At 38.0% G+C, this 57,671-nt stretch carries 51 protein-coding genes (1 of these 51 running past the window's edge); 13 read left to right on the top strand and 38 right to left on the bottom strand.

Annotated elements, in window-relative coordinates:
• From H5160_RS12820 to tagH, 23 genes are all read right to left on the bottom strand, one after another.
• Positions 1–1,152, bottom strand: the 5' end (the start) of a protein-coding gene (locus tag H5160_RS12820; RefSeq protein WP_259417118.1) for an RHS repeat-associated core domain-containing protein. The gene continues 3,630 nt to the left of window position 1, outside the view; 1,152 of the gene's 4,782 nt are visible here — the first part of the coding sequence; the start codon lies at positions 1,150–1,152; its stop codon lies off the left edge, out of view.
• On the bottom strand, positions 1,152–2,003 hold the full coding sequence (locus tag H5160_RS12815) for a hypothetical protein (RefSeq protein WP_182737682.1): 852 nt from the start codon (positions 2,001–2,003) through the stop codon (positions 1,152–1,154). Before H5160_RS12815 ends, H5160_RS12820 begins: the two co-directional genes overlap by 1 nt.
• Positions 2,000–3,028, bottom strand: a complete 1,029-nt coding sequence (locus H5160_RS12810; protein WP_024595243.1) for a hypothetical protein — start codon at positions 3,026–3,028, stop codon at positions 2,000–2,002. Before H5160_RS12810 ends, H5160_RS12815 begins: the two co-directional genes overlap by 4 nt.
• A 2-nt stretch (positions 3,029–3,030) precedes the next feature.
• Positions 3,031–3,321 (bottom strand): PAAR domain-containing protein, encoded by a 291-nt coding sequence (locus H5160_RS12805; RefSeq protein ID WP_024595244.1) that lies wholly within the window; start codon positions 3,319–3,321, stop codon positions 3,031–3,033.
• A gap of 35 nt (positions 3,322–3,356) precedes the next feature.
• Positions 3,357–3,713: a hypothetical protein gene (locus H5160_RS12800; protein ID WP_182737680.1), complete on the bottom strand. Its 357-nt coding sequence runs from the start codon at positions 3,711–3,713 to the stop codon at positions 3,357–3,359.
• Positions 3,714–3,720: 7 nt separating this feature from the next.
• Positions 3,721–5,598, bottom strand: a complete 1,878-nt coding sequence (locus H5160_RS12795) for a type VI secretion system Vgr family protein (protein ID WP_182737679.1) — start codon at positions 5,596–5,598, stop codon at positions 3,721–3,723.
• Positions 5,599–5,672: 74 nt separating this feature from the next.
• A complete protein-coding gene (locus tag H5160_RS12790) occupies positions 5,673–6,152 on the bottom strand; it encodes a type VI secretion system tube protein Hcp (RefSeq protein ID WP_024594574.1) in 480 nt (159 codons plus the stop codon).
• Between the two features lie 250 nt (positions 6,153–6,402).
• Positions 6,403–9,006, bottom strand: a complete 2,604-nt coding sequence (gene tssH / locus H5160_RS12785) for a type VI secretion system ATPase TssH (RefSeq protein ID WP_182711774.1) — start codon at positions 9,004–9,006, stop codon at positions 6,403–6,405.
• Between the two features lie 22 nt (positions 9,007–9,028).
• Positions 9,029–10,018: a type VI secretion system baseplate subunit TssG gene (tssG, locus tag H5160_RS12780; RefSeq protein WP_024594572.1), complete on the bottom strand. Its 990-nt coding sequence runs from the start codon at positions 10,016–10,018 to the stop codon at positions 9,029–9,031.
• On the bottom strand, positions 10,015–11,841 hold the full coding sequence (gene tssF / locus H5160_RS12775; protein ID WP_182737678.1) for a type VI secretion system baseplate subunit TssF: 1,827 nt from the start codon (positions 11,839–11,841) through the stop codon (positions 10,015–10,017). The genes tssG and tssF overlap by 4 nt, the downstream gene beginning before the upstream one ends.
• Entirely contained in the window at positions 11,838–12,323 is a 486-nt protein-coding gene (tssE, locus tag H5160_RS12770) for a type VI secretion system baseplate subunit TssE (RefSeq protein ID WP_024594570.1), read from the bottom strand. Before tssE ends, tssF begins: the two co-directional genes overlap by 4 nt.
• 17 nt (positions 12,324–12,340) lie before the next feature.
• The gene (locus H5160_RS12765) at positions 12,341–13,108 is read right to left on the bottom strand and encodes a type VI secretion system accessory protein TagJ (RefSeq protein ID WP_182737676.1); all 768 of its coding nucleotides are present in this window, start codon (positions 13,106–13,108) and stop codon (positions 12,341–12,343) included.
• Between the two features lie 2 nt (positions 13,109–13,110).
• Positions 13,111–14,637: a type VI secretion system contractile sheath large subunit gene (tssC, locus tag H5160_RS12760; protein WP_182711777.1), complete on the bottom strand. Its 1,527-nt coding sequence runs from the start codon at positions 14,635–14,637 to the stop codon at positions 13,111–13,113.
• Between the two features lie 36 nt (positions 14,638–14,673).
• A complete protein-coding gene (gene tssC, locus H5160_RS12755) occupies positions 14,674–16,164 on the bottom strand; it encodes a type VI secretion system contractile sheath large subunit (RefSeq protein ID WP_024594567.1) in 1,491 nt (496 codons plus the stop codon).
• Positions 16,161–16,664: a type VI secretion system contractile sheath small subunit gene (tssB, locus tag H5160_RS12750; protein ID WP_024594566.1), complete on the bottom strand. Its 504-nt coding sequence runs from the start codon at positions 16,662–16,664 to the stop codon at positions 16,161–16,163. Before tssB ends, tssC (H5160_RS12755) begins: the two co-directional genes overlap by 4 nt.
• A gap of 16 nt (positions 16,665–16,680) precedes the next feature.
• Positions 16,681–17,796, bottom strand: a complete 1,116-nt coding sequence (tssA, locus tag H5160_RS12745) for a type VI secretion system protein TssA (protein ID WP_154902980.1) — start codon at positions 17,794–17,796, stop codon at positions 16,681–16,683.
• A 220-nt stretch (positions 17,797–18,016) separates the two neighbouring features.
• Positions 18,017–18,814 carry a PP2C family serine/threonine-protein phosphatase gene (locus tag H5160_RS12740; protein ID WP_024595081.1) on the bottom strand — a complete coding sequence of 266 codons (798 nt, stop codon included), beginning with the start codon at positions 18,812–18,814 and terminating at the stop codon, positions 18,017–18,019.
• On the bottom strand, positions 18,807–19,535 hold the full coding sequence (tagF, locus tag H5160_RS12735; protein ID WP_182671928.1) for a type VI secretion system-associated protein TagF: 729 nt from the start codon (positions 19,533–19,535) through the stop codon (positions 18,807–18,809). The genes H5160_RS12740 and tagF overlap by 8 nt, the downstream gene beginning before the upstream one ends.
• A complete protein-coding gene (gene tssM / locus H5160_RS12730; protein ID WP_182737675.1) occupies positions 19,517–23,029 on the bottom strand; it encodes a type VI secretion system membrane subunit TssM in 3,513 nt (1,170 codons plus the stop codon). Before tssM ends, tagF begins: the two co-directional genes overlap by 19 nt.
• Positions 23,030–23,038: 9 nt before the next feature.
• Positions 23,039–24,319, bottom strand: coding sequence for a type VI secretion system protein TssL, long form (gene tssL, locus H5160_RS12725; RefSeq protein WP_024603626.1), 1,281 nt, complete (start codon positions 24,317–24,319; stop codon positions 23,039–23,041).
• A 21-nt stretch (positions 24,320–24,340) separates the two neighbouring features.
• Complete coding sequence (tssK, locus tag H5160_RS12720; RefSeq protein ID WP_182737674.1) at positions 24,341–25,669, bottom strand: type VI secretion system baseplate subunit TssK; 1,329 nt, start codon at positions 25,667–25,669, stop codon at positions 24,341–24,343.
• Positions 25,670–25,684: 15 nt separating this feature from the next.
• Positions 25,685–26,149 carry a type VI secretion system lipoprotein TssJ gene (gene tssJ, locus H5160_RS12715; RefSeq protein WP_182671924.1) on the bottom strand — a complete coding sequence of 155 codons (465 nt, stop codon included), beginning with the start codon at positions 26,147–26,149 and terminating at the stop codon, positions 25,685–25,687.
• Positions 26,150–26,164: 15 nt separating this feature from the next.
• Positions 26,165–27,475 (bottom strand): type VI secretion system-associated FHA domain protein TagH, encoded by a 1,311-nt coding sequence (gene tagH / locus H5160_RS12710; RefSeq protein ID WP_182671923.1) that lies wholly within the window; start codon positions 27,473–27,475, stop codon positions 26,165–26,167.
• 493 nt (positions 27,476–27,968) lie between these two features.
• Between tagH and H5160_RS12705 the strand changes: the two genes are divergently transcribed.
• Entirely contained in the window at positions 27,969–29,942 is a 1,974-nt protein-coding gene (locus H5160_RS12705) for a serine/threonine-protein kinase (protein WP_024595402.1), read from the top strand.
• A 170-nt stretch (positions 29,943–30,112) separates the two neighbouring features.
• Positions 30,113–30,469, top strand: a complete 357-nt coding sequence (locus H5160_RS12700; protein ID WP_024595403.1) for a PEGA domain-containing protein — start codon at positions 30,113–30,115, stop codon at positions 30,467–30,469.
• 64 nt (positions 30,470–30,533) lie between these two features.
• Here the strand turns inward: H5160_RS12700 and H5160_RS12695 are convergent, their stop codons facing one another.
• On the bottom strand, positions 30,534–30,905 hold the full coding sequence (locus H5160_RS12695; RefSeq protein ID WP_182711783.1) for a DUF1294 domain-containing protein: 372 nt from the start codon (positions 30,903–30,905) through the stop codon (positions 30,534–30,536).
• 51 nt (positions 30,906–30,956) lie between these two features.
• Here H5160_RS12695 and H5160_RS12690 point away from each other — a divergent pair, with 51 nt between their 5' ends.
• Positions 30,957–31,487 carry a hypothetical protein gene (locus H5160_RS12690; RefSeq protein ID WP_182674919.1) on the top strand — a complete coding sequence of 177 codons (531 nt, stop codon included), beginning with the start codon at positions 30,957–30,959 and terminating at the stop codon, positions 31,485–31,487.
• A gap of 62 nt (positions 31,488–31,549) precedes the next feature.
• Here H5160_RS12690 and H5160_RS12685 read toward each other — a convergent pair whose 3' ends face one another.
• A complete protein-coding gene (locus H5160_RS12685; RefSeq protein ID WP_024595406.1) occupies positions 31,550–32,092 on the bottom strand; it encodes a carboxymuconolactone decarboxylase family protein in 543 nt (180 codons plus the stop codon).
• A 112-nt stretch (positions 32,093–32,204) separates the two neighbouring features.
• Between H5160_RS12685 and H5160_RS12680 the strand changes: the two genes are divergently transcribed.
• A complete protein-coding gene (locus H5160_RS12680; RefSeq protein WP_182737667.1) occupies positions 32,205–32,792 on the top strand; it encodes a TetR/AcrR family transcriptional regulator in 588 nt (195 codons plus the stop codon).
• Between the two features lie 104 nt (positions 32,793–32,896).
• Here H5160_RS12680 and H5160_RS12675 read toward each other — a convergent pair whose 3' ends face one another.
• From H5160_RS12675 to H5160_RS12655, 5 genes are all read right to left on the bottom strand, one after another.
• Positions 32,897–35,017, bottom strand: a complete 2,121-nt coding sequence (locus H5160_RS12675) for a methyl-accepting chemotaxis protein (RefSeq protein WP_182197178.1) — start codon at positions 35,015–35,017, stop codon at positions 32,897–32,899.
• 107 nt (positions 35,018–35,124) lie between these two features.
• Positions 35,125–36,342, bottom strand: a complete 1,218-nt coding sequence (gene arsJ / locus H5160_RS12670) for an organoarsenical effux MFS transporter ArsJ (protein ID WP_182737666.1) — start codon at positions 36,340–36,342, stop codon at positions 35,125–35,127.
• A gap of 24 nt (positions 36,343–36,366) precedes the next feature.
• On the bottom strand, positions 36,367–37,377 hold the full coding sequence (locus H5160_RS12665; RefSeq protein ID WP_182737664.1) for an ArsJ-associated glyceraldehyde-3-phosphate dehydrogenase: 1,011 nt from the start codon (positions 37,375–37,377) through the stop codon (positions 36,367–36,369).
• Between the two features lie 20 nt (positions 37,378–37,397).
• A complete protein-coding gene (locus H5160_RS12660; protein WP_004334508.1) occupies positions 37,398–37,754 on the bottom strand; it encodes a metalloregulator ArsR/SmtB family transcription factor in 357 nt (118 codons plus the stop codon).
• A gap of 176 nt (positions 37,755–37,930) precedes the next feature.
• A complete protein-coding gene (locus tag H5160_RS12655; protein ID WP_182737663.1) occupies positions 37,931–38,359 on the bottom strand; it encodes an organic hydroperoxide resistance protein in 429 nt (142 codons plus the stop codon).
• Positions 38,360–38,488: 129 nt separating this feature from the next.
• On the opposite strand from H5160_RS12655, the gene H5160_RS12650 reads away from it, so the two are divergent.
• The 3 genes from H5160_RS12650 (at position 38,489) to astB (ending at position 42,058) form a co-directional block, all read left to right on the top strand.
• Positions 38,489–38,923, top strand: a complete 435-nt coding sequence (locus tag H5160_RS12650; protein ID WP_182724132.1) for a MarR family winged helix-turn-helix transcriptional regulator — start codon at positions 38,489–38,491, stop codon at positions 38,921–38,923.
• Positions 38,924–38,968: 45 nt separating this feature from the next.
• A complete protein-coding gene (locus H5160_RS12645) occupies positions 38,969–40,075 on the top strand; it encodes an L-dopachrome tautomerase-related protein (RefSeq protein ID WP_182737662.1) in 1,107 nt (368 codons plus the stop codon).
• A 636-nt stretch (positions 40,076–40,711) separates the two neighbouring features.
• A complete protein-coding gene (astB, locus tag H5160_RS12640; RefSeq protein ID WP_182719995.1) occupies positions 40,712–42,058 on the top strand; it encodes an N-succinylarginine dihydrolase in 1,347 nt (448 codons plus the stop codon).
• A 92-nt stretch (positions 42,059–42,150) separates the two neighbouring features.
• Here the strand turns inward: astB and H5160_RS12635 are convergent, their stop codons facing one another.
• Entirely contained in the window at positions 42,151–43,005 is an 855-nt protein-coding gene (locus H5160_RS12635; RefSeq protein ID WP_101216298.1) for a mechanosensitive ion channel family protein, read from the bottom strand.
• Positions 43,006–43,280: 275 nt separating this feature from the next.
• Here H5160_RS12635 and H5160_RS12630 point away from each other — a divergent pair, with 275 nt between their 5' ends.
• A complete protein-coding gene (locus tag H5160_RS12630) occupies positions 43,281–43,961 on the top strand; it encodes an SDR family oxidoreductase (protein ID WP_182737661.1) in 681 nt (226 codons plus the stop codon).
• A gap of 48 nt (positions 43,962–44,009) precedes the next feature.
• Positions 44,010–44,690: an SDR family oxidoreductase gene (locus tag H5160_RS12625; protein ID WP_024597443.1), complete on the top strand. Its 681-nt coding sequence runs from the start codon at positions 44,010–44,012 to the stop codon at positions 44,688–44,690.
• A 122-nt stretch (positions 44,691–44,812) separates the two neighbouring features.
• Here the strand turns inward: H5160_RS12625 and H5160_RS12620 are convergent, their stop codons facing one another.
• Complete coding sequence (locus tag H5160_RS12620) at positions 44,813–45,271, bottom strand: GNAT family N-acetyltransferase (RefSeq protein WP_182737660.1); 459 nt, start codon at positions 45,269–45,271, stop codon at positions 44,813–44,815.
• A 405-nt stretch (positions 45,272–45,676) separates the two neighbouring features.
• Here H5160_RS12620 and H5160_RS12615 point away from each other — a divergent pair, with 405 nt between their 5' ends.
• A complete protein-coding gene (locus H5160_RS12615; protein ID WP_182737659.1) occupies positions 45,677–46,990 on the top strand; it encodes a M20/M25/M40 family metallo-hydrolase in 1,314 nt (437 codons plus the stop codon).
• Between the two features lie 64 nt (positions 46,991–47,054).
• Here the strand turns inward: H5160_RS12615 and H5160_RS12610 are convergent, their stop codons facing one another.
• From H5160_RS12610 to H5160_RS12590, 5 genes are all read right to left on the bottom strand, one after another.
• A complete protein-coding gene (locus tag H5160_RS12610; protein ID WP_182696520.1) occupies positions 47,055–47,852 on the bottom strand; it encodes a response regulator in 798 nt (265 codons plus the stop codon).
• Between the two features lie 121 nt (positions 47,853–47,973).
• Positions 47,974–48,690 carry a Sir2 family NAD-dependent protein deacetylase gene (locus tag H5160_RS12605; protein ID WP_182696521.1) on the bottom strand — a complete coding sequence of 239 codons (717 nt, stop codon included), beginning with the start codon at positions 48,688–48,690 and terminating at the stop codon, positions 47,974–47,976.
• Positions 48,687–49,703, bottom strand: a complete 1,017-nt coding sequence (locus H5160_RS12600; protein ID WP_182737658.1) for a kelch repeat-containing protein — start codon at positions 49,701–49,703, stop codon at positions 48,687–48,689. Before H5160_RS12600 ends, H5160_RS12605 begins: the two co-directional genes overlap by 4 nt.
• Positions 49,704–49,811: 108 nt before the next feature.
• Complete coding sequence (locus H5160_RS12595; RefSeq protein ID WP_024594980.1) at positions 49,812–49,997, bottom strand: epimerase; 186 nt, start codon at positions 49,995–49,997, stop codon at positions 49,812–49,814.
• Between the two features lie 149 nt (positions 49,998–50,146).
• Positions 50,147–51,022 (bottom strand): sensor domain-containing diguanylate cyclase, encoded by an 876-nt coding sequence (locus tag H5160_RS12590; RefSeq protein WP_182197604.1) that lies wholly within the window; start codon positions 51,020–51,022, stop codon positions 50,147–50,149.
• 480 nt (positions 51,023–51,502) lie between these two features.
• Here H5160_RS12590 and H5160_RS12585 point away from each other — a divergent pair, with 480 nt between their 5' ends.
• Genes H5160_RS12585 through H5160_RS12575 form a run of 3 tightly spaced genes read left to right on the top strand, consistent with a single transcriptional unit; the run spans position 51,503 to position 56,126 of the window.
• Complete coding sequence (locus H5160_RS12585) at positions 51,503–53,563, top strand: TonB-dependent receptor domain-containing protein (RefSeq protein WP_182737657.1); 2,061 nt, start codon at positions 51,503–51,505, stop codon at positions 53,561–53,563.
• A 9-nt stretch (positions 53,564–53,572) separates the two neighbouring features.
• Entirely contained in the window at positions 53,573–54,100 is a 528-nt protein-coding gene (locus H5160_RS12580) for a YfiR family protein (RefSeq protein ID WP_024596128.1), read from the top strand.
• 4 nt (positions 54,101–54,104) lie between these two features.
• The gene (locus H5160_RS12575) at positions 54,105–56,126 is read left to right on the top strand and encodes a bifunctional diguanylate cyclase/phosphodiesterase (protein ID WP_182737656.1); all 2,022 of its coding nucleotides are present in this window, start codon (positions 54,105–54,107) and stop codon (positions 56,124–56,126) included.
• A gap of 252 nt (positions 56,127–56,378) precedes the next feature.
• Here H5160_RS12575 and H5160_RS12570 read toward each other — a convergent pair whose 3' ends face one another.
• Positions 56,379–57,014 (bottom strand): isoprenylcysteine carboxylmethyltransferase family protein, encoded by a 636-nt coding sequence (locus H5160_RS12570; protein WP_182737655.1) that lies wholly within the window; start codon positions 57,012–57,014, stop codon positions 56,379–56,381.
• Between the last annotated feature and the right edge of the window lie 657 nt (positions 57,015–57,671).

Raw genomic sequence — 57,671 nt, 5'->3', positions numbered from 1 at the left:
GGCGTTGTAGGCGTAGCGCTCAGTTTCGTTTTGCTGATTAGTTGACTGAACAAGGTTTTTGTTCTCGTCGTACTCATAGCTTGCAAGCGATGGCGAAAGTAATTGCTGTTTGTTATTTTTATCGGTGCAGTACGCTGCTATTTTGCTTAATAAACCTTGCGCGTTGTAGCTAATAATACAGCCGCGCAGTTTGTTTACTTCTATACGGTGTAGGCGCTCTTTAGCATCGTAATAAAACGCGATGCTTTGGCCTTTTTCGTTAATTATTTTTTCAAGCAACCACGCGCTTTCGCCTGGTTTAAAGGTAAGGTGTTGGTCATCTGGCGTTACAAGTACTTGCTTACCATTTGTTTGGTAATGTAGCGCAAGGTTACTACTTAACTGATAGCTCGATTGACCAGGTTTTACCTTTTCAAATTTATGTTTAGCACCGTGCTCGTCTTGGTACTCTAACCAGTATGTCCCTTTTTGTTTAGGGCCCACTTTTGGCGGTGGCAAGTAATGCTCAGTAAGGCTCGCCATAAAGTCGTGGCGCCAACCATTACCCATTGTTGTACACACATCAGCATGAGATGAGCGATACAAACGTCGCCATATTAATTGGCGACTCCCTGCTAGGGTAAAGTCGATAAGCGGGAGGATTTCTTCGCCAGAGAGCATTGAAACCGGATCTGAGCGGCATTCTTGGTTTGTAATGGGCTCTTCGCTTGCGGTGTTATTACTTGCACCGCCAGTGTTTTTAGCGGGTGCTTGCGATGCGCTTTTCCCTGATGCTGTTGAGCTTGATTTTTTGCTCGACTTTTTGCCAGCTGCTCCACTATTGGTGTTATCACTAACTTGAATAGATGACTTTGCTTTTTGGTGATAACACGTTACAGCGCCAGCTATTAAAGCTTGGGTAAGTGCACTTGCGGTTTCGCGGGCAGAGGCGCTGCGTGGGCAGCTAACGCCTGCGCTATTTAATAAGTTAATTACGTCGAGGCGTTTGGCAGCATCGCCAGTTAGCGCACCACCAATTTCAGCTATTTGCTGTTTAGCACTTTGTGCCGTGTTTGCTACTGCAGGTGCATAGCCAGAGGGCGTTTGGCCTTTACCAGCAACGAGGCAAATGGGGTAACTTGTTCCTTGTAAAACAACTGTATTACTTTGCATTAGTTGTGTACTTCCTCACTTATCCATAAGTATGATGCTGCGGCCTGGTATTTTGATTGTTCTTGAGAAATCACTAACGCGTGTTTAAAGTGATTTACAATAGCCGGGCTTGAGGTCAATTGATATAAATTGACGAGTCCTTCAAGCGCACCAATTTTACCTAATTTGTAATTAGGTAATTCATAATGTGTATGCTCACTAATTAAATTACTGAGCAATTGTAAATTTGTTAACCACACATCGCTTTCGTGGTTTACGCCATTACCTGGCGCACATATAAAATCTATTTGTTTTTTACTATTAAGCGCAATGTTAGAAAAAATCCCACTTAATTGGTTATGCTTTATAAAATCTACAGATGGAGCCAGTTCGTGGCTTTGTTGCATCCAACCAGTTTTAACCGCTGTAACAGTTGCAAATGCACCACCAACACCTCGATAGGCATATTCACCATTTATATTTGCTTTGTATGTTGCGTCTACTGCAAGTACGTTAACCTTTTTCCACTGATTTTTTTGCACAAGTTCGATCATTGTATTAGCGCCTGTAGCACCATAAAACAAAATATGACTTACATGCTGTGGAAATAACTGTTTTAAACTATTTGCCAAAAGTTGCTTAAGCTCGCCTTGGTATTCAAGCGCAGGAAGCAACCAAACTAAAGGTGCTTGTAAGTCTTCAACTTTTGCAAATAATTCTTTTGCTTTTAATATGCAATCGTAAATGCATGCATTCCACGATTGCCATTCTTTAAACTCATTTGATGCAGACTCTTCGCCGTATAAAAGCTCATCTATGTCTTGAGAAAATGGCGCTAAAAAACACACCATATTAATATTAAAAGCACTCACAACACGGCCTCCGCAGCTAACTTTTTAGCAGTAGCGTGTTGGTAGTAGTTATATAAGTTAAATACAGCTTGGCTATAGCTATCCATAGCAGACATTTCTATAGCATTTAACTTAGTATTTAGCGCTTTACCTGCTATTAAGCGCGAAGATGAAAGCTCGCCCTCAAACTTTGGCCAGTTAGTGTGTAACTGACGCTTAAATTCACTACACGATAACTCATCACCTTGCCATGCTTGCAGTTGTGTTTCAAAGCTCACTAATAAATCAAGCTTATCGCCAAGCAAGCGCCTTATTAAAGCAATAATGGTATGTGGTTCTTCAACTTTATTTAAAAAAGTATTAGCTAATGGAATTAATTTTGCAAAGCTACTTTGCAGTAATACCTGCATAGTTTGGTCAACCGTTAAAGTGTTGCTTGCATGGTTGCCAACTACATTCACCTGTTCCCAACTGAGTGATAATAAAAAAAGCGACATTAACGGAGAATTAATAAGCCCAGCATTGCATAAATGTTTAAACGTATTTATTACTTCGGTATTTTTGGCTTGGCTACTTATTAATAAATTTTGCTCCAACGCTGGCTGTAAATGCTCAAGTGACTCTTTGTCAGTGGTTAATGCAAAGCACAAAGTTTTTAAGTCAATATAAGCGATTAAATTCAAGCTGTGTTGCTGTAACAGAACTTTATAAATAATTAATTTAGTTAGGCTATGTAAGGTAGGCTCGTTCATTAAAGCGTTAATAAACGCTAAGTTAATGTTTTGAGGCAAATTAGCCATTACCTCAACGCATGCTTGTGCAGTGGAATCAATATTGGGGTCACTTTGTAAAAAAGTGATTAATTGCACTAAATCTGGCTGGCTAAATTTTTGTGGGACGTTATTTTTCTTAGCCGTTAACCAACATGCTTCTAATAGCTTTGTTTTAAGCGTTTTAATAAAACCTACGCATGTAAAAGGGCAATATTGTGCTTCACTAATTGCTAGCAGTTGCGCTTTATGATTACTTAGGTATGTAGATAGCAAGGTTAGCCACCTATTAATACTGTAGGGTTGCCAACAACAATTTTACCGCCGTGGGAGCTGTCATCGCCCATTCTAGCTGCAGGCTTACCGTTAATTTTAACCGAGCCAGAACCCGATTTAATACTATCTGGTGGGCCAATACACACCATCATGTCGCCTTTGCGCGCAGCAGGCATTCCACCGATTAAGACATTAGTTGAACCAATAACTACAGGGCCGCCTACATGCGGCACTGTGCCGGTTGTTTTAGGACACACATGCATGTGACCAATTGTAGCTGCGGGCTTGCCCATAAAGACTCCTTGTCTGTTTATATTTTTTAATAAAACTAATCAAATAAAGGGATAATTAATAACTTGCTGTGCGCCACTAATAGAGATAAACACTCTATTAATTCACTTTGAGAATAATCTGAAAGTGCAACAGGGCTTTGCATAGCATATTGGTATAATCCCGACACAACATCTTCATTATTTAATACTGGGTGTAAATTATTTAAAAACTGACTAGCGTAATAACCATTCATTGCTTTTAGGTGACTTAATGCTGGATTTAGCAATGGATCGTCTGGCCTATTAATTGGCAAACATATTAAATGCGCAAGCCCATAACGGCAATATACAACATATCCGTTATTATTAATGCCGTTTCTAAGTCCTGAATGAAAGCTATTTATTATTTCCATATTTGCACTAATTTAATTTAATCATTCCAGCTGATAAAGTAATAGCACTGCCGTCAACTTTAACATTACTACCTTTAATATTTATATTAGTGCCTTCAATAGTTATATTACCATTACTGCTCATTTTAATTTGTGCAGAGCCTGTTTTAATAACTATTTCATCACCCGCTTCTATATTTAATGTTTTACCTACTTTTAAAGTATCGTTTTTACCCATTTCGGCAATACGACTTTTAGCAACATTAAGGGTGTCGTTGTTAGCAATATCTGTTTTTCTGTCGTTGCCAATTTCAATGTTGTGGTCGTGATCTGTCTTATCGTTTTGATCGTTTTTAACATAGAGCTGCTTGTCTTTTTCTGCTTGAAGATAAACCAGCTCACTGCCTTTTTTATCTTCAAACCTAAGCTCGTTAAAATTATCTGCTCCGCCTTCTTTTGTAGAACGCGTTTTTATGCCGCTTTGCGTTTTTTCTGCCGGTAATGCATACGGAGGCATTAAGTCTGCGTTATACACGGCCCCACTTATTATAGGTTGATCTGGGTCGCCATTTATAAAATCCACAAGTACTTCTTGGCCAACGCGAGGGAAGAAAAAAGCCCCCCACTTTTTACCAGCCCAGTTTTGGGCAACGCGGATCCAACACGAACTTTTAGAATCTTTTTTGCCTTCTCTGTCCCAATCAAATTGCACTTTTACACGACCATATTGGTCAATCATAATTTCATCAGCGCTGTCGCCAGTTACGATTGCCGTTTGGACCCCGTTTATTACAGGCTTTTTCTTATTTATTTGTGCTCTGTAAGGGATTTCTTTTGGTACACATTCAAAGTGATTTGAATAAACTTCTTCTACCGATGACTGCTGCGAACCTGATTGGTTGGGTACTGTAATTGAAGTCATCATAGAGGTAATAACAAATGTTTTACCTTCAAGACGTGGGTCTTCGTGCTTTTTAAAACTAAATAACTTACCTACAGTAAATGAGCGGCAATCACTGCGCCCACTGGAAAGCTTCATGTCTCTTTGCAGTGACTCTAGCTGCACAGACGCTAGATTAGCAGCGCGCGGGTGGCACTCTTGCTCGCCCGTGTATTCAAAAATTTCAGAGACCGATTGAGTAGGAAGTTCAGCGTTTGCTTGCTCGCCATCTGGGTATCGTGATGGCTGTTTAAAGTCGTAACCAACACGTTTAAAACTACCAGGGGCAATGCTTAAGCCACCTTGCCAGCGCGATACGTGTGATTCGCTTAAATGGCCAGTTGAAAATACAACTTTGCCTTCATTACATACTTCGTAAGCCGTAATATCATCAGCTAATACAAGCGTATGGTTACTGTTTGAGTGTTCAAAAAAGTAAAATATACCTTCTTGTTGGAATAAGCGCTGAATAAAATCAAAATCAGACTCTTGATACTGAACACAATATTCATATTTAGGGTAGGTTTTACTGGTTTTATCGCTAAAGGAAACATTGTGTTGGCCAAATAAATCAGCAAATATTTCTTTAATTGTTTTCTTTTGAAAAATGCGGCTATTTTTACGATTGCGCATTGAAGCTGCGAATGGAACTATCGTCGCTTGATAATCTATATAATTTTTTTGCTCGTCAACATCAGCCGTACGGCTGCCATTTGAAACCAAATGACTAACAATGCCGTGGTAGTAACGCTCACCACCGCCATCTGCATTTTTTACTTTAATAGATACAGGTTTACCCACTAAGTCTTCGTGCGCGATTTGTTTTCCAATAGTGTACATATTGGCCGACATAACAAACAAATCAGACATTGCCTCTTGGGCAACAAAACGAGTTAAATAGAGGGCATCTTTACCAACAGGGGTGCTAATTTGAATTACGTTTTTATCTTGTGTTGCTTTTTGCATTCCTTGCTTTTCCCGTCCTTAAAGATCAAAAAAAGCTCTGAGCAATGCCCAGAGCCATTATAAGGTAACAAATATTACATTTGTTGACCTTTAACACCGCTGTAACCGTATACAAGAGGAGCAGTAATGTTATTTTTGTCGTCTGTTGGAGTAACAGTCATCATCATTTCTGTGTAGCTGATAGTGATTGTTTCGATTGGACGATCGTTTTGTACTGAAACTGAGTAGCTAGAAATCATTGCATCTGTAAGTTCGATTTTCATGATTTCTTCAACCTTATCACCTTGCTTAGTGATATGGAAAACAGCTGGTAAACCTTTACCGATTGTCGCTTCTTTGAAAAGATCCGGAGATGCTTTATCTTGAAGTTTAGTGATTGTTACGTCACCAAGGCGAGTAGAGCTTGACTCACGGTCCATCGCTGTACCAGTAGCTGAGCTAATTTCGCGACTTACATTCCAATCAAGAGATAAAACTGTAATTAAATCTTTGAAAGACTCAGCAGTAGTTTCGCCTTTGATTGAACCGTATTTTAAATATGTATTTGCTTGCATTTGATAATGCTCCTTTTTATTAAACAATGTTATCCATTAATACTGGATTCTTTACTTTGGTATATACCAAAATTCCTTTGAAACCATTATCTTTAATACAGCAATGAAAAGGCCTTCTGATTCCTTTCCTTAGATGAAGACAATGTCTCAAAAATTCCATGTAGTGATATCAGGCACCAAAATTATAATGCCCTCAAACTAAAGAAACAACCTTAATAACAAGTTATTTCAAATTAACTTTAATTAACCTTTAATTCAGCTCTAGTTCAAATTCATTATCTTTTACTAATAGCGATATACTATTAATTTCTTTGTCGTCAATCATGCTAGAAAGTAAAATCTCAGACAACAATGGCAGCACTCTATTTTGAAGTATAGTGTGAATATTACGTGCACCTGAGCCTGCATTTTGGCAATTAGCAATAATATATTCAATTACATCGTCATTATAAATTAACTCGGCATTGTAGTGTTTTTTAACACGTTTAATTATTTTATTTATTTGAATAGCGGCAATCTCAGTAAGAATATCGTCACTTAACGGAATGTAAGGTATTACATTAATACGACCTAAAAATGCCGGTTTAAATGAAGCAAGTAAATCATCTTGTAATGCCTTTAATAAACCTTTGATGCTTGGTTTACTTTCTTCGTCTTCAAATAAGCTCATTGTGGTATCTGTGCCCACATTTGAGGTCATAATAATAATTGTGTTTTTAAAGTCGATATCGCGGCCTTCACCGTCTTTAATTGTACCTTTATCAAATACTTGATAAAAAATATCTTGTACGCCTGGGTGTGCTTTTTCCATCTCATCCAAAAGTACAACACTGTATGGCTTTCTTCTTACTGCCTCGGTTAATATTCCTCCCTCACCGTAACCTACATACCCTGGAGGAGAGCCAAGTAATAAAGAAACTTTATGTTCTTCTTTAAACTCTGACATGTTAATTACCGTGACGTTTTCTTCACTACCATACACTTCTTGGGCTAGCGAAAGTGCAGTTTCTGTTTTACCCACACCGCTTGGCCCTGCTAACATAAATATACCGTTAGGACGGCTTTCATCTGCTAGCTGAGCACGAGATGTTTGAACAACTTTAGCTATTAAATCAAGAGAGTGGTCTTGCCCTACAACTCGTTGCTTCATTTGCTGTGCTAAATTTAAAATGCCATGTATTTCATCTTCATGCATTTTGCCAACAGGTATCCCTGTCCAATCTGAAATAACTTGCGCTATAAGCTCTTCATTAACCTGCCAATGAACCATATTATGTTCAAAAGAGGCTAGCTTCTCTTTACTAAGTCTTAGCTTATCGAGTATTTCTTGTGATGACTCTTCATCTTGAGAGTTAATAAGCTCTAAAGCTTGATTAAGCTCAGCTACAATTTCTTTTTCAGCACTAAATTGCTCATTTAACGGCGCTAATCGCTCTTCAATTGTAATTAGCTCTGCTTTTAATGTGTCTAGTTGCTGTGAATGATCTAAACCCGTTTTTTGCTCTCTGTTAAGCATTTTTACTTGTGTTTCTATTTCGCTTAAGCGATTTACAAGCTGCTCTATAGTATTTGGAGTCGATGCTTGGCTCATTGCAACACGTGCACAAGCTGTATCTAGTAATGCAACGGCTTTGTCTGGGAGCTGCCTTGCAGTAATATATCGGTGTGATAAGTGCACTGCGCCTTCAAGTGCTTGCTCAGATATAAACACTTTGTGGTGTTTTTCCATTACAGGCACTAAGCCTCGTAACATTGCCACCGCTTTTTCAGGGGTTGGCTCTTCAACTTTTACAACTTGGAATCGGCGTGTTAATGCGGCGTCTTTCTCAAAAAACTTTTTGTATTCAGCCCAAGTAGTTGCAGCTATTGTGCGTAATTCACCACGCGCTAAAGCAGGCTTTAATAGATTTGCCGCATCATTTTGACCCGCTGCACCACCGCTACCAATCATGGTATGTGCTTCATCAATAAACAAAATAACCGGATTTACCGCATTTTTTACCTCATTGATAAGCGATTTAAGGCGATTTTCAAATTCCCCTTTCATACCTGCACCAGCTTGTAATAGTGCTAAATCTAAGCTGTGAATTTTTACATTTTGTAATACGGCTGGTACGTCTTTTTGAGCAATTCTTAATGCTAGCCCTTCAACAACAGCTGTTTTACCTACGCCCGCTTCACCAGTTAAAATTGGGTTGTTTTGGCGGCGCCTGGTTAAAATATCAACCATTTGACGAATTTCGAAATCACGACCAAGAATAGGATCTATTTTTCCAGCGAGTGCTTGGGCAGTTAAATCAACAGTAAATTGATCTAAACTTGGAGTTTTAGAACCAACATTTGCTTGAGTTGACGCATTTTGTACTGAATGGTTGCGCTCTTGAGATTGCGCAACTATTTCAGGCCATGCATGAAGCAATTGACCAGGCTCTATTTTATTAAATAACTTACTACAACGTGTTACTAAGCTAGATAATGTATCGTCTTTAGTAAGGGTATAAATAACGTATGCACTACGAATTTGATTATCTGTAAACTCAATACTGGTACTTAACCAAGATTGCTTAAGAAGACTCGTAACATGCACTGACAAACTAGGAGATGACTCACTACCCGTTTTAAACGACTCTAATGATTGATTTAAATCCTGTTGAACTTTATCAATATCTATATCGAACGAGCCAAAAATTAGTCTAACATCATCTAATTGCTGCTCAATCATTGCAAGTAACCAATGCTCAAGTTCAACCGTGAAATGACTGCGACTATTACATATAGCAACAGCACCTTCTAGGCTTTTTCTGCAATCAGGACTCAGTTTTTCAACTAGTTTATTCAGTGTCATCGAAGACATACTTTTTTCCTTTTAATTTTAATTATCCCTTAAACGATAACTTAGTAGGGTTAGATTTTAATTTGTTATCTTGTACAGATAAGAAGCTATTAGCGCCTAACTGACACTCATTTTTTGAAAGTTTAGCGGCACCTAAATTTTGAAAATTTGACTCAATGACTAAGCGAAAGTTAATAGCATTTCCTACATAGTCTTTTGTTATTTGATTCGCTATTTCGAAAAGCGGACCTTTGGGCAAAAGTTGTTTTGCTTTATCTGGATCATCTGATTTTATGTGGATTTCGATATTAGAAGATACGTCCCATACTTTATTTCCAATCATGGTATCAACACCTAAACGGGCGTGCTGGCCTTCATATAATGCCTGGCTGGCTAAACGGGTTTGTTCTTGCTCTTTTAACTCGTGCCATTGGCCAACCATTTGTTTGATTGATACATCACAACCTAGGTATGACGAAAGTACATTTTTTAAATCAAATGCATTTCTAATTTTACGGCTATATAAACCTGAAAAATGCAGTTGGTGCTCGTTATAGCCACCACTTAATAAACCGAGTATTTGTGTGTATGGGTCTTTGTTTTTTTCTTTATTAACGTGATTAAGCGAAGGCTTATATTTTTTCCAAGCGCGGTAATACAGTGAGACTAAACGATGATTAAACATGTCGTAAAAGTCACGCATGGTTGTATCTTTATAGCGCAAACGCTGCATCACAAGTTCGCTATAAAACTGGGGTAAAGCGCCTGAACAACCCGTCAGTCCCATAAAAGAAACCTGCATAGTTACTTTATGCATACCGTCTTCAAAACCAGTTTCTTCTAATTTGGTAATTGCATTACCTGGATAACCAAACTTTTGGGTAGCTGTAAACTTAATCAACTCTTGCTTTGGATTACTGTCGTAACCGACATGTCGATAATCTAAGCCACGCTTTTTTAGCTGATTTTCAATTATGAAAACAGCTTTATAAAAGTCAATTTGAGAAGCTTGTGAGATTATTTGCTTTATCATAATAACGGACAGTCACCCACTCTTGCAGGCCATTGATAATAAATTTGTTCTTGCTCTTTAAGCCTTAAACTTAAACGCGTGTAGCTATTTATTGCTGCAAATTGAGCAAAAAAGTGATCAAGTATTGATGCAAAGAAGAACATGCCGCTGCCAGAAAAATCATCGTTAGCAAATGTAATTTCAATTTCGCTGCCTGTTGCAAAGCTTACTTTACCTTTTTGAATCACACGGGCAGTTGAGGGCTCTACTACAACTCTATAAATATTATCTATCATGCCTTTAGTTTGTGGTGATGCTCTAAAATCGTATAAACGCAAAACTTCTTTAAGCTTATTACATGCGTCTTCACCACTAAAAGTATCAAGCGTTAAATGATTAACTAACTGCCACCGTGTTGCATCAGCTAATATAGGTCTCACTGCATGAGTAAATGGCGTTAAACATCTAATTTTTTTAATTACATCGCCGCGCTCAGGCATTAATAAACCAAGTTCGTCATCACCAAATGGCATGCTTGCTGGTAGGTTGCGATTACTACAATTTGCGCGCACAGTAAGTACAGAGTTTCCGTCACCATATTCCATCGCACTATTTTCAAAAGTAGCATCAACTAACGATAAAAATGTTTCGGTTCCTGACTCTACATAACCGCCAGCCCAAGAAGCAGTTTCTCGACGAATATGCCAAAACAAATCATCATGTCCATGATACTTAGGGTGTGTTTGACCATAAAAAGGCGAAACAATTTGTTTATTGCCTTTATGATCAAATGCAATAACTTCCGATATACCAATTACTTCTGATATTTCCGAGTCCATATAACGCGGTGTTAACTGATATTCATATTCACTGATCTCAGGTCGTATTGGCTCAAGCTCTTGTTCAAATAAGTTTATTATTGGTGTACAGCCTAATAAGAACATATCTTTATCTACTTGCTTTTCAAGCTCAGCAGATTCAGTATCTAGGTAAATATAAATACTACATTTATTAGATTGCTTAGGCAGTGATGAAAGAATGCCTTCAAGCTCAAAAAACCTAAACTTCTCAGGAAAAGTAAAATTTTCGACAAGCAAACGATATCCGGCAGATGAGCGCTGCGAATAAGGAACAACAGCCTCGTTAGAATCAAAGCCCACTGCTTTTAATTGGTTTTTTGACAGATATCTAATACCTTCATCGCCATTGTCTATAGCAATACCAATACTATGTTTGAACAGTAGTTCGTAAACTTTAAGTGTATGATGCCATTGGCCATTGATAAAAATCCGTAATTTTTCAAGGCCAGTTTCTGCAAGCGAAACCCCTTTATACTCACCTGTTAATTCTATTTTGAAAATAGATTTTGCTTTTTCTTGCCAGCGAGGCTTAGGCGCTACAAATGGGCTATTATCAAATTGCACATTTGTTATTTCAACAGGCCAAAGGTAGGTTTCATAACACGTTTGAAATTTACATTGCTTCATTGAGTCAACGTTAGTTTCTACTTCACTTGCCTTTGGTATAACCACCCCTGCCGTAGATAAGTTCTCAGCTTCGAGCTTAACAACTGACATTGATGGGATTGGCGCTTGGTAATCTGGTAGCATTTGCCCTAGCAAAGCATCCGTTAACTCCGGGAAACTATCGTCGAGCTTTTGCCTTATATTGGCAGTTAAAAATGCAAAAGATTCTATTAATCTTGAGACATGAGGGTCTTCAATATGATCTTCACTTAACTTTAAACGCCCTGCAACTTTTGGATATTTTTCAGCAAAGTCTTTACCTAAATGACGCACAAATGCTAATTCACGATTGTAATACTTCAATAACTCATCGTTCATAATGATGCCTCAATAATTTTCATACCCAAGTTCACGGGCTCTACTTCTGAATCAAAACTAATAAACTCTGGCTCAGGGTCGGCGTATAAAAGTGCATTTATTCTTAAATTTAACACTCTGTTTAAAGGCACTTCTTCATCTGTAAACACTTCTACTTCAAGAAACCGTGGCTCAAACTTTAAAATTGTATTTCTGACGGTTTCACACAGTAATGCGCGCCCTTCGTGAGAGCTTACAGACATACTCGAAAAGTCAGGTAAACCATAAGACAAACATGAAGTAGCCAGCTCGGTGTATTGAGTTGGCCATGTATGCCATTGAATTCGAGCATTTAGCAAAGCTTCAATATCTCTGCGCACGTTTTTTCTAAGCTCACTAATAGTGATGCCTTCGGTACGTGATGGCGCATCCTGGAAGTCGGGCTCATCATCAATAAGCCTATCTATGATGGATGCTTGAAGCTGTTGTTTATGCTCTATCATGGTTGCTTAAGCTTAAATTATGCTGTTTCAAGTGAGCTTATTTTTAAATTTGGGATGGTGATAGCCTCATCATCAACAAACAGCATTTTCATGCCCTTACCGATAATAAATTCATCTTTTAACTCAATCCAGTCAGACACTTGACCTAGCTTTTCAAGCTCCGATTCAGAGTTAATATAAACAAGTGGTAAATGAGCTGTACCTGATGGACCATCTTTAATTGTAATTTCAACACGTAACCAAATACTTTCTAATAAAGATTCTACTGGCTCCATTTTTAACGATTCAATTTCGTTAAAGTTTGCTAGATAAAACTCACCATTAGTACCTAAAACCTCTAGGTACGGGTTTAAGCAATCATCAAGATCTCTTGTTGATGCCACGTCTGTGCTAACTCTTAAAGACTCCATCTCTTGAGCTAACTGAGCTGCTTCGTCGGTTGAGCCTTCTAACAGAGCAACATGCATTTTCAAAAATAGTGTGTCTAACTCATTCGCATCATGAAATAACTTAGGAATGCCTTTACCTTGATAAAAATCTACACGAGATTGCTGAGCACGAATTAAGTGCCTTAAATTTACTGCACCTACTGCAAATTCTGGATTTTTTTGTACCATGAAATCTAGCTGTTTATCGGCTTTTTCAAGTTCACCATTTATGCAAAGTAATTCGGCGTAAATACTTCTGATATCAAAGTTTAATGGCTCATCTTGAAGCTCTGTAGCACAACAAGATAATGCATCAGTAAGTTTCCCCTCGCGAATTAAGCTATGTATTTTTTTCATGACTATTCCTTTATTTTATGATGAGGACTGAGCTCTGTAATTAATTTAATACTGGAGATCATCTGATCTAATTGAAAATGTGGCTGTAATTGTAAAACAGAAAAGTAATGCCCTGGATTGGCTTTATTTTCACTGACTTTTATTCTGGCATTACTTAACGGGTACTTACTTCTTATATGCTCGGAGGAGGAATCTGAAGCCGTTGTATAATTATTTATCCACGCTTGTAGGTCTCGCTCACAAGCTTGTGCCGTGTTATAAGAGCCGACACGGTCTCGAGCTAATAGCTTTAAATAGTGAGCAAAACGAGATACACACAAAATATATTGCAGCATTGAAGATAAGCGCGCATTAATATTAGCGGCGCTTGATTCATAATTTTTGGTTTTTTGAACCGATGCATTACTATAAAAAACAATGTGTTCTGTATTAGTCACTGATGATGCTGGAATAAAGCCAAGTTCAGAAAATTGCTTTTCAAATTTGCTTGTTACTAATAAGTTTAGTGGTGGCTTTGCTTCTTTTTGATAAGTGTCGTTTGCAAAACTGTCTCTCGCAAGCCCTGTAACCAGACCCTTTGAAATTTTACCCGGCTCAATACCGCGAATGTGCCCAAACCAGCCACTATCGCAATATGCTCTTATTAAGGTAGATACAAATTGATATGCTGCATTGCCCCAAAGCATATCGCTTTCAGGGTCTTTAATTTGTTCTTTAAAGTAAAAATCTTGATGACGTTTTCCATCATTGCTATATGGCGGTCTAACTAATACATGAGGAAGCGTAAGCCCAATAAAACGAGATTCTTCCATCGCTCGAAAGCTCTGCCATTTAGCGTATTCGGGTTGTTCAAACTGGTCAAATAAGTCTGCGTAATAGCCTAAATCAGAAAAGTTATCTGCACCAAATAAGTTAGGAGAAGCTGAGCAAATAAATGGAGAGAAAGCAGCGGCAGCGGTTCTAGATATTTCTTTTATTGTGTCTATGTCATTATAAATTGTGCCTGCTGAGCACATGTTACTAATTTCATAATCACCCACTACTACACCAAATGGCTCGCCACCTGCGCTATCAAACTCACTTTGATAAAGTAGTTGAAAAAATAGGCTTTGGTCAAAATCAATAGCTTTGTTTACATCTTTAGAGAGTGTTGCCCAATCGCAGTTCAATACTTTTATTTTTACTTTATTTTCTTTGTCGTATTGTTCGCTTTGAAGTATCAGCCACCAAAGATTACGCCAACTGGCTTCTAACTTTTGAAATCTATCATTATGAATTATGAGGTTTAATTGTTCTGAAATGAGTTGATCGAGTTCAACAATTACGCGCTGTAAATAAGGACCAAGTGATTCTTTAGTCCAAGATATAGGTGAATCTGAAGAGCCTTCAAGCCATAACAACAAGGCTTTATCTAGGTTTTTTTCGTTTAAAAACCTATCGAGTAAAGCCTCATTATCACTTATTCTAGACTGCGCTTTTTGTACAAAAGCGAAGTCTTGATTTATAAATGAAAACTCTTCGTGATTCATTCTACTGCATTATCCTTAACGCTAAAGATCAGTTAATTAACCGATCTCTGGAATTTTAGCTACAAGGCGTAAAGAAGAAGTAAGCTCTTCCATTTGTAGCCAAGGTCGTAACCATGCAACTGCATTATATGCACCTGGTTGACCTGGAATTTCCTTAACTGATACTTTTGCATCTGCTAGAGGATAACGTGCTCTGATATCTTGACCACCACCCTCAGTAGCATTTACATACGAAAGGATCCAGCGGTTTAACCAAGACTCAACGTCTTCAGCTTCCATAAAGCTACCAATTTTATCACGCGCCATTACTTTTAGGTAATGAGCAAAGCGAGACGTTGCCATAAGGTAAGGTAGACGTGCAGATATTGCCGCATTAGCTGTGGCATCTGGAGTTGAATAAATTTGTGGTTTTTGACAGCTTTGTCCACCAAAAAATACTGCATAATCTGTATTTTTGTAATGACAAAGAGGCAAGAAACCTAACTTGCTTAATTCAGCTTCACGACGATCTGTAATGCCAATTTCAGTTGGGCATTTAAGATCTGGATCGCCATCATCACTTGTGAAGATATGCGTAGGAAGACCTTCTACTTTACCGCCGCCTTCAGCACCACGTATTGCAGTACAGAAACCGTATTGAGCAAATGCTTTGGTCATATTTGTAGCCATAGCGTAGGCTGCATTACTCCAACAGTAATCACTGTTATCAGTACTTACTGAACGGCCATCTTTTGGTTCAACTTCAAACTCTTCATAGTTAAATTCTTCAACTGGTTTAGAAGCCGCACCATAAGGTAGGCGAGATAAGAAACGAGGCATAGTTAATGAAACAAAACGCGAATCATCGCTGTCTCTGAATGAACGCCACTTAGTGTACTCTAGAGATTCAAATACTTTTTCTAAATCACGTGGTTTGGTTAGCTCTTCCCAGTTATCAAAACCAAATAATGATGGCGATGAAGCTGAAATAAATGGACAGAAACCAGCGGCTGCAACATTAGACATTAGACTTAATGTTTCAACATCTTCAGGGTGGTTAGTAAACTCAAAGTCACCAACGATAGTACCGTATGGTTCGCCACCTGGAGTACCAAACTCAGACTCATAGATTTTTTTGAATGTTTGGCTTTGGTCAAACTCAACAGCTTTGCTCAAATCTTTATGAAGTTCTTTTTTCTTCATATTTAGCATACGAATTTTAAGTGTAGAGCTTGTCTCAGAATTCATTACTAAATGGTGCAATCCACGCCAAGAGCCTTCTAACTTTTGAAACTCTTCGCTGTGCATTACTACACTTAGCTGTTTTGAGATCTTTTGATCGATTAATTGAATTGCTTCATTAAACGTCACTGTCATGTTTTTGTTCCACTGAACAGTCCCTTTTAAGGCTTCTTCTGTCAGTGTTTTAAGTAACTCTTCTGCACGGCTTGCATCGGTTTGCTTAGTTGCGCCAATAGCTTGCTCTAATAGTGAAGACGTTGCTTCTGAGGTAGACTCTAATTCAGTACTTAGTTGCTCTGTACTCATTTTTCAGTCTCCTCTATTTTAAGCTCTTTTGCGATTGTATCTAAGCTTGCTGTGTTGCTTAGTACTTCTTCAAGCACGTTTTCTAATTCTTCAGAGCGGTCAATCTTAGTCATTAAATCGCGTAACTTGTTACGTGTTTCCATTAATTTACGTAATGGCTCAACCTGATTTACAACAGCTGCTGGTTCAAAGTCATCAATCGATTTAAAGTTAAGTTTTACTTCAAATTCAGAACCATCATCATTAAGCGTATTATCAACTAATAATTTTAGTGAAGGGCTCATGCGCTTTAAAACGTCATTAAAGTTTTCACGATCTATTTGCACAAATCGTCTATCTTTAAGTGGTTTTAATGCTTCTGTGTTATCACCAGAGAAGTCGCCCATAACACCAACAACAAATGGTAATTCTTTTTTTACTGCAGTGCCTTCAGTTTCCACATCATAAGTGATGTGTACGCGAGGCTTACGAACTCGTTTTAATTTATCATGGATACTCATAGAGAACTCCTTTTACTTATGTTTCAGTTTCGCTGATTTTAATGCCAGACAACTTAAAGTACCCAGTCCTAGCATCACTATCTGTAATTAATTCATTTAATAATTCAGGCAGCGACAATTCGCTCCATCGAATTACTTGTTCTATGGTGTACGACATAGGTGAGTGCGGCTCTGTTTTTCTAAAAAAAGTAGCGATTTCTTTGAGTTTATTAATCGCACTTTCTCTTGAGTTAATTTCGTGATTAACTTTTACAACTTGCTCTGTAACACTTTGACCGTCGTCGTCTTCACTTTGAACCACTTCTTGCACTTCGTTTAATGCAGCTTTTGCCTTATCAGCAGCTTCAAGCTTATCTGCAGCAACATGCTCAACAGCAGCAAGACTAACTGCTAATGCTTGTTTTATATTTGATGTTGGCTGTGGCTGTCCAGTTACTCTATCCAATACTTCGCTTAATAAAGCAAATTGCTCAATCGCGTTTTCAATGTCTTGTTTTAAAGTAACAAAGAATTCAGTACTTGTTTCTGCAGCACTTCTTTCAATGAGCTCATAGTCAACAGCACCTAAATTAAGCTTTTTCTCTCTTTTCTCATCTGTTAAACGAGAAATATCATAGCCTTGCTGATATTCCCAAAAAGAATATGACTCCATACTGGCGCTATCGGTCAGATAGATACTTTTTATCGGGATTATTAATGTACCTTCGCCTGCTGAACCATTAAGGCCAACCAATGCAGATACTTTGTCTGACACTTCATCATCGTCATCGAGTGACGGGTATAATTCATCAAAATAATTGTCGAGCAAGTTATGAGCAACTTTAAAACCAAAAGCTAAGCCTTTGAAGCCATGAATTCGACAAAGTGCTTCAATAAACCAAGCTAAATATTCGATATCTTTGCTTTGTGTTTTTATTGCTTTGCTACATTGCTCTAATAAAGGAAGCCAATCTCTTGCTAGTGAGGAAATACCTTCTTCATCCACTAATGCATTTCTTTCTGCTGCGCGAAGCTGGTTTCTTAAATCTTTTAAGGCGTAATAAGTCGACGTAGGCGAGACATCTGAGCGAGGATCAATACCTGCAACCTCGGTGTCTGAAATAGGGGAAATATACTCTTCAAATAAAAACATTCCGTCGTCCTAATAATTATCCATAAAACTCCAATAAAGCGGAGCGGATTTCATATTACATTCTTTATAATAAATTACAAGCCTAGTTACAATTGAGTTTAAACCTTAATTATTGCCTTTATATAAACAATTAAAATTTAATATACTTATTAATTAATAGATGTAATTAAAGTAAAAACTCAAATATAAAATACAAACCAATTTTTTTAACTTAAAATCGTTATTTAGAAAAAAGCGGGATAGTAGCTTCATCTTGAATGTTGAATGTTTCTGATTTATGACCAGCGTATCCTTCATCGTACTTAATTAAAATACAGGTCACATTATCTCTTGCACCTCTAACTAATGATGAATGCATAAGCGCCATACCAGAATCAATAATGCTACTAGGCTCTAGTGATAAACATATGTCTTCATCAGACAACTCACCGGTGAGCCCATCTGAACAAAGTAAAAATATATCGCCCGTTTTTACTTCATTTTGAATAACGTCTACTTTTACATCCGCAGTTACACCCACAGCTCTTGTGATTACATTTGATAATGGATGTGTCTTGGCTTCTTCTACTGAAATAATCCCTTCATCAATTAAATCGTTTACTTGACTGTGATCTCTCGATATCTGCTTAAGTTGACCATCTCGAAGCATATAAGCTCGGCTATCACCAACCCACAAAACATAGTACTTATTATTTTTAAGAAATAAGGCAGTAACTGTACTTCCTGCGGTTTTACTACCTAAATATTGGGCACTATATTCGTTTAATTGCCTATTCGCATCTTCAATGGCTTCAACTATGTGAGATACTTCAAGCTTCTCAAGTGGTAGCTCTTCAACTTTTGCTCTTATTACATCTACAACAAGCTGACTGGCAACTTCACCTGCTTCGTGACCTCCCATCCCATCTGCGACAACCCATAAGTTATGGTTATTTATCTCTACATGCGCATCTTCGTTAAGCTGCCTCACAGCGCCTCGGTGGGTAATTGCATAACTTGTACTAAACTTGCTAATCACTATTTTTTACCTGTGTAAAGTTCCATTCCCAGTGTTTCCACCTTCCATCTAACATTGCTGCAACTTGATTTACCGCAGGCAAGCCAGGCGTTATGAGTACCATAGGTTTTATATTATAAGAGCCATGTGTCCACCAAACGCTGTAATCACCGTGTTTTTTTAACAAAAGAGCATGCATTGCATCTTGGAGGACTTGACTTGATAACTCATCACCTGAGAACTCAAATGCTTCTGCACTTTTATTTTTATCTACAGAATTTAAAAAACTAACCTGCTTTTTAACTCCTGCAATAGAGCTTAGAGACTTAGCAACCTCTTTACGCCAAGAAAATAAATCAACCGAACTATCAAGCACTTTTAATACAGTGTCTTCATACTCTAAAGAAAACACACCTGAGTTTAAAACATCAATAGGTGCAAATTCTAATGTGCTAGCAACTGTGAAGGGATAGTGTCTACCTACTGCGTCCATACTCGGTAATAGAGTCCCCATAACGCCTTTGTCACCAACAATGTTTGGCGATAATGCAAAGTGCCATACTGGTCCAATTAAGTAATTATCTTGCCATACTTCACCTAGCTGTTCTTTACTCACTGCAATGGCTGCTTGCAGCCACTGCTCCCAATGCTCTGAAAATTCTTTCGAAACGCTATCTTGTACAAAATCACCTAAACTAGGTACCTTGCCAAGATAACCAATATTTATAATCGGGTCGGACATGAAAACTTCTCTACACTTTTATTCCAAAATGGATGCCTGATTGATTTAGGCAATAACTCGACTTTCGCATTGTTTCCCATGAGTGAAAAATGTAACTCTAAGTCTTCACGTGTTTTTGCTCTTTTAGCACTTAACTCGTCTAACATGCGATATAGCGACCATTCACCTTGGTAAGTTGTATTTATAGAACGACCACCATTTGGAGGAGTAAATACAATTCGTGTTTTACTCTGGCCACTTGCTCCAGGCCATACAAAATTTGTTACCCTAAGTGGACCATGCCTGTAAGTCATTGACTGACCGTCAATTTCGAGCATAAAGCTAGAGATGGTGCGGTCTAATTCTAATGGTTTTAAGCCAAACTCAATTCTTGGTGTTGCACTTCCGCCATCAAAAAAGACTGTTTGAATTTGATTCGCCAGTTCAAACATCGCTAATGTATCTCGGCTAATACCTATATCTTTTTCAAATTTCCATGGCGTTGAGCTCATATCTACACTTGGCGCAATATAATTGGTGAAAAAGCTATCAATTGTTCCACCTGGGCCGAAAAATCGAGTGAAATCTTTCATATTCACTTCTTTATCTGCGTATGGAGAAAACGGATAACGGCCAACAATTGCAGCGTTATATTCGCGTAGCACCTTACTTTTCCACATCTCGTTTAAATGTCTGTTGGCACTATTTTTAGTTATGTTACTAGTATCTCTACTTATATCTAACAGCCAACTATTAAACGGGTAAGGTAAATCTCGACTTTGAAACTCAAGCTGACGAATAAAGCTAGGCTTACTTTTACCGCTAATTTGGTCTTTAATTGACGACTTTAATTGATCGCCTCTATCAAGTTTGGTTAAGTAAACGTTTAACTCTCTTAGGTTTTTCTGAATATTATCTAATTGTTGAGCATCAATTTTTATTACATCTTCAAAGGCTTCTTCAACTTGGTGACCCGGTAATTTAATATCAAATTTAGGGGCTTCGTCAGGTAAAAATCGCTTGATACGATTAGCTTTGGTTTGCATAGCTATTTCAGCAGCATTTGCTGCAACTTTACCTGCAGCCTTTTGGTTATCAGATACTGGTAATTTAGTTAGCTGCACATTTTTTTGTACTGCAGTGATAATATTTTTAATAGGCGCTTCAGAGCCTGCTAAGGCATCAGTAATATTAACTCCCTCAGCCGGAGAGCTATATTGATTCAGGCTCAGATCATCAATAAATGATTGCCAATAATAAATATAATCTTGAAAGTATCGCTGCTCTAGCTTCTTCTCAATCTCATCTTTAGAAATATCGTAAGTGCCCGTTGCCTCTTCACCATACACCCAGCTACTTGCCATTAAATTGCCAAGCATTTTACTTTTCTCAACATTAAAAATGCCGTGAAAACCATTAAATGTATATAAGCCAGGGATACTTCGCGTAAGCTCACCGTCATTTCTAAAAGTAAATTTTTGCGCACTTTCAAAACTAATAATGTCTGTAAGCCTAAATGGCGGAATACTGCTATCTAGGAAGTCGGCTTGTAATCGTTGATATGCTCGTTCAGCAATTGGTAGCTTAGTTAGCTCAGCTCGTGCAACACGTACTGCTTGATTATCAATTTCAATTTGGCTAACACCGTTTTCAAGTAATGTAGCTACATGCTCCATCAGCTCTACTCTGGTTTGCATATTTTTATCGCCTGGTAAGTTACGCTCTAAATAAGCGTTAAACCAAACCGTTATATCTTCACTTTCAAAGTATTCAGGCTGAAACAACATGAGGTAACACTTAAGTGTTTCGTATAAATAACTTAAGTGCTCAGGATGAGCTTCCATTTCTTTAATTAAGGTACTTGCAATAAACGGTTCTAAATACGTTTGTAATGAACGGTCGTAGGCTTGTGTAGAAGCCATTTTTATTTCATTTAGTTTATCAAACCCAATTGATTTAGACTCTTGTGTATTAACAAGTTCAGGGTTGCTTGCAGGTAAGTTTCTAAGAGCCTTTAATCTATCGTTTAGTACTAGTAAGTTATTACGGTCAAATGAGGCTGTATCAAGTTCTTGGTACGTTGCAATCGCATCTTCAGTCTCTGAAATTAAGTTACTATTCCAAGCAAAACTAAAGTACCACGATGTTGAAAAACCAAGTAAAGCTATGCATGCAAGCGTTATGCTACCAACACGAAGCCATTTATTTTGCTTGTCATGATGTTTGTTAGTACTTGCTAAGTTTTGCTCTGGAAAAATTACACCTTCTAATACATTCTTTATAAAAAAGCTTTTAGATTGGTTAATGTATCCAGATTCGCCTGCGTTTGCTTCGTTTAAAAAACTAGATGGCGTACCTTCTTGCGTTGCACTTGTGAGGTAAACACCACGAAACATTGGTAGTTCTTCGTATGCATTAGGTGTGAATATTTCTTTTAAAAAAGCATCTCCTACACCTTGTAAAACACGAAGCTGCCTAGGGAATTCAAATATCTTAGCGCGAATTTCTTCGTTTCTTTCATTAATTAATCTACGATTTAACATTTCAGTTAATTTAGAAATTAATGAGTGAAATTCTTTGTTGAAAGCATCTACTTGCGTGTCTTTATCTAAATCAAGTTCAAAGGTTACGCCCCAAACCTGCTCACACTCTTCTTCTGTTAATTCGCCAAAAAACTCTCTAAAACCTTCAATTAAATCAACTTTAGAAAAAATAACGTAAACAGGAAAGGTCATACCTAATTGGCTTTGCAGCTCTTGTAAGCGCTGTTTAATAGCGCGAGCATGTAGGTTTCTCTCAGTTTTGGTCTGGCTCATCAGCTCAGAAATACCCATACTGATCATTACACCATTAATAGGCCTAAGTGGACGGTACTTACGAAGTAACCCTAAAAAGCCTTCCCATGCACGTGAATCATGCTTTGCATGGCTGCTTTGCGTTGTGTAGCGCCCAGCTGTATCAATTAAAACTGCTTTATTGGTAAACCACCAATCACAATTACGAGTACCGCCAACACCATGAACCAAGTCAACACCTAGCTTGTCTTTTAGCGGGTAATCAAGTCCTGAGTTATGAATAACGGTAGTTTTACCAGCCCCTGGTGGGCCTATCATTATGTACCATGGCAACTGGTAAATATTTTTACCTTTGAACAGCTTTACGTCTTTTAAAAGATCGATAGCTTCGTTCATTCGCGTTTTAAGCGTAGTAATTTCTTCATTTACTTCAGAGCTATTTGTATCGTTATTACTATCAATTAACTCATCAGCCATTTTTTCGTCTCGTTTGCTTTGTTGCACAAGACGATAAATTTTAGACACAGAGAAAACCAATAAAACCAATATAATAGTAAACAGTCTTGCTGCAATACTTTGTAGTGGTACATAGTCAGCTATCGCGATTAATGGGCCGCCAAACCAAATTAATAATGATAAAGCTAAAAAGCCGATAATTAGCATTGCCGTACGAGATGTAAGTGCGTAGGTCACTTTTTTTATTTTTTGTGAAAAACTCATTTCAGCCTCTTAAAATAATAAATCGATTTCAATTCGTCGGTTTAATGACCGAGAAGCTGAATCTGAATTACTGGCAATAGGCTCTGCTGCGCCCTTACCTTCGGGCCATAAACGCCCACTGAGGTTTGTACTTTTAGCCATAGAGTTTGCAACTTGCGTTGCGCGCGCTAAAGAAAGGTGCCAATTAGAAGGGTACTTATCAGTTCTAATTGGTGTGTCATCTGTATGGCCGGTTATTAAAATACGTCCTTTGGTTCCTTCAAGGCTTAACGCTAGTTTTTCTAAAATAGGCTGAAATGAAGGTAATAATTTAGAGTCACCTTGATTAAAAAGGCTCTCACTATTAATAGAGATTCTGATCCTATCGATATTTTTCTTTATCGTCACAATCCCCATTTGAATCTCAGTTTGTAATAGCTGCTCTAGTACAAGTAACTGCTGATCTTTTTTATCTACTGCTTGGTCTTCAGCTACAGGATGAATGATTGCAAGCTTGTCACTAACAGCCATAACATCATCATTTAGCTTCATATTTATAAATAAATAAACGGTAAGTAAAAGTAAGCCTAAAACAGAAAAAATAACCCACAATGGCACCTGATTTCTTAATTCTACGCCAGCGGCTACTCTTTGTTTCCAGTTAGGAGAAAGCTTATTATTGATTGGCCCATCTAATTGATTTAATAAGTGATACATTTGTGAGCGGTATTCTTCTACTTTATTGTCACCCACAGTATCTAGTCTGTACTTACCTTTAAAACCTAAATTTAAACAGTGGTATTGCAGCTCTAAAAAGGCTTTGTGTTGCTCAGGCTGGGCCAATGCATTATCAAGTAAAGTATAAAAGTACTCACCGCCAAAAGTTTCTTTATGAAATGTCGAAAGCAAGCTTTCGTCAGCCCATTCCATAGAACTCCATTTAGAGTTTAAAACTGATTCATCTAAAATTGCACATAAACAATAACGAGAGTTTTTGATTACATCTTTTGATAAATTTTGATTACGTAGTTCGACTTCAAAACGTTTGATAGCCTCTACACATCGATGCTTTAACGCAGCTAAGTTAGTCATCTCAACTGATTTTCTAATTGAAATAACCAAAGAGAAACAGTCTGTTGCGGCTTCCATTAATGGGTTTCTAAATATAGAAACCTTTGCATTACTAGGAATACTACTTGCAACAGGCTCAACAGACATGACTGTTTTGTCTGGATCATTATCTACTTGAGGATTATTTGAGGCATCACGCCCTAATCGACCAGGACGTGGTTTTATAATGGTTTCGTCCATTGAAACTCTTCCTTTTAAAAGTTAAGTTCTTATTGCCCACAGGCTTAGTTGTAACTCGGGGTAATTTCCTGACAAGTGAATAGCAATACCACCACTTGAATGAAGTTTTGCCCAATGCTCGCCATGTTTATTTAATTCAAAATAATGAAAACCTGCATGGTAAGGAATTTGACGCGGTGCCGTTGGTAAGTTACTGATTGTAATACCTGGGATTTGATTATTTACTAAATCTCGGATTGTCTCAACACTACCAATTTTAATTTGAGAAGGTAATATCTTACGAAGCTCCTCGTGAGGAACACTGGCTTTAATAGCCAATACAAATTGACCTGAGCTAAGTACTGATTTGTCTTTGAGCGCACCAAAAGAAATACCAAACTTACTTTGCTCTAACTTTATTTCTGTAGCAGTTTGCTCAATTACATGACTTAAAGATTGGTATAAAAAGTTTACTACTTCACTAAATACTGGGCCTAAGTTTTTATGATCATACTTAGGTAATTTAGGCACTCTTTTGTTTACTGTACTAAAAGTAGATAACTCACCAGCAAGCTCTATTAGACGTGTATAAAGAACGCTTGGATGAAGATTATTAACTGATAATAAGTTTTCAAAAACAGCGTCATACTTGTTTAATGTTTGCAGCATAATAAAATCAGCTACAGAGGTACTTCCCGCATAACCTTGGCACAATCTAACAGCAATACTCTCTGAGCGCTGCTTGATCATTGAGCCAATCTCTCTCACTAAACCAAGTAATGGCTTACACTGGCCGACTTTTAACGATGCTGGTATATACTTTGGATCGAGCTTAATTTGACCTTCACTGCTAACTTCAACAATGCGTGCAAGTGGCAATAATATATAGCCTGCATGGTCGTCTGATGACAATACTAGCTTACTAAATACCTTAGCTACTTGAATAATTTCTTGAGCTTGTGCACCTAAAGAGTCATCACTTACAGATAAGTCGTTTAGTTTATAACGCGTAACAATATCCTCATCTAAAGATGAAATATTAATACCACTGGCTTTTAGTGCAGGAACCGCTAAATAAATTATTTCATCATAAACATCTTTGCCCACCACTAAAGGCTCAGGCAAAGAGGTAGATTGAGGCATATCGATAGGTAGCAAATCAGGGGTAATAGCTGACAATGACTCAATAGCAAATTGGCCTGAGCTTAATAGCTGAGTATCGATACTTATATCAAGTATGCCCCAAGGATCTGCTAAATTCCCATTACAAATTTGCTTAATTAAATGCGAAAAATGCTTATCTGACTGCTGAAAGTGTTGCGGCCTTAAGAACATTCCTTCGGTCCAGGCAACACGAGTGTTATCACTCATTGTACAAATCCTTTTTTACTGCTCTCTCATGTATGTAGCAATTGCTTCAACATTTACATCTATATCGTCATAGCCAGTTGGGTCAACTTCGATTACAGCTCTCCATCGTGCTTGATCGATATTTCTGTACGCGACAACAACACCAACATATCGTGTATTGCGGTTTAAGCTCATTTTATATTCTTGAACAGAGTTTGGCTGTAATTCTAATTCATCTTTTTTTAATAAGTCCGGGCCTAATAGTTTTTCAGGTGTTTCATACAGGCTAAAGAAATCCTGAGTATCAAAAATTGTTCTCGAGCTAAGCTCAAAAATTTTCATTACTACCGGTGAAGGTCTATCTGACGTGTCTGGATTTACATTTTTAGACACATTAATTTTTAGATCCGTAGAAGGAGGCACAAACTTATTAACAGTTGAACAACCCATGGCTAAAAACAGTAAACTGAAACTCATTAAAAAGAGCTTAAATTTGTTCATTATCTACTTTCCTTTCTAGAACGATTCTTTAATTCTATCGTTGTATGCTTTTAAGAAATCATCTGACAACGCCATAGCTCCCTTACTATTTACATCATGAGATAACTCATCATATAAATTTTTGTATAGCTTCCAGCACTTAGCCTCTGTTTGACCAGGGATGATTTTTAATACGTTAGAATTATCATTTATTTGTTGATTTATATGTTGGGGAGAAACTTGCTCTAACATCCCTTTTAATACGCCGTCAGCTCCTGCTAATAAAGCATGTTCATGCCTTCGCGTATCAACAAAGCTTTCTTTGATTGATTCTTGAGACGACAGGAAGCTTGCACTATTTCTGATGAATAAATTCTGAATAACGTCATCAATATCTGCCGAAAACTTAATTGGGTTATTTTGTTGAGTTTGAAACATCGTTTGGTTTAAACGCAATTGGTTTTTTACAAGCGCTCTTTGGCGAAGAGACTCCATCAACTCGGTCAGTAATAGATTTAACCCTTGGCCCATTTCAAACCAAAGTTCTTGTGAGTTTAATGAATTTTGTAACTCAGCTTTAACCCCCAGCCCGTTCAAAAAAGCATCAGTTAAAGCGGTATCTTCACTAGGCGATGTTGGATTTTTTTGCACTACTGGTTTAGGAGCAGGCTTTACTGCTTGAGGTTTAGTTACAGGCGTATCTAGTACTGGTGTATTAACTGAAGTTTGCTGCTCAACAGCTGGTTTTTGTTGTGGTTTACTTACAACGGGTGCTTGTTGAGTTACAGCTTCTGGGTTCATTAAGTGAGCAAGCTCATCCCAGTTTTCCGGTATTTGGTTAGCTGAATTAAGGTCACTGGCCTGAGTCATAGAAACTGCAGGCATAGACTCATCCATTATTGATTCATTAAAGTACTGTTCTGGCTCAGAAAAATGCTCAGTAGGATGCTGATAAGATCTTTCTGGCTCTTTGCTAATACTAGCTGCAGCGCTTAAATTACCATAATCGGTGTCAGGTGTTTTTTCATTAGTAGCTAATTTTACCTCTATCTGAAAATCACCCACAGTGATCGTATCACTATTTGACAAGCGTTGTTTATTGCCTTGACCTAATGGAGCGACACCAAAATTTACAAAAGTACCATTTGTAGATGTATCGTAAACATAAAAAGAGTCGCCCTCTTTAACTATGCGTCCGTGCTTACTAGAAATGATTTTTTCAGGATCAGGAAAGTGCCAATCACATGCTTCTGAACGGCCAAATATTAGAGAGTCTTTTACTGTTTTCGTTGCTTCAATTTCTGGAGAGAGTCTATGATAACTAGTGATGTTTAGTATCAGTTCCATTTGATAAGTTAGTCCCATAAATCTACATTCTTATTAGGATAAAGTAGAAGAGAAACTATTGTCAACATTGAAATTAATATATAAAAATATACTCAACCATACAAAAGCTCAAATTTAAATAAATTAAATTAAACAAAACCTCTATAAAAAACCCCTTTCAAAGCTTACAAAAGATATTTTGTATGTTCCCATTTAAAAAATTGCTATTTAATAATTAGCATTACATTTTATTCATTTTAAGCACCTAGAAGTGTTACAAAACAATGCCTGTAGGCTTACGCTGTTTATAAAAATAAACAGTAAATAAACGATATTTCAATAATTAATATAAAAGCCCTTAATTTTTTAAAGTTTTGTACGAAAGTTCTGCTTTAGAAACATTGCTAAGTTGGCTAATTTTTGTAAAAATACAGCGCTTATCAAAGGGAGAATTGATAAAAATAAAAAACTCACCTTTGCGATTATTTTAATATACACAATAAAAGGATTTATAATGAGCGGTGTCAACAGTTCTAATGATAAAACGCAGATAGCTTCGCTTGACTCAAATCTTCGCACGTCAAAAGCAATAAATAAATTAAACCTTATTGGTAAAAAAGTTTCGGATCGCTACTTAGTTGAAGAACTTATTGGCCAAGGTGGTATGTGTTACATTTACCGAGCCAGAGATTTATTTTTAGAAAGTGCGAGTCGTCCTGAAGTTTTCGTAGCGATTAAAGTATTATTAGAAGAGTTTTCTCATTCTGAAGAAGCTATTTCACTTCTTAAGGATGAAACAACTAAAACACAACAGCTCTCCCATCCAAATATTGTAAAAGTATATTCTGCAGGTTCTGATAACGGTTTACATTACGTAACCATGGAATTAGTAGAAGGCGAAACGCTAGAGCAAATAATTAAACGCAACAAACCCTCTGGAATGGTTTTCAAAAAAGCGAGCGTGATTCTTAATCAACTTGCCGATGCTTTAATTTATGCCCATTCTCGTGGCGTCATTCATAACGATTTAAAGCCATCGAATATAATCTTCGATTCAAATGGTAGCCTCAAGGTACTTGACTTTGGTATTGCTAAACACAAAACCATCGAAGATGCTTATGCGGTTAATAGTGAATCAAGCCTAGGCACTGTAGGAGGTTATACGCCAACCTATGCAAGTCCTGAACAATTAAAAGGTGCTGCAGCATCCGTTAAAGATGATGTTTTTTCTTATGCGTGTATTGCCCTAGAGTTATTAAGTAGCAAACATCCATATAATCGTGTTGCAGCAGACACACTCCCTAAAGATACATCAGCAAAACGTCCTAGTAACTGCCCTTTATGGTTATGGGGCACACTTAATAAAGCAATTTCTTTAGATGCAGCAAAAAGAACTGATTCGTTAAAGCCTGTTTTAGATAAGCTTCAAAGTAACTTTAAACCGGCAATAGCACTTGCAGCCAGTACTGTTGTGTTAGCCCTTTTGGCTGGTCAGTACTATCTATCAAATACAAATAATATAAAGCAGCTTGAAGCAAAATTAGATAATGCAAAAGCAATAAACCAACAAGTAGAAACATGGATGTCTTGGGATGGGCCGGAGATTCTAAACAAGCTTGCAGAAATCCCACCACAATACGAGGTATTAAAACAGGGATTATTAAGATCTAATCAAGCTAATATTCTACAAAGTTTTGATTACAGAGCGAATCAAATCAATACAAGCGCTAACAAGTTTAAAGACTTTGATGAAACAATTAATGTTTATAGTAAAGCCTTGGAGTATTACCCAGATTCAGAAAAGCTATCGGTACAACTCGAAAGCATTTTAAGAGAGCGTCAATCAATAATCTCAGATATTACTTCTCGTATTGATTTGTTACTTGAGCAATCTCGCTATAGTGAACTGGACAATAATAGTATTCCACAATTAATCAATGATTTAAGTGTAGTCGATAGCACCTACGTTTATCGCCCGTCTGAAGTGCATTTTGATAACTATAAACTTGCCTTAGATAAAGCGATTGAAGAAGATGATGTTATCACGCAAAAATCTTTACTTAATGTTGGTAAAGCTATTTTCACCAATAATCAAAAAAATGAACTTGGCTTTGCAGACCTTCTAAAAAGAGAGTCGGCGATAGATGCTTTAACGCTTTACCAAAAGAAAGTAAACCTAGGTGAACCAGCTGATTTTCCTACTGAAGATGCCGTCGTATTTTACGGTCCTAGATTTGATAGATACACACAAAAACTAGAGACGATTGAAGAGTACAGAGATTTATTAGATTTTGAAGAATTAATCAATACCGAGTCTGCAACATTACCTAAAGACTTTTCATTACTCGTTTCTTTAAAACAAGAATTATCTAGACGTTATATCACTATGGCAAATACGTTAATGAAAAGAAAGATGTACCGTACAGCAGAGCAACTAGTTGAAAGAAGCGAAGCTATTACTCAGTCTCTTGATAATGTAATGCTTTAAAAAACTATTTATTGCGAGAGCATCACCAAATAACTAAAAATATATTAAACTAACAAACGTTTTGTTTTAACAAACGAAGGTCAAGGACGACGGGTTGAGCGATCATTTTGCATAAACTCCTCCAAGATTTTTCGTAATTATCACTATTTAAATGAGTTTATGGAGTACCTATGAAAAAGATAAGCGCACTAGCGGCATTACTAATACTAAGTGGTTGTTCAACTACATCGTCTGTAGATGAAACGCAGCAACTTGCAAAAGAAGAAGCAGTTCAAGTACAAGAAGAAATTGTCGAAGCTGTAGCACCTATTTCATTAACTGTAATCACTAACCCTAGTGATGCACGCGTACGCATTATGAACATTGCGCCTGTGTACCAAGATGCCATTGAACTTAAAGAAGGTAAGTACGACGTTGAAGTAAGCAAGCCAGGTTACTTAACTTACCGCAAGTGGGTTGTAGTCGATAAAAAGACAATTTTAACAGTAAATTTAGATGAAGTAGCAGCAACTGAAGCGGCTAACTAGTCCAGTATCTAAACTTTAATTATGCCTTTAAACATTTCACATGTATTAAAGGCATAATTTTAAACTACACCAAATAATATAATAAACTCCCCACAGCCCCTACATTTATTAAAATACATAACCACAACACCACTATAAAACGTCGCTTTTGCGATTTATGGCGAAGTAATTGTTGAGCAAGTAATGCCCCCGGCCATCCTCCAAATAATGCAAGTAGTTGCAGTGTGCGCTCTGGCGTACGATTTACTTTTTTATGTGAAGAGCGCTTAGCTTGTCGCTTATCCCACGCGTACATTAAAAAAGTGATAGCACTTAATACACTTATATAACCAGGTACATATATAGGTATATAAACAGGTAAGTATTGCAGTAGGTAAGCCTGCCAAATGGCGGCTAAATAAAGTAATGAGAATGTGATTAATATTTTCTTTATCAATTAATTATCGCCTATACTTGGCATTGGTATTACAAAAACAAGAGCCAAATTATGACATATTTTAAAGCGATATTCTTAGTCTTATGCTTATCAACATTTAATAGCTATGCATCCGATACATCCACCAACCTTGATAAAGAACTTGCCGTATTTAAGCCCTATTTAGGAACTTGGCAGGCTGACTTTAAAGTACCTGAAGGAGCTAAAAAAATACAAGATGTTGGCCGTTGGGAGCGTGCTTTAAACGGTAAAGCGATACATACCAAGCACTCTATTAATGAAGGTGAGTATGGCGGCGAGTCGATGATTTTTTACGACAGTAAAAAAGAGTCTTTGGTATTTTACTATTTCACAACAGCAGGGTTTTATACAAAAGGGACTATGAAAGTCCTCAGCCCCACTCAATTTGTAGCTTATGAAGATGTAACTGGTAGCCAAGATGGTATTACAAAGGTTAAATCGATGAGTGAACTAAAAGACGATAAATTTATTGTATCGACCTCTTACCTTAAAAAGGGTGAGTGGACAAAGCCCGAACAACGTATTTATACACGCAGTACAAAAACGGTTAAGTTTAAATAGCTGTGATTTAAAAGTACAAAAAAGGCAGCCTAGGCTGCCTTTTGTCATTTATAAAACCGTATTTATTTTACGTATTTTTTAAATGCAGCGTCTACTGGTGTATCAGCAAGGTGATTAGTGTAGTTGCTCATTACTTTTTGAGACAAGCCTACAATAATTTCAAGTAGCTGTTGCTTAGCGTAACCTGCGGCAAAAAATTTTTCGATTTGCTCATCGCTGATCACGCCACGTTCACGTGTCATTGCAAGTGTAGTTTCACGAAGAGTTTCTAGCTTAGGGTTTTCAAGTGGTGTTTTGTTAACAAGTGCGTCAACAATACCTTGATCAACCTTCATTGCCGCTGCAATGCCACTGTGAGCAGGAACACAGTAATGACAGTCGTGCTCTACGTTAATTGATTGCCATACTACTGTTAGCTCTTCTGCGTTGAATGATGTTTTTTGAAACAACTCATGCAGTACTTGGTAACCTTTAAGTAATGTTGGTGCTTCAGCCATTACTGCATGTAAGTTAGGAAGCATACCAAATGCTGCTACTGAATCAGCTAGTAACGGTTTTGCTTCTTCTGGTGCGTTTTCTTGAGTGTATAAAGTAAATTCGGCCATGGTTAGATCCTAATAATTAATAGTTTTAAGTAACTTCGAGACACATAGTATTTGATTTTGAGCGACTGTTCAAGTTAAAATTGAGCAAATGTTCAAATTGATTGAGAATGATATGGCTAATAAGGTTAAATTTGAACGCGAGAATGTAGTTCGCGTTGCTAGTCAGCTATTTTGGCAAAAAGGTTTTCATGCAACCTCAACGCGTGACTTACAAGAAGCCGTTAATATGCGCCCAGGTAGTATTTACTCTGCGTTTGGCTCTAAAGAAGGTCTATATTGCGAATCGCTGAAAGATTACACCGTACAAATGAAAACCCAAATAGAAGGGTTTTTATCAAGTGCCGATACAGTACTTGGTGGATTACGTGCGTTTGTTGAAAACGTGGTAATTAAAACAAAAGATTGCAGTCCAAGCGCTATTTGTATGCTAGTTAAAGCAAACAGCGAGTTTGCAGAAAAAGACTCAAACCTGTATGAGCTAAGCTTAGATTTAACGGCTCAATTTGAAGTCTATTTAACGCAATTATTTACCCAAGCAATAAACAAAGGTGAGTTAAGTAACACGTTGACCGCTGTTGAATATGCGCGCTTTTTTCAAGTGCAATTTACAGGTTTACGCGGTTATTTTAATCGTCCTAATGTAGGGCAATTTGCTGAGCCAATGATCAACCAAATGTTTATGTTGATTAAAAAGTTATAAATAGCAGTTATCGAGCATTCTCAACAAGTTACATTTATTCTACTAAATAAAAATGGCCAGTATTAACTGGCCATTTTTTTTGTGCTTAAAGCTTAGTTTGTAAGTTACGTTTTAAGCTTGTTAAGTTCATTATCTTGCTGGGCAACAAGTGCATTAAGCGCTTCGCTGCTATCCCCTGCTTGTGTAGATAAGTCAGCAAGTTGCGATGCGGCATCAGATATAAGCGTTAAATTACGGTTTATTTCTTCAGTCACTAAACTTTGCTCTTCAGCAGCGGTGGCAATATGTGTAATTTGGTTGGTTATTTCATCAACTTTAACAACAACACTGTGCAGAGCATCAAAAGCTACTGATGTTTCATCAACGGCATTTTGTGCACGTACTACGCCTTTTTCAATAACGGTAGATGCGTTACCTACTTCAGATAATAAACTATCAATTAGCTGGCTTATGTCGTCTGTTGATGAACGCGTTTTAGAAGCAAGTGCACGTACTTCATCGGCAACAACGGCAAAGCCGCGTCCATGTTCACCAGCGCGCGCAGCTTCAATAGCAGCGTTAAGTGCAAGTAAATTTGTTTGTTCTGAAATAGTACGAATTACATCTAATATTTGCGTAATGTCTTTACTACGCGAAGCAACTTTTTCAACGGCTTGGTTAGCTTCTTTAATTTCTTCAGACATCGTTTTAACTTGCGTCATCGCTGATGACAAGCTCGACTCACTGCTTACTACCAAGCTATTTATTTCATCGGCTTGTTGGGCTGATTGCTCTGATGCTCTGGCGACTTCAAGTGCTGTTGCGCTCATTTCGTTCATAGCCGTTACCACACTTTCAATTTCTTGAAATTGAGATTGCACATTATGCTTTGTATCAATAGCTATGTGTTGTGCTATTTCGCCTTGCTGCTTGGTTTGATCAGACACCGTTTTAAGCTCAGAAATTAAATCACGTAGCTTTGCTAAAAATCGATTAAACCCACCAGCTAATGCAATAAGCTCTGCGTGACTATCAACATGCAATGTATGTGTTAAATCACCTTCAGAACTTGCGAGGTTATCAACCCGCTGTTGAATTTGTTGTAGCGGCGCTATTACACCTGCTATTACTAATTTCATAATAACAAAAGCAACCACAGCAATTACTAAGCCTGTTATTAAAATAATAAATCTGAGTGATGTTGCTGTTTCTTGCATGTTTTTTTCTAGCGCTTCAGGCCCTGCAAGTGCTAGTTCTGTAGGTACTTCTATGATTAATGACCACTGAGTGTTAGCTAGTTTTATATTAATTGGGTAGTTAACTAAATACTCGCTAGGCGTTTTAAAGAGACCATGTTGGCCTTTAAATTTAACCAGCTCACTGTAAGTGTTGCTACTAACCGCTTCTTTAAATGGGCGGCCTAATTTAGATTTATAGTGACTGCTGCCTACAATTAAACCTATATCACTTAAAAGTGTTACTTTTGCTTGGCCGTTGTAAAGCTCGCTCGACAGCTTTTCGGTTAAGCCCTGAAAAGTTGGGAGCGTTAAATCAACGCCAGCTAAACCAATAAACTGACCTGACTTTAAAATAGGCACAGTTAACGAAGTTAGCATTACTGAGTCGCCCGATGGGATTTCGTATAAATACGGTTCCATAATACAAGGCTTAAGCGTGTCTTTTGCACACAAATACCAATGCGCTTCACGAATACCAAATTCATTTAAAGAGGTAATATATTTATCGGCAGCATTAGCTACTTTTTGCTGTTCAATTACGCCGTTTTGGTCGCGAGTAATATACACCTCTAAGGTGCCATTACCATTAACCGAATGTTTGTAACCTTGTTTAAAGCTCGAATCTTGCCCATCAAAAGCATTAGGCTCAAATTGCGAATATATAGAAGAAAGCAGAGTATTTTGCTCTAACATCGAGCGGTTAATACTTACTACTGTATCGCGGCTCAGGGTTTCGCTTTTGGCTGCGTCACCTAATAAAGCCGCTAATGAATAAGGAATGCGGTAAGCTTCATTAATAAAGCCTGCAATTTTTTCTCCGTATCCAGCTGCATGAGCATTAAGCTTTTCTTCTACTTCTACAGTAATGTACTCTTCAGATTTAGTCGCTAACTGCTTATTACTTGATGATAACTGCCACCACAAAACGCCTGATAACACTAGTACAGTTATAAATATACTACCGACACTAAGCCAGAGTAACTTTTTTGCTAACGATATTTCTCGCATTCATTACACCCTTTAAATTAAAACTACTGATACAGTTTAGTAGATCTAACCAACGAAGCTATGAATATCGTTAAACAAATTGAATTTAATACAATACGTTGGGTTTTTTAAAGTTTAGCTAACCGTGCTGTTGTAATTGCGGCTAAAACTAATAAACACACACTTACCCATAAACACGCACTAAGCCCATATACTTGAAAAACCCAACCAGAAAGCACCGTACCAAGCAAACGCCCTATCGCATTGGCCATATAATAAAAGCCAACGTCTAGTGACACCCCATCATTTTTAGCAAAACTTACTATTAAGTAACTATGCAGCGATGAATTTACAGCAAATACTCCACCAAAAATAAGTAAGCCTATTACAAGCGTAAAATGTACCGCTATATCCAATTGCATCAACAACGCCAAAATGCCAGTTACACCACTTAATAAAGCAACCCACCAGTATGCTTTTTTGACCGAATGTGAAGTTGAATCACCTTGCCCAGTTATTCGCGGTGCTTGCGATTGCACCAGCCCATAAGCAATTACCCACGAAGCCATAAAACCGCTGACCCACCAATGATCCCAGTTAAACTGAGCGGCTAAGTAAACAGGTAGTGCAACTACAAACCATACATCGCGCGCTGCAAACAAGCATAAACGCGCTGCGCTAAGTAAGTTAATTGCCCGCGATTTAGAAAGTAATTCTTTAAACTTAGGTTTGTTTTTAGCTTTACCAATATCGCCTTTTAAAAAAATTAAACTAATAACCCACGCAACACTAAGTAAAATAATTAGACTTATTAATGCCCCCACAAAACCAAATACAGTTAGTAATAAGCCGCCTAAAAAAAAGCCCACCCCTTTTAAAGCATTTTTAGAGCCGGTAAGTATGGCAATCCATTTATATAATTGGCTTTGCCCTGCATCGTCTTGCGGTACTAAATACTTAATGGCGCTCTTTGCACTCATTTTATTTAAGTCTTTTGCTATGCCACTCAGTGCTTGCGCTGCCATAACATAGGCAACGGTTAGCCAATCCCCTGGCACGCAAAGCATGGCTAAAGCGACAAGTTGTAGCCCAAGCCCTACATTCATGGTTTTGTTCAACCCTAAATGCGCGCCAAGCCAACCACCTACTAAATTGGTGATCACCCCAAATATTTCATAAAACAAAAACAACATGGCTATCGCAAATGCGCCATAACCTAACTGATGAAAATAAAGCACCACCAACATGCGTAGCGCACCATCAGTTAAAGTAAATGCCCAATAGTTACTAGTAATTATTAAATATTGTTTTATAGAGCTCGGTAAGTTAGCCAACTGCGCAAACATAGCGTTAAACCTTTTTAAACGAGATTAAACCAAATCACTTTGTGCAACTTTAAGCATTAGCTCAGCAGTACGGTTTGCATAACCCCACTCGTTATCGTACCAAGCGTATAGTTTAAGTTGAGTGTTGTTAATTACCATGGTTGAAAGCGCATCTATGGTGCAGCTGCGCGGATCTGTTTTGTAATCTATAGATACAAGCGGCTTTTCTTCGTAGCCTAAAATACCTTGTAGCTCGTTATTTGCAGCGTCTTTAAACCACGTGTTTACTTCACTTTGTGTAACACCTCGCTCCAGCTCAAAAACACAGTCAGTAATTGATGCGTTAGTAAGAGGTACGCGCACGGCATGGCCGTTTAATTTACCTTTAAGCTCAGGAAAAATATGCGTAATAGCCGTTGCACTACCGGTTGTAGTAGGAATTAAACTTGTACCGCAAGAACGCGCACGTCGTAAATCTTTATGAGGGGCATCAATAATCGTTTGAGTATTAGTAATATCGTGAATCGTTGTCATTGAGCCGTGTTTAATGCCCACTTTTTCTTGCAGTACTTTTACTATTGGCGCTAAACAGTTAGTAGTACAAGAGGCGGCTGTAACAATGTTATGCTCACTTGGGTTATAAAGATCATCGTTTACACCCATTACTACATTTAAAATACCGTCTTCTTTTACAGGTGCGGTTACCACAACACGCTTAACACCTTGCGCTAAATATTGATTTAACAGCTCTGTGGTTTTCATTTTACCGCTGGCTTCTATTACTACATCGCAATCAGACCAATCAGTTTCGTTTATGGCTTTGTTGTTGGTAACTGCAATCGTATGCTTACCCACACTAAAGCTATTATCATCACTAGAAACCTGTTGTGCTAAGCGCCCGTGTACTGAGTCAAACTCAATTAAATGTGCGTGGGTTTTAGCATCGCCCGCTACATCATTTACTTTAATAAACTCTATTTCTGGCCAATCAACTGCTGCACGCAGAGTTAAACGTCCCATACGGCCAAAACCGTTAATACCTACTTTAATAGTCATAATTAAATACCTTTAATAAGTTAGTTACAGCAGCTAGTAATACGTTCAGGGCGATTACCCATAACATTTAAGCGCGTTAAATCGTTTTCATAAAATGAAGGGTTAGCAGTAAGCGTTTGCGTTAATACATTTTTAGCCCACTCTGGTAGGGCTTTATTAATACTGTAATAAACCCATTGATTTTGTTTACGGTCGCTCAACAATCCGCATTGTCTTAACTGCGCTAAATGGCGAGACACTTTAGGCTGGCTTAGCTCAAGTGCAGCAACCAGTTCGCATACACATAGCTCTTCTTGATGGCTAATGAGCAGCATTGCTTTTAAACGCGTATCGTCCGCTAGGCATTTATAAAATTGAAGTGGGTTGAATTGTTCCATATTGTCCTCGCAGTTTTATTGCACATACAATAAAACAAAAACAGAACATATGGAATAGTGAATATATGATTTTTTGCATGTTTATTTAACGACTCCTTTTTATTAAACTCCACGCACAAAAAAGCCCAGTAGCAAAACCACTGGGCTATTACAGTATTAGTTAACTTAGCAATTAATTAAATAACTGAAAGCTCTACTTCAATATTGCCACGTGTTGCGTTTGAATATGGACATACTTGGTGCGCTTTATCTACAAGCGTTTGCGCTGCTGTTTTATCCATATCACCTAGTGATACAGCAAGTTTTACCGCAATCCCAAAACCGCCTTCAATCGCGCCAATAGACACTTGTGAGTTAATATGTGTGTCGCTTGGTAATTCTATTTTTTCGCTACCTGCAACAAATTTAAGTGCGCCAATAAAACATGCTGCATAACCTGCGGCAAATAATTGCTCTGGGTTAGTGCCTTGTCCGTCGTCTCCGCCTAAACCTTTAGGTGTTGATAAATTTACATCTAAACGACCATCATCAGATTTAGCTACGCCTTCACGGCCGCCAGTTGCAGTTGCTTTTGCTGTGTAAGCTACGTTTTGTAATACATTCATAATGAACTCCAAAGTTTAAAAATATCAATCAATTTAGTTTGTGTGCAAAATAATAGAGCAAGTAATTAGAGATTGCAAATACTTTGCATGCAAATTAAAATGACATGTATCGAAATGAAGGATAAAGTTATGTCGTTTGAGCAATTAAAGTTAAAAAATCAGTTATGTCATCGGTTATATATGGCATCTAACAGCATTGCGCGTGCGTATCGCGAGCCTTTAAACGAGCTAAATTTAACTTATCCGCAATACGTAGTAATGATGGCGCTGTGGGAGCAAGACGAAATAACAATTGCAGAGCTAATAGATAAAACCGCGATAGATGGCGGTGCAATGACCCAAATACTCAAAAAAATGAGCGACAAATCATTACTGGCTGTTATTAAAGATGAGCACGACAAACGCAAACGCCTAGTTCAGCTAACCAAGCATGGCCAATCACTTAAGTTAAAAGCAGCCGATATTCCTAAAAATATTTTATGTAAATTTGATAGTGTAGATGCAACACAAGCGAAACAGTTGATGCAGCTGCTCGATTTAGTAGTAAACGACTTAGCCGATTAGGCTCTTAATTTTTAAACAATAAACGTGTTTTAAAAGGTTTTAAAAATGACTCATATTAAAAAATTACTATTAGCAGCGGCATGTAGCACGGCACTTTTAGGTAGCAACGCTGTATCTGCTAACACCGCTGGCCAAAATGCTGATTTAAAAACAGTAGCCACATTTGATGCGCAGCACCCTCCGGGCAACATTGCTATTACCCCATCGGGCAGAAAGTTTTTATCTGTGCATGGCTTTTTTGGCCAAAAGCAAAAAATTATGGAGCTTTTAAGCGATGGTACAACTAAGCCCTATCCTAATGAAGAGTGGGCATACGCGTACAATAACGGTAAAGGTTTTTACGACGTACTTGGCATAAACGTATCAAGCGATGGTGTATTATGGATGCTCGACACTTCAGGGCCCGATCACGCTGGGCGCTTAGTAGGTTGGGATACAAACAAAGAGCAACTACATAAAATCATTTATCTGGCTAAACCAACCATTACCGACACCTCGTTTTTAAACGATTTAGTCATCGATAATAAACATGGCGTTGTATACATTGCCGACACAGCCCAAGGCAGCCAAGCCGCTATTATTACGGTAAACCTTAAAACAGGTGTCGCACGCAGAGTGTTACAAAATAGCCATTACACCACCGCCGAAAATATCGATATGGTTATTGATGGGCGCATAATGAGCCTTGGCGGACAACCAGCCCGCTTAGGTGTTAACCCTATTACGCTTGACCCTAACGAAGACTGGCTTTACTTTGGCTCAATGTCGGGTACATCGGTTTACCGCATTGCCACCAGCGATATAAATAACGAGAGCCTTTCGGCTAAAGCGCTTGAAGACAAAGTTACGCGTTACGGCACTAAGCCAATTTCAGACGGTATTATTGTTGATGGCGGCGGTAACATATATGTAACCGACATAACCAATGGCGCAATTGGCGTAGTTAAACCCACTGGCAACTACGAAGTATTATTTAAGGACGAACGCTTAAGCTGGCCTGATGGTTTTAGTTACGGAGCCGATCATAAAATATACTTTACCGTTGACGATTTACATAATTCGCCTGTACTTAATAATGGCAAAAATCAAAGCCACGGTAAGTTTAAAGTAATGTCGTTCGAGCCTTTAGTCAAAGGAAAAGTAGGCCGCTAATTTTCTTTTTAAGTGACTGTATTTTTTAAAAAGCCTTGCACATTTAAGTGACCCAATAGTTGCAGGGCTTTTTGTTAAAAACACACCACACTGGTGCATATTTTAAAAATACTTCACCGCTTTGGTGCTAATCCTTTAGTACGTATTTACACTTAAATACTAAATACCTGATTTCTATTCATAAAATATTCAAGTTAATGTTGGCATACTTCTTCCAATAAACTGATGTGTTCAGTGAAAATACCAAGGAAAAACCATGTTCAACTTATACCATACCCTTTACCTTTTATGGCGTTTAGATATTAGCGTTTGGCAAGTTAATGATCCGACAAATACCCATACCACCGCTGATAAAGAGCGCGTCTATGTTAAGTAACATCGTATTGTGTAAAGGCTTGGCATAAAGCTTAAATGTATAAACCTACTTTAGGCTAAGCTTTTGCACACTATGAAATTTATGTGTACATTTTAATTAAACTTCAAATTAATCGTTCAATATAAAAACAACCCCTTGTAATAAACTCCACATTTAAAAACGTCGAAAAAATTAGTAAAAACACTGCGTTTATAACTTTGCAAGCAGCCCTAATGCGTTGTATTGTTGCATCCTATTGAAAATTTTTAGTTGGAACGTGTATGCACGCTTTGGAAGTTAATTTTGATGGCTTAGTTGGCCCTACTCACAACTACGCTGGTTTATCGTATGGTAATGTTGCCTCGTTAAATAACGCAGCAAGCTTTTCAAATCCTCAAGAGGCAGTACTGCAAGGTCTTGAAAAAATGAAAGCGATGCACGACAAAGGCCTAACTCAAGGTGTATTTGCCCCTCATGCGCGCCCCGACTTAAACGTACTGCGCCGCTTAGGCTTTACCGGTAACGATGCACAAGTAATTCACAAAGCATTTAAAGCAGATCCTATTTTATTACGCGCGTGTTATTCAGCGTCAGCAATGTGGACAGCCAATGCCGCTACGGTATCGCCATCTCCTGATACAACCGACGGCAAAGTACATTTTACTTCAGCTAATTTAAATAATAAGTTTCATCGTTCATTAGAGCCTGCAACCACTACGCGCTTATTAAAAGCGATGTTTAATAACGACAAATACTTTGCGCATCATACCCATTTACCCGACCAAGGCTTTTTTGGCGACGAAGGTGCAGCAAACCATACTCGTTTTTGTGACAGCCACGGCGAGCAAGGCCTTGAAATGTTTGTATTTGGTGCCAGCGCGTTTAATAGTCAATTACCAAAACCCGCTAAGTTTCCTGCAAGGCAAACACTCGAAGCCTCAGAAGCAATTTGTCGCTTACATAACTTAAAAGATTCAAGCCAAATTTTACTACAGCAAAACCCAGACGTAATAGACCAAGGTGTGTTTCATAATGATGTAATTGCAGTAGGTAACGCCAATGTATTACTGTGCCACCAGCAAGCATTTTTAAACCAAGCTCTGGCACTGCAAGATATTCGCGAAGCGTATGTAGGCAATAAAGAATTTTACATTATTGAAGTACCTACCGACAAAGTAAGTATTTCCGATGCTGTAAGTAGTTACTTATTTAATAGCCAGTTAGTGAGCCTTGAAGATGGTTCAATGCTGTTAGTGGCACCACAAGAGTGTAAACGCAACAGCGCGGTTAACGCCTACATTGAAGAAATGATTATGGCTGATAACCCAGTAAACCAAGTGCAGTTTTTTGATTTACGCCAAAGTATGCAAAATGGCGGCGGCCCTGCGTGCTTGCGTTTACGTGTAGCCCTTAACGAGCAAGAACTTGCTGCAGTAAACCCAGAGGTTATTTTAACCGATACTAAATACACACAACTGTGTGACTGGGCAAAACGTAACTACCGCGACAAATTAGGCGCAAGTGACTTTGCAGATTCAGCCCTACTCACCGAAAGCTACCAAGCACTTGATGAGCTAACGCAGCTACTTAATTTAGGCTCAGTGTACGACTTTCAATTAGAAGGTTAATACCTCGTCAGCACAAAGGCTAGTACAAAAATAGCGAGCAAAGGCTCGCTATTTTTATTCGTGTTTATGTTTATGTTTATGTTAATACATATTTAAGCATCTTTGTTAACAGTTATTGCCGACGCCATCGACTCCGATAAATGCAGCGTACGCTGCGGAAACGGAATACTCAGCCCAGCGCCTTCAATTGCTTCTTTAACACGTTTATTTAAATCCCACACGGTTTGCCAATAATCACCATTAACAGCCCACGCACGTAATTGAATGTTTACTGCGCTTTCGCCTATTGAAGTCACCATTACTTTAGGAGCAGGCTCTGCAAGTAATCGGCTCTCTGATGCTGCTAATTCTTTAAGTACATTTAAGCCAACATCAATAGAGTCGGCATACGAAATACCCACCACTATGTCCATCCGTCTTTTGCCGTTACGGGTAAAGTTTTTAATATTGCCACCCCATACTTTGCCGTTAGGCGATGCTATATAAAGACCGTCGGTGGTTTTAAAAATCGTGGTAAACAGGTTTATTTCACTCACAGTACCAAGCGTGCCACTGGCATCAACAAAGTCGCCTATTTTAAAAGGTCTGAGTATTAGCAGCATAATACCCGCAGCAATATTGCTCAGCGTATTTTTAAGGGCTAAACCAATCGCTAAACCTGCAGCGCCCATTAGCGCAATTAAGCTTGCCGTATTAACGCCAAAAATATCTAAAATAAATAGCCCGCCAATTATATAAACTAAATAACCAGCAATACTCGATAAAAGCGGGAGTAGCGTACTATCTACCCTTTTTAATGGCGATTTAGAGTTTTTAATCGCCTTTTTAACCGAGCGTGCAATTAAGGCACTCGCAACTAAAATCACCAACGCTAAAATCACTTTGTACCCTAAAGTGATGATTGTTTCTGAATGGCTTTGCCAAAACGCTAAAAGTTTATCTTTCATGTTTGTTCCGATAAATGTGGCTGAAACTCAGCAAAATAATGGTTAAATCTAATAAAAACCGACTTCAAAAGAAGTGGCGCGAGTATATAGAATAAAAAATTTAAACCTATCTTTTTTAATCACTTATTTCAACTTTAAAAATACCGTTAAAACTATGGTTTTTGATACGTAGAGCCCACCTATTTACGGCTAATTTATAGCGCCTATTCAATATAGGTTAATCGTTTATTGGTATGGTTATTTTAAGCTTTCAAGGTTCACAAAAGAGGTTATCTATGGGAAAAGAGAAAATAGTACTCATAACCGGCGCTTCAAGTGGTATTGGCGAAGCAACCGCAAAAATGCTGGTTAACAATGGTCATAAAGTAATACTTACCGCTAGACGCGAAGATAAATTAACTGAATTAGTAGAGTCATTGGGCTCAGATAACGCCATTAGCGTAGCCGCAGATGCAACCGACTTTACCGCGCTTGAAAACGTTGTTGCTAAAGGCATTGAAAAATTTGGTCGTCTGGATGTTGCCTTTGCTAATGCAGGTAAAGGGCTAGACACTTTAGGAGTTGAAGAAGGCGACCCCGATGAGTGGTCAACCATGATCGACATAAACATTAAAGCCCTACTGTGGACTGCAAAACTAACGCTTGCGCATTTACGCCAAAGCAAAGGACACTTTATTATTACTAGCTCAGCAACTGGTCGCAGAGCTGTTAAAGGCTCTATATACGGTGCAAGCAAGTGGTTTACTTACGGTTTTTCTCAAAACCTAGCACAAGAAATTAGTGAATGGGATGGGCGTTGTACAACCATCACCCCAGGCGCTGTAAATACCCCTTTTACTGATGAAGCAAGACCTGACAAGTTATACCCGCAAGATGTTGCCGATGCTGTGCTATTTGCCATTGAGGCAAATCAGCGCAATAACATCAGAGAAATACATTTAAGACCAACTCATTAGTAAAACTATTCTCATAATTTTGAATATGTAAACATAGGAGAAATAATCATGGCGAAAGAAAAAATAGTCCTCATTACAGGTGCTTCAAGCGGTATTGGCGAAGCAACCGCAAAAACGCTGGTTAACAATGGTCACAAAGTCATTTTAACCGCCAGAAGCGAAGACAAATTAACTAAATTAGTTGAGTCATTAGGCTCAAATAACGCACTTAGCGTAGCTGCAGATGCCACAGACTTTACCGCACTTGAAAACGTAGTAACAAAAGGCATTGAAAAGTTTGGCCGATTGGATGTAGCCTTTGCTAACGCAGGCATGGGTGTTTCAACCGCTGGCACCGAAAAAGGCGATCCGGATGAGTGGTCAACCATGATCGACATAAACATTAAAGCGCTGCTATGGACTGCAAAACTAACACTGCCGCATTTACGCCAAAATAAAGGTCACTTTATATTAACCAGCTCTGCCGCTGGCCGTAAGCCAATTGGCGGCTCTATTTACGGTGCAACTAAATGGTTTGCTTATGGCTTTGGACAAAACTTAGCTGAGGAAATGAGTGAGTGGAATGGCCGCTGTACCACCATAGCACCAGGTATGGTAAACACCCCGTTTTTTGATGAGGCAAAACCCGATAAACTCGACCCACAAGATGTAGCCGACGCTGTACTGTTTGCTATTGAAGCAAACCAGCGCAACAGCGTACGTGAGATTTATTTAATGCCGACTAATTAACGTTGATTGGTTGAGTTTGAGCTGTCAGGTTTAATGCTAATGGTATTAAACCTGATGGTTGTTAATTCTAAATACCGGCTAGATAGAATGAAGGGAAAGTATTCGGCATTAATAAAAGCTTGTTAGCTGCTTTTTAGATTGCGTTCTAAGAATACAACTCTCGTTTTACCCAGCTTTGCCGTTTTAAACTCAGAATAACCACGGCGTTTATACATCGCTAAATTAGAAGCACTAAACTCCCCTGTAAAAAGCTCGACACGATTAGCTTCTGGAAATACAGTTTCAAGTGAAGAAAGCAACTTAGAGCCAACACCCTGGCCATGCAGTTCAGGCCATACCGCCATGCGTCCAATATGACAACTACTAGCTTCTAAGCGAGCTTGACCGCTTGCCAATAACTTACCGTTATCAACAACTTTCAAAATGATTTTCTTCTCAAAGTCTGCTTTCAGTTCATCAAGCGTTTGAGTTAAAGGCGGGATATTAAAGTCATTATGCAGTTCAGCTTCTGATTGATAAGCTACGCGCTGAAGTTCTAGTAAACATTCTGCATCTTCTATTGTGGCGTGAAATATTTCCATATACTCAATTCCTTTTGGCAACTAACAATTTAGTCTACGACATTTGTCGCTTTACAAACCGGCAAATGTCCTTATATTACAATGACTTTATCCTAGCTATAAAATAAACAACTGTAAACAGTTAGTTAGCTTCGCCTTACCTTTCCTAAATGCAGCAAAACCCCAAAATGGTGGAGTTCAGTAATATCAGACAAATTACTGTTTAGTTATGCAGCTTGATTATTAATTAAAAGATTATATTTTAAGTACCTGTGTTTAAACTAATAACACGTTCACCCTTTGACCCTTAAACTTGTAACTCGTTATTGCTTATAAAATTAGTTAAAAATCACAATCTACTTCTATTGAATCCTGTGTATTTTTAATTCATATTAAATATTCTTATTTCTCACTTATTATGCTGTTATGTCATTTTTAAAATTTAGCCATGCACTTATCCTTACACTTGCTAGTACCCTACCGCTTACAAGCCATGCGGCGCTTGATAAAAATGAGCGTGAAATAGTAAAACAGGTCGATAAAAATACTCCTCAAGCACTTAAAGAAATAGAGCAAGCCGTAAATATTAATAGCGGTTCGCTTAATATTGAAGGTGTAAAAAAAGTAGGCGCGCTGACAAGCGAGCAACTTAAGGCCATTGGTTTTAAAGTAGAATGGCTGGATGGCAGTGCGTTTAACCGCGCAGGACATGTACTGGCAACCCATGAGAGTAAAAACCCCGATGCAATAAAAATACTGATGATCGGCCATCTAGATACGGTATTTGCCAAAAACGATAACTTTACTACCTACAAACAACTTGATGCCGATACAGCCAGTGGCCCAGGCGTTGCCGATATGAAAGGCGGTAACACGATAATAATTACCGCACTTAAAAGCTTACAAGCCCTTAATTTACTCGAAAATGTAAGCATAAAAGTATTGCTGACTGGCGATGAAGAAAGCAGCGGTCGCCCACTTAGCTTATCTAAACAAGCTATTGTTGATGCAGCAATTTGGGCTGACGTAGCGCTTGGCTATGAAAATGGCGATAACAATATAAAAACAGCTATGGCGGCGCGCCGTGGTTATACCGGCTGGACGCTAAATGTAACAGCAAATGCAGCGCATTCGTCGCAAATATTTAGCGACAGCGTTGGTTATGGCGCTATTTACGAAGCATCACGCATTTTAAATGATTTTAGAGAGCAACTTGCCACGCAACCTAATTTAACATTTAACCCAGGGCTTATTGTGGGCGGTACCAATGCCGACTACGACAGTGCTAACTCGTCAGCAACGGCGTTTGGTAAAAGCAATGTAATTGCACAAACCGTGCATGTTGCAGGTGATTTACGCGCACTTTCGCCAAAGCAGGTAGAAAGCGCTAAAAGGGTTATGCTACAAATTGTGGCTAAAAACTTAGATGGCAGTAGAGCAGAGCTTATTTTTGAAGGCGGTTACCCGCCAATGGCATTAACTGATGGCAATAAAAAGCTATTAGAATTATACAGCGACGCAAGCCACGACTTAGGCTTCAACAAAGTAGTAGCCGCCAATCCACGCAATGCAGGTGCGGCTGATATTTCGTTTGCGGCAAATCATGTTGATATGGCACTTGATGGTTTAGGTTTGATGGGCAGCGGCGCGCATACTAAAAACGAAACAGCCGATTTAACCAGCCTTGATAAAAACATTAAAAAAACTGCATTACTCATTTATAGATTAGGAAAACTGTAATAGTAAATGTATTTTAAAGATGAGCGTAGGCCAAATAATAACCGTCCTACGCTTGTACTAACTTTTAAGACATTATTTTAAACAATAATTCTCGCACTGTGGCCGGTTCAAACGGTTTATCACAAATAGCATCAACTCCCGCTTGAGCAATATTAGCTAGGTGAGTGTCGTTTGCCTCTGAGCTCACCATTAAAATAGGAATATGTGAGTAGCTATTTGAGCTTCTAACGGCTTCTGTTAGTTCCCGTCCGTCCATTTCTGGCATGTTGTAGTCGGTTACTATTAAGTCAAACGGTTGGTTGTTTAAGTGCTCAATAGCTTCTTTACCGTTTTCAGCTTCTATTGGTGCAGGTATTCCCATACCCGCAAGTACGCGTATTATGTGTTTACGCGCAAAGCGGCTGTCGTCTACCACTAAAACTCGCAGCAGCGTTACGTCAAAATGATCAAGTTCTACTTCTTCTTCGCTTATGATATCGAGGGTTGCTTTGAGTGCGCGGGTAATGGCTTTTGCGCTAAAAGGCTTAGGCAAAATAGCCAGCACACCCGATTGGCGTAATTGCTCAAGGTATTTTTTATTACGCTCGCTCGATATAAGCATAAAAGGTTGATGCTCGGTGATAGGGTTTGATCTTATTTCTTGCAATAGTGAGTCGGCTGTCCCGTCAGATAAATACATAGAGCTTATAACTAGATCAGGGTGATAACTTGCTAATAAGCTAAGCGCTTGTGTTTGTGTAGATGCAGTTTCAACTTGTTTTACACCACTTTCTAAAAGCGATTTTATTATTATTTTTTGCTGAACCTCTGAAGGCTCTACAAGTAAAAGGGACAAGTTTGCTATTGCAGTTAAGTCGCTCATTCAGATCTCTTTAGTATTGTTATAATCAGGATAATAATAACATTTTTGACTCGTTAATATTATATAAAGAGATTTTAATATTTAAGAAAACATTACCAACCCCTTTAAAATATAGCACTTATTAATTAGATTGAATGTAATCTAATGCATTCATTTTTTTATATGTGACGTTAGCGTGCAAAATATGTGCAGGTTCAGGGTCAACCACTTCAACAGGAATGTCGTAATTTCGGGCTATTTCAATTGCCATTTGCGTAATATTGACGCTAAACGAGGTGCCCATAAATACAATTTTATCGGCGTTGAACATACGCTGTTGTGCTTGTGTTATTCTGTAAAGCTCGGTGTAGTATTCGTCAAATAATAAAACAAAGGGCTTAAATGAATGGTTTAGCTCAGGCGTTTGGTTTTGAATATTAAATAGCTCAAAAAGAGACTCTTGCAGGCAGTTTTCGTCTACGCTATCCCACGGGGTGGCAAGTGGCGTGACTGGCTCACCTTGCTCATGAAATAAGGTCATTTGATCAAGCCTGCCGTGTATCGCTATGTAATTTTTGTTACCCGCTTTGCCATCAAGCCCATCTATGTTTTGAGTAATTAGGTTTTTGTCACTTAGCCAATGGTGTACGTCGTTTGGGCCATGGTTGCGATACGTTGCAAAGCGATGGTAATACCATGCTAAAAACTCTTTTGGGGCGTTTTGATACATTGCGCGCGTTGCCATTTCCATAGGCGTATAATTTTTACTGCCAATGGTCCAATAACCATCCTCCCCTCTAAAGGTGGGAATACCACTGGCTGCGCTGACTCCCGCTCCTGTAATGTAAAGAGTGTTCACTTTTCAACCTCGTAACCGAGCACGTTAGCGCTTACTTGCTGATTATTATCTATGCCGCCAATTCGATATAAAACCCCACTGTGCTCAAGTAAGCCACGATGATCCATGCTCTTTACTTCAACTGGGGATAAAATCTGCCATTCGTTTTTTTTGATACTAAAGCGCCAAACATGGTCACTTGCTGGTGCAGGTTTGCCGTCGTAACCTATTGCGCTGTAGTTATATGGGTTATTAGAGCCTGCCATCATATAAATATTGCCATTATAGCTGGTGGCTGCCATTCGGTAGTGAGCAGTGCCTGTTGGATGTGGCAACGTACGCCAATCTATTTTTTGTGGATTAGTTGAATCTATTGTGCCTTTTAAGCACTGTGCTACACCTGCAAACGAGCGACGCGAATCAGGATTAGCTTGTGTTTTAACGCCATCACAAATAACAATGGTGTTACCACTAATAGCAGCGGCTTGGCCAAATACAGGCTCACCTAAAAATGGCGAGGCTTGTTGCCATGTATTATTTTGCGTGTCGTATACTTGTACTAAGTTTACGTTGCCGTCGTTATGCCAACCGCTAATTAGATAAATGTAACGCGCTTTGTAGCTCAGCGCTACGCTATCGTCTACGGGTACTGGCATGCTCGCAAGATGAGTGTAGGTATCTTTTATTACGTCGTACCTATATACGTCGGGGCTTGAAACTTCAGTATGATCCTCTGCTACCGTATAGCCGCCAAACACATAAGCGTACTCGCCTAAGCCGACTGCGGTGCTTGCTAAGCGCCCTTTTAATGGCAAGCTTGAAGGCACACCAGCTTTAGATTGCCACTGTGAATCGCCAACTTTAAGCGTCCACACTTTGTTATGCACTGACGAGTATTGTTTATCGCGCCCCAGCCCCATAAAGCTTAAAAAGTAGGGCTGGTTTTTTACAATAACTTTAGCCACAGCATTATTTGCAACAGGCTCAGGTAAAGCGGGAAGGCTTGCTAACGCAAGAGAAAAAAGAAGGCTCATAAGGCAAATAATTTAATAAGAATTAATACGCTCAGATTAAATTATTTTAGCCTTGTGAGCCAGTATTGTTATATCAAAATAATCAAACGCTTTTGATTAGTAACCATATTAGTAGGCAATACTAATATGCTGATTTACGTGCGCTGCATTTTGCGCTACATCAACCATTGCTGTTGCGTAATCAGTGACCGAAACTTTGCTTTCGCCTGCATCATTAGTAAAAAATGTATTACTGCCTATACGGTAATTGCCTTCATTATCACCCAGACATAACTTGTGCAGTTTATTTATCAAGGAACTACCTACAAACTGCTGTAAGAGCATTTATAGATTTTTAACGCAGCGCTGGAAAACCGCTATTAAAAATGTGGCGGTAAGTAATGTATTGTAGTTAAGGGCGTTGTGAAGATGAGCTGTCTAAGGTGGTAGTTCAGCATAATTTTTTAAGGTAAATAGGTTACGTTATCTAAGCCTTGTTGTTTATTTTTGTACATAGCTTGATCAGCATATTTTATAAGTTCATGATCTGTTTGTCCGTGCTCTGGGTAGTTTGCAATGCCAATACTGGGGGAAATATTTAGTAGTACGTCATCTAACTTAAAGACAGCTTTAAACTCAGTGAGGACTTTATTTTTTATTCTGACGGTTTCGTGGCTAGAACTTAAATTATCTAAAATAATTAAAAATTCGTCTCCACCTAAACGCCCTACTGTGTCGTAATGCCTAACCGACGCTGAAAGCCTTTTTGCTATAGCACATAAAAGCTTATCGCCAGTTTCGTGTCCGTGGGTGTCGTTTACTGCTTTAAAGCCATTTATGTCTATAAACAGTAAAGAAAAAAATGTGTTGTTTGTAGTTGCACTAATAATTACTTTTTCTAATCGCTCCATCAATAAAGAGCGATTAGGCAAACCAGTTAACACATCGTGCCGAGCCATGTAATGGAGCTGCTCTTCCATTACTTTTCGCTCAGTTATATCGTGCGCTACTGCAATTCTTACTTGATGTTGCTCTGACCAACGAACAGACCATAATATATGGACTAATTGACCATCTTTTCTCATCCAGCGGTTTTCAAAGCGAGGGTTTACCGTTTCGCCAGACAATAGCGAAGTTACGGCGTTATGCGTTTTGTAATGATCACCTTCGTAAACATAGTTAATCATCTTTTTGCCTACAACTTCGTCGGCCGTATAACCAAAAATTTGCTCAAATGCTGCGCTTACAAAAACAAATGTGCCTTGTTTATCTACCACACAAACGGCATCAAGCATTAAATCGAGTACTTCTTCTACATTAATTAATTCATTTTTTATCATACTTTGGTGCCTTTAAAGCAAAACCAAGCAAATTTAAGTATTCTATATAGCTTTAACAAAAGCAAAGATAATTAAACCACAATCGCAGATAACACAGGGCTAGGTATAAATTGTGCCCATATAATTAATATTGCTTTGAGAAGCATGACACGAAAAAGTTAAGATTAAATATTTAATAACCATAAATACTTTGAAGTTATTCTGAAATAGACTAAATTTTAAGTTGTATATAAACATATATTTATCAGTTACTTACATTTCACTGACTCTTTAATAAATATACTTATAAAGTTCATTTAACTATATTTTTACAGTTCAATTGGGCGAAATTAGACCTTTTAACTACTACAAAATTAGCTACCTTGATTTAATCTCATTTATGCTTTTACACTGTTAATGTATGTTAATATTGTGTGATATCACATGTGTTACAAAAACAAAGACTGTTTTTGATTTTTTGATTGCGCAGGAGACTTTTGGGTGAAAATATCACAACGTTTGTTTTGGCCATTACTTTTTGTTTGCCCTCTCTTAACGGCCGAGCCGTTTGAAGATGAAGACCTCGACCTTGATGCTTTAATGGGCATGGATGTACAAGCAACTTCTGCGATGAAAAGAGCGCAATCAGCATTTGATACCGCTTCATCTATTTATGTATTAAGTAAAGAACAAATTACTAACTCTGGTGCTACATCAGTACCTGAAGCACTGAAAATGGTGCCTGGTTTAATTGTACGTCAGCTCGATAACAATCAATGGGCTATTTCATCAAGAGGTATTGCCTCTCGATTTTCTAGCAAGCTATTGGTTATGATTGACGGACAAAGCTTATATACCCCAAAATTTGCTGCAGTTTATTGGGAAACACTCAACGTTCCTTTGTATGACATTGAACGCATTGAAGTAATACGCGGACAAGGCGGATTACTTTGGGGTAGTAACGCAAATAATGGCGTGATTAATATCATTACTAAAAACAGTATTGATACTCGCGGTGGATACGCAAACGTAACAACTGGTAATCAAATAAATGTTGATGCAAATCTTCGTTACGGTGGTGATATAAGTAACATAGGCAGCTACCGTGTGTATGGTCATGTAAAAGATGCGAATGAATCAAAAAAAGGGATCTTACTCGCACCTAACGATACAACTAAACAAAATTCTTTAGGTTTTCGGGCTGACTTTACCCCTAATGATGAGTGGTCTGCGCTACTACAGGGGGACGTTACTCACTCAACACTTGGTCAAAACTACCGAGGTGTTATAGATGAAACCAACGAAAACATTTCATTCTCAGATGATTTAAAGCGAACAGACTCACGCATAATGGCACGCCTTGAAAACAGAGTGTCGCCCGATGCCAATCAAATGCTACAAATTTCTTGGCTGAAACAAAATGGTTCCCAAGATTATATTAAAGAAGATTTTGAATCGATAGATATTGATTATCAAATGAACTTCATATACCAATCTCTACAGCTAGATTGGGGATTAAACTACCGGTATAACTCTATCTCTTTCGCAGAAAGTGTATTTTTAGATAGCGATAAAAACTTTGATAACCTCAAACAGTTTGGTGCACTTGTTCAAGCTCAATACAATGTGACGCCTGATACACTCGATTTTATTATTGGTACTAAGCTTGATCATAACGATTTAACTGGCTGGGAAAATCAACCGTCAGCAAGGCTTATATACAAACCAGTAGATTACCACCTTACTTGGGGTGCTATATCGAGAAGTGTACGTACACCAACATTGATTGAATTTAACGACAACTTTAAAGTTAATGGTACTGAAATTAAAGATCTTACCGGTTTAAGCTCTGGCTTTGGAAAAATAGACGACTACCGAATTGCAACCTACCTAAATGGTAACGACAAAGTTAAATCTGAAAACTATCTATCTTATGAATTAGGCTACCGTTTTACTGCTAACGATTGGTCATTGGATCTTTCTACTTATTATACCGATGCTAATAACGTAGCGGTTATTGATATGAATACGCATGCTGAACAATTCACACCTATACTTGAATTATTTCTAGCAGGGAGAATCCCAGAAGTATTTCAAGCACTAACAATGACTCGCATAGATTTAGACTTTGCATCTGTAGCAGACACGACCACTAAAGGGTTCGACCTAGTTGTATCGTGGCAACCTGTTGATAATCTCAATACTGAGTTTGGTTATAGTTACACCGATTATAACTACGATTTACCTCCTCGAGTAGAGCCCGCAATCGGCTATGACTCTAAAAACAGGCAGTTATTTGCAAAAGCCGATTATTCTTTTTTAACCAACCATAATGTGTTTGCGACATTGCGCGCAATAAACTCAAATGCATATAACACTGATAATTACACAACGTTAGATGTTAGTTGGAATTGGCAAGCAACACCTGTGTGGTCTACTGCAATTTCGGGTAAAAACCTCTTTGCAGGTTCACATATTGAGTACAATAATACGCGCGAAACCTATACATTACCAAACTATATTGATGAATGTATTACATTTACAATTTCAGCAAATTTCTAAGTTAATTAGATGATTAAATTAAGAAGTTTAATTCACAGTAGCTTAATAACGTTGACACTTCTTAGTGCCAGCGTTGGCGCTGTTGAAAAAGAATACATGCTAAAAGCAGGCTTCTTATATAACTTTGCACGTTTTGGGCACTGGGATTATCATTTAGAATCTCTTAATGAATTTATTATTTGTAGCCCTGATAAATACTTTATTGATGCGGCTAACAACGCTTTAAAAAGTCGCACTATAAAAAACTTACCTCTATACAATAAATTAATCACTCTGGATGAAGTAACAACCTCGGCGTGTAACATGCTATTTATTACCTCTGATACATTTATCGAATGGCAAAACATAACACCTTTAGAGCTGAAAAACGTTATGCTCATTGGTGAAACAGACACATTTATTGAAAATGGCGGTCATATCAGGTTTTTTCTTTCCAGTGGTAAAATTCGCTTTGAAATTGCTCCGAAGCAGCTTAAAGATGCAGGCATTACTATGAGCTCAAAAGTGCTACGCCTTGCCCGCGTTGTAGATAGGTAGTGCAATGAAAAAACTATTTGCATTAAATACGATGAGCAAAAAATTACTATTTATCTTAATGAGTGTTGCACTTGTATCAACCGCGACAGTAACCATTGTATTTAGTGCTTATGAAATAACCAGCGCTAAAGAGGAACAAATAGAAAGCTTGGGCTCTCTGTCAAAAATGCTTTCACCGAATATAACTACAGCACTTATGTTTGATGATATTGATGCAGTGCAAGAGCTTATAAACCCAATACTTATACGATCAGATGTTATTAGTATAATGGTAACAAGTATGACTGGTGAGGAACTTGTTATTGCGCAATCCGAAGATGAAGATATGGAGCAAAGTATTGAAGTAAGTACACCCCTTCAACTCGATATGCATGATTACGGTATATTAAAAATACGCGCTAACAACAGCTACATTCAAGACAGAATTACTTTTTACTTTAAATTTATAATGATTTTGATGGTATTCACCTTTGCCATCAGCCTAATTTTATCTCTTTTATTAAGGCGTCGCTTTTTAAACCCTATTTTATATTTAGCTCAAACAGCAAATAAAATAACCACATCACATGATTATAGCTTACGCGCTAAACAGCTATCACAAGATGAAGTAGGACAATTAACCTCTTGTTTTAATGCTATGTTATACAACATTGAGCAAAGAGAAAATTCATTAGAAAACCAAGTGAGACTGCGTACTAATGAACTTGAAAATGCGAATATTCAGTTGCAACAATATGCCTACCAAGATGGGTTAACCGACTTACCGAACAGACGTTATTTTTACGAAAAACTACAAAGCTTAGTAAGTATTAAGGGAATGAAGTTCGCCCTTATATTTATAGATTTGGATGGCTTTAAAGAAGTAAATGACAGCCTAGGTCACGACTACGGTGATTTACTCTTACACCAAGTAGCCACAAGACTGCAAAGTTGTATAACGACTAAAGATACAGTCGCACGTTTAGGTGGTGACGAATTTACATTAATTTTAGAGGGTGTAAATAGTCCTGATGAAGCATCAAAAGTTGCCGAAGCAGTAAAAAGCAGCTTAATGCAGAGCATTAAAGTAAAAAAAGAAACAGTGTATGTTACCGCAAGCATAGGTTTAACATTTTTCCCTGCTGATGGTTTAACAGTAGAAGAGCTAGTTAGACGCGCTGACCAAGCGATGTATTTATCTAAAAATAAAGGGCGGAATCGCTATGAGTTTTTCTCCTACGCCATCGAAGAAAAAGCCACAGAAAAGCGTCGTCTAATTGAGGAGATACGCACTGCAATTGTTAAAAACCAATTTGAATTATTTTACCAACCTATATTTTCAATTGACGGGAAATCAGTACCAAAAGCTGAAGCTCTAATTCGTTGGAATCACCCTGAACGAGGCCTAATAGGGCCAAATGAATTTATACCTGTCGCTGAAAAAAACGGATTAATAAACGATATCGGCCAATGGGTAAAATCTCAAGCAATTCAAGATACCGTCCAATTCAATGTTTTAAGTGAAAAGGCAATTCAAGTCAGTGTAAATACATCACCTCTTGAAATTGACCGCGCTGGTTGCTGGGTGGATGAATGGATTGTTGCAAGTAAAAAGTACCAACTACCCGCAAACACCATTTTAATTGAAGTCACTGAAAATACTTTAATGGATCCCGACTCGTCAATACAACGACAATTAAAACGCTTAAGCACTATTAATATAGATATTGCGATTGACGACTTTGGTGTTGGTTATTCTTCTTTGGCGTATTTACAGCGCTTAGCTATAGATATTTTAAAAATAGATCGCTCATTTATCAACGATATAGAATCAAACGATAATAGTATTGCTCTCGTGAAAGCTATTATCACTATGGCTCACAATCTAGACGTAATGGTGGTTGCTGAAGGAGTTGAGACACAAAAACAGTATGACCTATTAAAGCAGCTTGCTTGTGATTATATTCAAGGCTACATTTTTTCAAAGGCAATTACTAAACAAGAGTTTATGGAAAAGTATATAATACCAATCCGCAATAATACTTAATCATTTTGCGGGGCTAAACGGGTCGCTACCTGTGTTAAAAAATTCTCATTTAGAACAACTAAATAGCAATTTTTTTGCCTAGCTATCAACACGCTTTACATCCTCAAAATAGATCACTTAATTAAGCGAATTGGTATAAAACAAAAAGAAGTGATCTTATTTATGTCTATCGTGCTAGATTTTAGCAAGCCAACACAGAACACTTCTTTACTTTTGCCTTAAAAATCCACGTATTTAAAGCTCAATCCCAAGCTATAACCAGCGAGGGACTAGTTGTTTATACTCTTTATATTCTATAGAAAAACGATGGGCTAAATGAGCTTCCTCAACTAAAGTTTGTCTATATATAGCAATTAAACCAACCACTAAGCAGATCAAACTAAATATACTAGGTAAGGCTAAAAAGAAACCTACTTGTGCTGCTACGATACCTAAATACATCGGATTTCTAGAGTATTCATATAATCCTGATGTTTTAAGCTCATGTGGTCCCTTAGGATCAATTCCTGAACGCCAAAGGGCTGCCATCTGAAAATGTACAAACATCGTTAAAATAAAGCCTGCGGTCAATAATACATCGCCAAATAATACGCCTGGCCAGCCATTGAGTATTGGGAATAGCCCAAGATAGCTATCTAACTCAGGTACAAACACTCTCACTACACATACAAACCAAATAGCAGCTCTGAAAAACTTAAAAACCATATGGTTCCACCAACTAGTACAAAATTTATCACCGGGATAAATAACGCCTGATGGTGTATTTCGATTTTTATAAATAATTCTAAATGTATAAAATCCGGCAACAAAAGTATAAAAAATAGCTAAGTAAACTCGGGTAAATTCAACTAGCGATGCAGAGTCATCTACAAATGTTTCATAAGGCATTTAAGTTACAGCTCACAATCATTATTGGTAGTAATTTTAAAACAACTAAGCCAATAGATTTAGTTATAAGATCATGAAATCATATTAGTATTCATTGCCCTCATAAACAAGCTAAGTCTGTGGTTAGTTAACGAGTTATAATCAACTAATCAAACTAATTTATAAATTTTGTTTGATACTTCACCTAAACAACTGCTTACACAAACCGAAAACGTAAATTCGGTAGTTCACAATTTTATTTTTATACCAATTCGCTTAATTAAGTGATCTATTTTTCCGCCCTACTTGATGGTGTTGGTATGAGTCTATATTAATTGCGCACATTTCACTTTTCTGCAGGCGTAAAAAAGCCCGACTATTTCTAGTCGGGCTCTCTACAATTTGAAGCCTGGTAATGTCGTAGTGCCCACAGCGGTGGAGAGTCACATAGCAAATGCTACTGGATTGGCCCACTGAGATATTGAGGGATTTTGCTGTGATTTTAACGTCGGGAGTCGCTGTGCTCGCCCGACCTACGTGATGGGTGTTGCTGTGAGTGTATGTTAATTGCGCGCATTTCACTTTTCTACAGACGTAAAAAAGCCCGACTATTTCTAGTCGGGCTCTCTACAATTTGAAGCCTGGTAATGTCCTACTTTCACATAGCAAATGCTACAC

This window comes from Pseudoalteromonas sp. SG43-4 (assembly GCF_014164325.1).
In the GTDB taxonomy this organism is placed as follows: Bacteria; Pseudomonadota; Gammaproteobacteria; order Enterobacterales; family Alteromonadaceae; genus Pseudoalteromonas; species Pseudoalteromonas distincta.
Note: the sequence above shows the minus strand (reverse complement) of the source record. Positions and strands in the feature narration are given on the sequence as shown.

Excerpts from the sequence above, each read along its gene's own strand:
- H5160_RS12805 (WP_024595244.1), bottom strand. The coding sequence starts at position 3,321 with ATGGGCAAGCCCGCAGCTACAATTGGTCACATGCATGTGTGTCCTAAA.
- H5160_RS12800 (WP_182737680.1), bottom strand. The coding sequence starts at position 3,713 with ATGGAAATAATAAATAGCTTTCATTCAGGACTTAGAAACGGCATTAAT.
- H5160_RS12795 (WP_182737679.1), bottom strand. The coding sequence starts at position 5,598 with ATGCAAAAAGCAACACAAGATAAAAACGTAATTCAAATTAGCACCCCT.
- H5160_RS12790 (WP_024594574.1), bottom strand. The coding sequence starts at position 6,152 with ATGCAAGCAAATACATATTTAAAATACGGTTCAATCAAAGGCGAAACT.
- tssH (WP_182711774.1), bottom strand. The coding sequence starts at position 9,006 with ATGTCTTCGATGACACTGAATAAACTAGTTGAAAAACTGAGTCCTGAT.
- tssG (WP_024594572.1), bottom strand. The coding sequence starts at position 10,018 with ATGATAAAGCAAATAATCTCACAAGCTTCTCAAATTGACTTTTATAAA.
- tssF (WP_182737678.1), bottom strand. The coding sequence starts at position 11,841 with ATGAACGATGAGTTATTGAAGTATTACAATCGTGAATTAGCATTTGTG.
- tssE (WP_024594570.1), bottom strand. The coding sequence starts at position 12,323 with ATGATAGAGCATAAACAACAGCTTCAAGCATCCATCATAGATAGGCTT.
- H5160_RS12765 (WP_182737676.1), bottom strand. The coding sequence starts at position 13,108 with ATGAAAAAAATACATAGCTTAATTCGCGAGGGGAAACTTACTGATGCA.
- tssC (WP_182711777.1), bottom strand. The coding sequence starts at position 14,637 with ATGAATCACGAAGAGTTTTCATTTATAAATCAAGACTTCGCTTTTGTA.
- tssC (WP_024594567.1), bottom strand. The coding sequence starts at position 16,164 with ATGAGTACAGAGCAACTAAGTACTGAATTAGAGTCTACCTCAGAAGCA.
- tssB (WP_024594566.1), bottom strand. The coding sequence starts at position 16,664 with ATGAGTATCCATGATAAATTAAAACGAGTTCGTAAGCCTCGCGTACAC.
- tssA (WP_154902980.1), bottom strand. The coding sequence starts at position 17,796 with ATGTTTTTATTTGAAGAGTATATTTCCCCTATTTCAGACACCGAGGTT.
- tagF (WP_182671928.1), bottom strand. The coding sequence starts at position 19,535 with ATGTCCGACCCGATTATAAATATTGGTTATCTTGGCAAGGTACCTAGT.
- tssM (WP_182737675.1), bottom strand. The coding sequence starts at position 23,029 with ATGAGTTTTTCACAAAAAATAAAAAAAGTGACCTACGCACTTACATCT.
- tssL (WP_024603626.1), bottom strand. The coding sequence starts at position 24,319 with ATGGACGAAACCATTATAAAACCACGTCCTGGTCGATTAGGGCGTGAT.
- tssK (WP_182737674.1), bottom strand. The coding sequence starts at position 25,669 with ATGAGTGATAACACTCGTGTTGCCTGGACCGAAGGAATGTTCTTAAGG.
- tssJ (WP_182671924.1), bottom strand. The coding sequence starts at position 26,149 with ATGAACAAATTTAAGCTCTTTTTAATGAGTTTCAGTTTACTGTTTTTA.
- tagH (WP_182671923.1), bottom strand. The coding sequence starts at position 27,475 with ATGGAACTGATACTAAACATCACTAGTTATCATAGACTCTCTCCAGAA.
- H5160_RS12705 (WP_024595402.1), top strand. The coding sequence starts at position 27,969 with ATGAGCGGTGTCAACAGTTCTAATGATAAAACGCAGATAGCTTCGCTT.
- H5160_RS12700 (WP_024595403.1), top strand. The coding sequence starts at position 30,113 with ATGAAAAAGATAAGCGCACTAGCGGCATTACTAATACTAAGTGGTTGT.
- H5160_RS12690 (WP_182674919.1), top strand. The coding sequence starts at position 30,957 with ATGACATATTTTAAAGCGATATTCTTAGTCTTATGCTTATCAACATTT.
- H5160_RS12685 (WP_024595406.1), bottom strand. The coding sequence starts at position 32,092 with ATGGCCGAATTTACTTTATACACTCAAGAAAACGCACCAGAAGAAGCA.
- H5160_RS12680 (WP_182737667.1), top strand. The coding sequence starts at position 32,205 with ATGGCTAATAAGGTTAAATTTGAACGCGAGAATGTAGTTCGCGTTGCT.
- H5160_RS12675 (WP_182197178.1), bottom strand. The coding sequence starts at position 35,017 with ATGCGAGAAATATCGTTAGCAAAAAAGTTACTCTGGCTTAGTGTCGGT.
- arsJ (WP_182737666.1), bottom strand. The coding sequence starts at position 36,342 with ATGTTTGCGCAGTTGGCTAACTTACCGAGCTCTATAAAACAATATTTA.
- H5160_RS12665 (WP_182737664.1), bottom strand. The coding sequence starts at position 37,377 with ATGACTATTAAAGTAGGTATTAACGGTTTTGGCCGTATGGGACGTTTA.
- H5160_RS12660 (WP_004334508.1), bottom strand. The coding sequence starts at position 37,754 with ATGGAACAATTCAACCCACTTCAATTTTATAAATGCCTAGCGGACGAT.
- H5160_RS12655 (WP_182737663.1), bottom strand. The coding sequence starts at position 38,359 with ATGAATGTATTACAAAACGTAGCTTACACAGCAAAAGCAACTGCAACT.
- H5160_RS12650 (WP_182724132.1), top strand. The coding sequence starts at position 38,489 with ATGTCGTTTGAGCAATTAAAGTTAAAAAATCAGTTATGTCATCGGTTA.
- H5160_RS12645 (WP_182737662.1), top strand. The coding sequence starts at position 38,969 with ATGACTCATATTAAAAAATTACTATTAGCAGCGGCATGTAGCACGGCA.
- astB (WP_182719995.1), top strand. The coding sequence starts at position 40,712 with ATGCACGCTTTGGAAGTTAATTTTGATGGCTTAGTTGGCCCTACTCAC.
- H5160_RS12635 (WP_101216298.1), bottom strand. The coding sequence starts at position 43,005 with ATGAAAGATAAACTTTTAGCGTTTTGGCAAAGCCATTCAGAAACAATC.
- H5160_RS12630 (WP_182737661.1), top strand. The coding sequence starts at position 43,281 with ATGGGAAAAGAGAAAATAGTACTCATAACCGGCGCTTCAAGTGGTATT.
- H5160_RS12625 (WP_024597443.1), top strand. The coding sequence starts at position 44,010 with ATGGCGAAAGAAAAAATAGTCCTCATTACAGGTGCTTCAAGCGGTATT.
- H5160_RS12620 (WP_182737660.1), bottom strand. The coding sequence starts at position 45,271 with ATGGAAATATTTCACGCCACAATAGAAGATGCAGAATGTTTACTAGAA.
- H5160_RS12615 (WP_182737659.1), top strand. The coding sequence starts at position 45,677 with ATGTCATTTTTAAAATTTAGCCATGCACTTATCCTTACACTTGCTAGT.
- H5160_RS12610 (WP_182696520.1), bottom strand. The coding sequence starts at position 47,852 with ATGAGCGACTTAACTGCAATAGCAAACTTGTCCCTTTTACTTGTAGAG.
- H5160_RS12600 (WP_182737658.1), bottom strand. The coding sequence starts at position 49,703 with ATGAGCCTTCTTTTTTCTCTTGCGTTAGCAAGCCTTCCCGCTTTACCT.
- H5160_RS12590 (WP_182197604.1), bottom strand. The coding sequence starts at position 51,022 with ATGATAAAAAATGAATTAATTAATGTAGAAGAAGTACTCGATTTAATG.
- H5160_RS12580 (WP_024596128.1), top strand. The coding sequence starts at position 53,573 with ATGATTAAATTAAGAAGTTTAATTCACAGTAGCTTAATAACGTTGACA.
- H5160_RS12575 (WP_182737656.1), top strand. The coding sequence starts at position 54,105 with ATGAAAAAACTATTTGCATTAAATACGATGAGCAAAAAATTACTATTT.
- H5160_RS12570 (WP_182737655.1), bottom strand. The coding sequence starts at position 57,014 with ATGCCTTATGAAACATTTGTAGATGACTCTGCATCGCTAGTTGAATTT.